Annotated in this window: 48 protein-coding genes; 5 read left to right on the plus strand and 43 right to left on the minus strand. The window is 51.5% G+C overall.

Going from position 1 to position 50,024, the window contains the following annotated elements:
* Positions 1–57 precede the first annotated feature (57 nt).
* From GX016_04330 to GX016_04360, 7 genes are read right to left on the minus strand one after another with little or no spacing between them, the layout of a single operon-like run.
* Positions 58–774, minus strand: a complete 717-nt coding sequence (locus GX016_04330; GenBank protein ID HHT70787.1) for a bifunctional phosphoribosyl-AMP cyclohydrolase/phosphoribosyl-ATP diphosphatase HisIE — start codon at positions 772–774, stop codon at positions 58–60.
* Positions 774–1,529: an imidazole glycerol phosphate synthase subunit HisF gene (gene hisF, locus GX016_04335; protein HHT70788.1), complete on the minus strand. Its 756-nt coding sequence runs from the start codon at positions 1,527–1,529 to the stop codon at positions 774–776. The genes GX016_04330 and hisF overlap by 1 nt, the downstream gene beginning before the upstream one ends.
* Before the next feature lie 3 nt (positions 1,530–1,532).
* Complete coding sequence (locus GX016_04340) at positions 1,533–2,261, minus strand: 1-(5-phosphoribosyl)-5-[(5-phosphoribosylamino)methylideneamino] imidazole-4-carboxamide isomerase (protein ID HHT70789.1); 729 nt, start codon at positions 2,259–2,261, stop codon at positions 1,533–1,535.
* A 16-nt stretch (positions 2,262–2,277) separates the two neighbouring features.
* Entirely contained in the window at positions 2,278–2,901 is a 624-nt protein-coding gene (locus GX016_04345) for an imidazoleglycerol-phosphate dehydratase (protein ID HHT70790.1), read from the minus strand.
* Entirely contained in the window at positions 2,888–4,135 is a 1,248-nt protein-coding gene (gene hisD, locus GX016_04350; protein ID HHT70791.1) for a histidinol dehydrogenase, read from the minus strand. Before hisD ends, GX016_04345 begins: the two co-directional genes overlap by 14 nt.
* On the minus strand, positions 4,122–4,802 hold the full coding sequence (locus GX016_04355; protein HHT70792.1) for an ATP phosphoribosyltransferase: 681 nt from the start codon (positions 4,800–4,802) through the stop codon (positions 4,122–4,124). The genes hisD and GX016_04355 overlap by 14 nt, the downstream gene beginning before the upstream one ends.
* Positions 4,803–4,828: 26 nt before the next feature.
* Complete coding sequence (locus GX016_04360; protein HHT70793.1) at positions 4,829–6,013, minus strand: hypothetical protein; 1,185 nt, start codon at positions 6,011–6,013, stop codon at positions 4,829–4,831.
* A 208-nt stretch (positions 6,014–6,221) separates the two neighbouring features.
* Between GX016_04360 and GX016_04365 the strand changes: the two genes are divergently transcribed.
* The 3 genes from GX016_04365 to GX016_04375 all read left to right on the plus strand — a co-directional run bounded on the left by GX016_04365 (position 6,222) and on the right by GX016_04375 (position 8,681).
* A complete protein-coding gene (locus GX016_04365; protein HHT70794.1) occupies positions 6,222–6,758 on the plus strand; it encodes a cupin domain-containing protein in 537 nt (178 codons plus the stop codon).
* 73 nt (positions 6,759–6,831) lie between these two features.
* Positions 6,832–7,350 (plus strand): flavoprotein, encoded by a 519-nt coding sequence (locus tag GX016_04370; protein ID HHT70795.1) that lies wholly within the window; start codon positions 6,832–6,834, stop codon positions 7,348–7,350.
* On the plus strand, positions 7,329–8,681 hold the full coding sequence (locus GX016_04375) for a PTS mannitol transporter subunit IIABC (protein HHT70796.1): 1,353 nt from the start codon (positions 7,329–7,331) through the stop codon (positions 8,679–8,681). The genes GX016_04370 and GX016_04375 overlap by 22 nt, the downstream gene beginning before the upstream one ends.
* Here the strand turns inward: GX016_04375 and folK are convergent.
* From folK to GX016_04525, 30 genes are all read right to left on the minus strand, one after another.
* Positions 8,666–9,172: a 2-amino-4-hydroxy-6-hydroxymethyldihydropteridine diphosphokinase gene (folK, locus tag GX016_04380; GenBank protein HHT70797.1), complete on the minus strand. Its 507-nt coding sequence runs from the start codon at positions 9,170–9,172 to the stop codon at positions 8,666–8,668. The two genes, GX016_04375 and folK, sit on opposite strands and share 16 nt — an antisense overlap.
* The gene (gene folB, locus GX016_04385; GenBank protein HHT70798.1) at positions 9,141–9,515 is read right to left on the minus strand and encodes a dihydroneopterin aldolase; all 375 of its coding nucleotides are present in this window, start codon (positions 9,513–9,515) and stop codon (positions 9,141–9,143) included. Before folB ends, folK begins: the two co-directional genes overlap by 32 nt.
* An 11-nt stretch (positions 9,516–9,526) precedes the next feature.
* Positions 9,527–10,612 (minus strand): DUF1464 family protein, encoded by a 1,086-nt coding sequence (locus GX016_04390; protein HHT70799.1) that lies wholly within the window; start codon positions 10,610–10,612, stop codon positions 9,527–9,529.
* Between the two features lies 1 nt (position 10,613).
* Positions 10,614–11,579: a GTP cyclohydrolase I FolE2 gene (locus tag GX016_04395; GenBank protein ID HHT70800.1), complete on the minus strand. Its 966-nt coding sequence runs from the start codon at positions 11,577–11,579 to the stop codon at positions 10,614–10,616.
* Between the two features lie 55 nt (positions 11,580–11,634).
* A complete protein-coding gene (locus tag GX016_04400; protein HHT70801.1) occupies positions 11,635–12,510 on the minus strand; it encodes a triphosphoribosyl-dephospho-CoA synthase in 876 nt (291 codons plus the stop codon).
* Positions 12,511–12,515: 5 nt separating this feature from the next.
* Positions 12,516–13,388 (minus strand): RimK family alpha-L-glutamate ligase, encoded by an 873-nt coding sequence (locus tag GX016_04405; protein ID HHT70802.1) that lies wholly within the window; start codon positions 13,386–13,388, stop codon positions 12,516–12,518.
* Positions 13,389–13,393: 5 nt separating this feature from the next.
* Entirely contained in the window at positions 13,394–14,353 is a 960-nt protein-coding gene (locus GX016_04410) for a methenyltetrahydromethanopterin cyclohydrolase (GenBank protein HHT70803.1), read from the minus strand.
* A complete protein-coding gene (locus tag GX016_04415) occupies positions 14,329–15,147 on the minus strand; it encodes a formylmethanofuran dehydrogenase subunit C (GenBank protein HHT70804.1) in 819 nt (272 codons plus the stop codon). Before GX016_04415 ends, GX016_04410 begins: the two co-directional genes overlap by 25 nt.
* 12 nt (positions 15,148–15,159) lie before the next feature.
* Positions 15,160–16,038: a formylmethanofuran--tetrahydromethanopterin N-formyltransferase gene (fhcD, locus tag GX016_04420; GenBank protein HHT70805.1), complete on the minus strand. Its 879-nt coding sequence runs from the start codon at positions 16,036–16,038 to the stop codon at positions 15,160–15,162.
* Positions 16,029–17,654: a formylmethanofuran dehydrogenase subunit A gene (locus GX016_04425; GenBank protein HHT70806.1), complete on the minus strand. Its 1,626-nt coding sequence runs from the start codon at positions 17,652–17,654 to the stop codon at positions 16,029–16,031. Before GX016_04425 ends, fhcD begins: the two co-directional genes overlap by 10 nt.
* On the minus strand, positions 17,645–18,985 hold the full coding sequence (locus tag GX016_04430; protein ID HHT70807.1) for a formylmethanofuran dehydrogenase subunit B: 1,341 nt from the start codon (positions 18,983–18,985) through the stop codon (positions 17,645–17,647). The genes GX016_04425 and GX016_04430 overlap by 10 nt, the downstream gene beginning before the upstream one ends.
* Positions 18,903–19,250 carry a molybdopterin dinucleotide-binding protein gene (locus GX016_04435; protein HHT70808.1) on the minus strand — a complete coding sequence of 116 codons (348 nt, stop codon included), beginning with the start codon at positions 19,248–19,250 and terminating at the stop codon, positions 18,903–18,905. The genes GX016_04430 and GX016_04435 overlap by 83 nt, the downstream gene beginning before the upstream one ends.
* Positions 19,240–20,430 (minus strand): ATP-grasp domain-containing protein, encoded by a 1,191-nt coding sequence (locus tag GX016_04440; protein ID HHT70809.1) that lies wholly within the window; start codon positions 20,428–20,430, stop codon positions 19,240–19,242. The genes GX016_04435 and GX016_04440 overlap by 11 nt, the downstream gene beginning before the upstream one ends.
* Positions 20,431–20,442: 12 nt before the next feature.
* Complete coding sequence (locus GX016_04445; protein ID HHT70810.1) at positions 20,443–21,303, minus strand: methylenetetrahydromethanopterin dehydrogenase; 861 nt, start codon at positions 21,301–21,303, stop codon at positions 20,443–20,445.
* A gap of 207 nt (positions 21,304–21,510) precedes the next feature.
* Positions 21,511–22,968 (minus strand): DUF2193 domain-containing protein, encoded by a 1,458-nt coding sequence (locus GX016_04450; GenBank protein ID HHT70811.1) that lies wholly within the window; start codon positions 22,966–22,968, stop codon positions 21,511–21,513.
* A gap of 340 nt (positions 22,969–23,308) precedes the next feature.
* On the minus strand, positions 23,309–25,264 hold the full coding sequence (locus tag GX016_04455; protein HHT70812.1) for a sigma 54-interacting transcriptional regulator: 1,956 nt from the start codon (positions 25,262–25,264) through the stop codon (positions 23,309–23,311).
* A gap of 2 nt (positions 25,265–25,266) precedes the next feature.
* Positions 25,267–26,244 (minus strand): hypothetical protein, encoded by a 978-nt coding sequence (locus GX016_04460; protein HHT70813.1) that lies wholly within the window; start codon positions 26,242–26,244, stop codon positions 25,267–25,269.
* Positions 26,237–26,812, minus strand: a complete 576-nt coding sequence (locus tag GX016_04465; GenBank protein HHT70814.1) for a DUF447 family protein — start codon at positions 26,810–26,812, stop codon at positions 26,237–26,239. The genes GX016_04460 and GX016_04465 overlap by 8 nt, the downstream gene beginning before the upstream one ends.
* Positions 26,813–26,997: 185 nt before the next feature.
* Positions 26,998–27,381, minus strand: a complete 384-nt coding sequence (locus GX016_04470) for an acyl-CoA thioesterase (protein ID HHT70815.1) — start codon at positions 27,379–27,381, stop codon at positions 26,998–27,000.
* Between the two features lie 65 nt (positions 27,382–27,446).
* Positions 27,447–28,694 carry a glutamate-5-semialdehyde dehydrogenase gene (locus GX016_04475; GenBank protein ID HHT70816.1) on the minus strand — a complete coding sequence of 416 codons (1,248 nt, stop codon included), beginning with the start codon at positions 28,692–28,694 and terminating at the stop codon, positions 27,447–27,449.
* 29 nt (positions 28,695–28,723) lie between these two features.
* On the minus strand, positions 28,724–29,521 hold the full coding sequence (proB, locus tag GX016_04480) for a glutamate 5-kinase (protein HHT70817.1): 798 nt from the start codon (positions 29,519–29,521) through the stop codon (positions 28,724–28,726).
* A 23-nt stretch (positions 29,522–29,544) separates the two neighbouring features.
* A complete protein-coding gene (gene pyk, locus GX016_04485; GenBank protein HHT70818.1) occupies positions 29,545–31,296 on the minus strand; it encodes a pyruvate kinase in 1,752 nt (583 codons plus the stop codon).
* A gap of 17 nt (positions 31,297–31,313) precedes the next feature.
* Positions 31,314–31,514: a DUF2007 domain-containing protein gene (locus GX016_04490; protein HHT70819.1), complete on the minus strand. Its 201-nt coding sequence runs from the start codon at positions 31,512–31,514 to the stop codon at positions 31,314–31,316.
* 83 nt (positions 31,515–31,597) lie between these two features.
* Positions 31,598–34,993, minus strand: coding sequence for a DNA polymerase III subunit alpha (locus GX016_04495; GenBank protein HHT70820.1), 3,396 nt, complete (start codon positions 34,991–34,993; stop codon positions 31,598–31,600).
* A 152-nt stretch (positions 34,994–35,145) separates the two neighbouring features.
* Positions 35,146–35,505: a cell division protein SepF gene (locus GX016_04500; GenBank protein ID HHT70821.1), complete on the minus strand. Its 360-nt coding sequence runs from the start codon at positions 35,503–35,505 to the stop codon at positions 35,146–35,148.
* An 81-nt stretch (positions 35,506–35,586) separates the two neighbouring features.
* Positions 35,587–36,780 carry a pyridoxal phosphate-dependent aminotransferase gene (locus tag GX016_04505; GenBank protein ID HHT70822.1) on the minus strand — a complete coding sequence of 398 codons (1,194 nt, stop codon included), beginning with the start codon at positions 36,778–36,780 and terminating at the stop codon, positions 35,587–35,589.
* Between the two features lie 21 nt (positions 36,781–36,801).
* Entirely contained in the window at positions 36,802–39,027 is a 2,226-nt protein-coding gene (locus GX016_04510; GenBank protein HHT70823.1) for a vitamin B12-dependent ribonucleotide reductase, read from the minus strand.
* Between the two features lie 35 nt (positions 39,028–39,062).
* Positions 39,063–39,464, minus strand: coding sequence for a YjbQ family protein (locus GX016_04515; GenBank protein HHT70824.1), 402 nt, complete (start codon positions 39,462–39,464; stop codon positions 39,063–39,065).
* Positions 39,465–39,532: 68 nt separating this feature from the next.
* Entirely contained in the window at positions 39,533–40,237 is a 705-nt protein-coding gene (locus GX016_04520) for an HAD family hydrolase (protein HHT70825.1), read from the minus strand.
* A gap of 10 nt (positions 40,238–40,247) precedes the next feature.
* Positions 40,248–40,634, minus strand: coding sequence for a hypothetical protein (locus GX016_04525; GenBank protein HHT70826.1), 387 nt, complete (start codon positions 40,632–40,634; stop codon positions 40,248–40,250).
* A 15-nt stretch (positions 40,635–40,649) separates the two neighbouring features.
* Between GX016_04525 and GX016_04530 the strand changes: the two genes are divergently transcribed.
* Complete coding sequence (locus tag GX016_04530) at positions 40,650–41,468, plus strand: LysM peptidoglycan-binding domain-containing protein (GenBank protein ID HHT70827.1); 819 nt, start codon at positions 40,650–40,652, stop codon at positions 41,466–41,468.
* On the opposite strand, the gene queG is transcribed toward GX016_04530, so the two are convergent.
* From queG to GX016_04550, 4 genes are read right to left on the minus strand one after another with little or no spacing between them, the layout of a single operon-like run.
* On the minus strand, positions 41,465–42,538 hold the full coding sequence (gene queG, locus GX016_04535; GenBank protein HHT70828.1) for a tRNA epoxyqueuosine(34) reductase QueG: 1,074 nt from the start codon (positions 42,536–42,538) through the stop codon (positions 41,465–41,467). The genes GX016_04530 and queG overlap by 4 nt on opposite strands.
* Positions 42,531–44,129: a phosphoenolpyruvate carboxykinase (ATP) gene (gene pckA / locus GX016_04540; protein ID HHT70829.1), complete on the minus strand. Its 1,599-nt coding sequence runs from the start codon at positions 44,127–44,129 to the stop codon at positions 42,531–42,533. Before pckA ends, queG begins: the two co-directional genes overlap by 8 nt.
* An 8-nt stretch (positions 44,130–44,137) precedes the next feature.
* Positions 44,138–44,698, minus strand: a complete 561-nt coding sequence (locus tag GX016_04545) for an O-acetyl-ADP-ribose deacetylase (protein ID HHT70830.1) — start codon at positions 44,696–44,698, stop codon at positions 44,138–44,140.
* Positions 44,699–44,723: 25 nt separating this feature from the next.
* Entirely contained in the window at positions 44,724–45,881 is a 1,158-nt protein-coding gene (locus tag GX016_04550) for an NADP-dependent malic enzyme (protein ID HHT70831.1), read from the minus strand.
* A gap of 210 nt (positions 45,882–46,091) precedes the next feature.
* On the opposite strand from GX016_04550, the gene GX016_04555 reads away from it, so the two are divergent.
* Entirely contained in the window at positions 46,092–46,685 is a 594-nt protein-coding gene (locus tag GX016_04555) for a DNA-3-methyladenine glycosylase (GenBank protein HHT70832.1), read from the plus strand.
* Between the two features lie 1,709 nt (positions 46,686–48,394).
* Here the strand turns inward: GX016_04555 and GX016_04560 are convergent.
* Together GX016_04560 and GX016_04565 are read right to left on the minus strand one after the other, a co-directional pair.
* Positions 48,395–48,601, minus strand: a complete 207-nt coding sequence (locus tag GX016_04560; GenBank protein HHT70833.1) for a hypothetical protein — start codon at positions 48,599–48,601, stop codon at positions 48,395–48,397.
* An 84-nt stretch (positions 48,602–48,685) separates the two neighbouring features.
* Positions 48,686–49,519, minus strand: coding sequence for a GIY-YIG nuclease family protein (locus GX016_04565; protein HHT70834.1), 834 nt, complete (start codon positions 49,517–49,519; stop codon positions 48,686–48,688).
* Between the last annotated feature and the right edge of the window lie 505 nt (positions 49,520–50,024).

Below are 50,024 nucleotides of genomic sequence, written 5' to 3' on the forward strand. Positions count from 1 at the left end.
GGCCAAATCTCCTCAGTTTGGCGAAAACGGTAAGCATGTTCAGAAAAGCCGATTTCATCAATGCCGGCCAATCGGGCTGTTTCCAGAAACCGCTGCAACCATTCTCGGCTGTAAGGTCCCTGTTCTAGATGAACGTGATAATCCCACTTCAACCTTGTCCTTCCTCCTCGTCCCTAACTCAGCCACTACTTCTTCCGGCTCAATATCGTAGCACGCCATGGACACCAACACATGAAAACAGAGGTCGGCCAGTTCTTCCACTGCCCGCTGTCTGTTTTCACCGGCTGAAGCAGCCGGATCCAGATCTCGTAGCGCTAAGACTGCTTCAATCGCCTCTTCCCCTACCTTCTGCAACACTCGATTAAGGCCACGGTCAACTAACGAACTAACATAGGAACCAGACGGTCGCACTTTTATTCGTTCTCTTATTATACTATATAGATCATCCAGGTTAAAGCTGTCAGCAGGCGACCAGTTATCGTCAGCAGCCAGGACGGTAAAAAAACAGCTCCTTTGGCCGGTATGACAGGCCGGACCTTGCTGCTCCACTAAGTACAACAGGGCATCGTGGTCACAATCGGACCGCACTTCCACCACCCGTTGAGTATGGCCTGAGGTTTCGCCTTTGCGCCACAGTCTCTTTCGGCTGCGGCTCCAGTACCAACCTTGGCCAGTCTGGCGCGTCAGAGCCAAGGCCTGCTCGTCGGCGTAAGCCAGCATTAACACTCTTTTGTCTGCCACATCTTGTACCACCACTGGCCATAGCTTAGGCATTATATCTCCACTCCTTTAGTACGCAGAAAATCCTTGAGCTCGGCCGCCGTCCATGCACCTTTGTGAAGCATGGACGCCACCAGTACCGCATCTGCTCCCGCTGTTAGAGCTTGAAACAAATGCTCGGGCCGGCCGGCTCCGCCTGACGCTATTACAGGGATATGAATACTGGAACAGACTGAACGTAGCAGCGATAAATCATAGCCGTCTTGGGTACCATCTTGATCAATGCTGGTCAGTAGGATCTCGCCGGCTCCCAGCTCTGCGCCTTTTTGCGCCCAGTCCACAGCGTCTAGGCCGGTGGCTTGCCTTCCGCCGTGAGAATACACTTCCCAACCGGACCCAGTGTTCTTAGCATCGATAGCCAGGACCACCCGCCTGCTGCCCACAGCAGCTGCTGCCTGCTCTATAAGCTGCGGATTAGAAATAGTAGCTGTGCTGACGACGACTTTGTCCGCTCCCCACGCTAGCACTTGTTCAATTAGTTCCAGGCTGCTGAGCCCGCCACCTACAGCCAGGGGTATGTCAGTTGCCTGCACGATCTGGCGGACAATTTCCGCTGCTATTGTTTTCCTCTCGGTTGTACCGGCTATAGCTAAACACACCAGTTCATCCACACCCTGGCTGGCATAGGCCTTAGCCAAGGTTAACGGATCACCGCTGGTCTGCAATTGTTGAAACCTAACTCCTTTGACTACCTGGTCGTGTTTCAGATCCAGACAAGCAATCAGTCTTTTCGTTGTAACTGAGACCATAGGTTAGTCCTCCCTAGCGGCATCAAGGGCCGCCTCCAAAGTAAGGTTTTTTGAGTACAGCGCTTTACCCACAACGACCCCGTAGAGATTCGGGCAGGCCTCTTTCAATTGGCGGATATGGTCTGCTGTTCCGATACCGCCGGCGGCTATCACCTTGGCGCCGGAACCAAGAACTGATTTGATCCCATTTAAGTCGGGGCCTGCCATGGTTCCGTCTCTGGCAGCACCGGTGTAGACGATGCTGTCGACACCGCCGGCCACCAGCGAGTGAGCAAACTCAGCCGGAGTCATTTCTATTTCCTCGGTCCAGCCGGCTCCCAGTAGCTTACCTGCCCGGGAGTCAACTGATACCAGCAAGTGTTCTCCCAACTCGCTGGCATAGCAGCGGATAAGGCTTTCTTGGCCCAAGACAGCTGTGCTCATAATCACCCATCGTACCCCCAGGTTTAACAGTTGTCGGGCCCGTTCCAGGTTGCGAATGCCTCCACCTAACTGCACCGGCACCGTAACAGCTGCGAGAATTTCCTTTAAAGCTGTTAAGTTGTCAGTATTGGATTGTCCGGAAAAAGCCCCATTCAAGTCCACTACGTGTAGCCGTGGGGCACCGAGCTGTTCCCATTTCAGGGCCACCTTTTGAGGTTCTCGACTGTAAACTGTTTCTGTTCCCAGTTTTCCTTGAGTCAGACGAACACAAGCCCCATCAAGAAGATCTATGGCCGGAATGACAATCATTTTTTGCTCCTCCGTTCTATACAATCACGCCTTTCGTCGAAGGCACCATTTTTCTTTGGCCATCTGGGTGCAGGGCAGCGCGCAAGGCCAATCCGGTAGCCTTAAACGCTGCTTCCATAATATGGTGGGGGTCACTTCCCCGTATTGTGCCCACATGAAGATTAAGCCGGGCACTGAGGCTAAAGGCCCGCAAGAATTCCGTCAGCCAGGCCATAGGCACTGTTCCTTCAGAATATTGTTTAGTCCTGAGGTCTTCGGCAAAATAGGGTCTCCCACTGATGTCTATGGCCGCAAACACCAGGGCATCATCCATGGGAACCAAAGCATGGCCAAAGCGAACAATCGAACGCGAATCCAAGCCAAGTAAGGGGTCCAACCCTTGCCGCAGCGCCTGGCCAACACACAAACCTACATCCTCGCACAAATGATGGCCTTCATCCAAGCTGCTGCGACCGGGAACGACCGGGCCAGCTTCAACTCTAAGATCAAAAAGAGCCCAAAACCCTAGGCTGTTGACAAGATGGTCAAAAAATACCAGCCCTGTGTTCACCTGAACCTGGCCAGAACCATACGCACTCAGGACCACAGAAACATCGGTTTCTCCCGTTATCCGCTTGACTTTCCCTTCAGCCTTCAACACTCGCAGTCCCCCTTCGTAACGCCAAAGATTTCGCGTGGGCTGGTAGGCCTTCCGAGAGCGCTAACGTCTCCCCGGCAGCGGCCAAGGATGGGAACTCCTGAGGATTGATCTTGATAACGCTGTGCACTCTCATAAAAGAACCGGTCCATAGTCCGGAAAAAGACCGGGCGCTGCCACCGGTAGGCAGCACATGACTGGGTCCGGCCACATAATCACCGATGGCAATAGCACTTAACGGTCCTACAAACACAGCACCCACATTCTTGATTTTCGTGGCCAGCGATTCCGGCCCCGGACCGATCAATTCCAAGTGTTCCGGAGCAAAGGCCTCTATCACTGCCTGAGCTTCCGCCCAACCCCCTGTACAAACCACGATATGCCCGGGTATATCCTGCACAGACAACGCTAACCTTTCGGCCAGTTTAGCTTCCGTGGTCACTAGTACACAGCAAGACTCGGGATCATGTTCCGCTTGGGCTTTTAAGTCCCAGATACACCACTTTAGAACCTGGTCTGGCACTCCTGGATCTAGAACAAGCATGGCTTCGCTGGGGCCGGCCAGCCCGTCTATATCCACTACCCCAAAAACTTCCCTTTTCGCGGCGGTGACAAAAATATTGCCCGGACCCACAATCTTATCCACTTTCGGAATGCTTTCGGTCCCAAAAGCCATAGCAGCAATGGCCTGCGCACCGCCACAACAAAACACTTCATCTACACCACACGCTGCAGCAGCCCCTAATGTAACCGCATGAGGTATGCCTGTAGGCCCAGGCGGAGTACACAAAATTATGTCTCTTACTCCGGCAATGCGCGCCAAAGTAGCTGTCATCACCACCGTAGACGGATAGCTGGCCCTACCGCCGGGGACATAGATACCTACTTTTTCCACCGGGCTGGCCTGGAATATAATCTCACTTTTTCCCACAGCAACCGTCTGGGTCTTCATCACGGGCAATTGCTGCTGGTACTCTTTTACTCGGGCGATGCTCAGTTCCAAAGCGGCTTTAACCTCGGAATCCAGCTTATACGCTGCTTGATCTATGATTTCGGTCGGTATCTTTAGGGTTTTTGGTTCAACATTGAATTCAGTCTCCCAGGCTAGAACAGCTTCATCGCCTCGCGCTCTTACTGCAGCAATAATGTCTTGAACCTGATCAGCCACCGCCGCGGGTACCTGGTATTGGCGCCAGGACAGTTGGTTGATATAGTCTTGTCCGTTAACAATTAGCACTGCCGATCGGACTCCTTTCCACCCTTGGCTCCAATTGCCCCCGCAGGGCATCTACAACAGGCCTTATCAGCCCGGCTTTGAGACGATAGCTGGCTCGGTTGCCGATAAGTCTGGCTGAACAATTCTTCACTACTTGGGTCTCCACCAAACCTGATGCCTCTAGTGTACGGCCAGTGGAGACCAAATCCACCACGGCATCAGATAACCCCAGTGCCGGGGCAATCTCCACCGCCCCATGCAGTTTAATTATCTGCACTTGCCAGCCCAAGCGGCGGAAGAACGCCTCTGTTGTACGAGGATATTTAGTGGCTACTCGCCGGATGTTACCGTTGTTGAGCTCGTTCTGTTGCTCCAACGGCACTGCCAACGACAGCCGACATCGGCCTAACCCTAAGTCCAGCAGTTCCACTACTTCTTCTTTGGTTTCATCTAAAACATCTTTCCCCACTACTCCTAGATCAGCTGCGCCCCGAGCCACATAAGTTGGGACGTCGTCATCTCGAATTAATAAGATCCCTAAGTTCAAGTTGTTAAAAACACAATTAGCCCAGGTACCGGCTACAAACCGGGGGAGCTGTAAACCCTGAACACCGCCGGCCTGAAGCAAATTCATAACCGGTGCCTGCAAGCGCCCTTTAGACAAGGCTAGAACCACATCAACCGCCATAGCGTCATCACCTCTGCAAGTAATGCCTAATTCTCGCTTACCCTTATCTCTTGCCATCCGTCACCGTTCCATAATAACACCCTGTCGTGCCCCTTAGCCCGGGCCCGATCTGATATAGTCGCCAAGCTTCCACCCAACAAGTCAATCTCACCCTTTTGGCCCGTAGCATTCAGCCGCTGAAGAGCCGTCAACGCTTGTTCAATTTCTTCCGGGGTGTTCACATGGGCTAGCAGGTAGCTGGGGCGTTTTCCAGCCGTTTCAGAACCCTCCATGGTTATCCGGGCAACTTCAGAGATATTTACAGCAAAACCCACCGCCGGGAGATCACGCCCCAACACCTGGGCCAGACGGTCGTACCGTCCTCCGCCACCGATACTTACCGCGCTGGCTTCGGCGTAAAAGTCAAATACAACCCCTGTATAATAAGGCAGCGGTCGAATAAGGCCGAAGTCGATTTCCACTTGGCCGTCCAATCCGGTACGAGCCAGAACGCGATGTAGTGTTTCCAGCTGTTCTAACACAGCCACAGATTCACCTTGGTGCTGGCGCAACAACTCCCTGGCCGTACCGAGTGCTGCTGTTCTCTCAGTTAGGCAGCGAAAGACTGCTGCTCCAGTAGCGGTCCCGTCTAAACAACGCTCCAACTCCACCAGATCCTGTCGCCGCAGAGCAGAGCGGGCTCGTTCCTGCTCCGCTGCTGCCATACCGGCCGTTGTTAGCAGCGCTGCCGTCACTCGACCGTCTCCCAGCACTACCCGAAAACAATCACAACCCGCCTGCCGGAGCCCTTGAGCTGCCAGCCAAATAGCTTCGGCTTCAGCCATTTGCCCAGGGGCACCTAGAATTTCGGCCCCCACCTGTGCGTATTCGTGCAGCTTTCCTGATCCAGGCTGTTCAATCCGATATACCTCTCCCGTGTAGCATAGTTTCCAAGGTAACACCTCTTCCGCCAACTGGCTCACGGCCAGGCGCAGTACAGACAGAGTAAAATCCGGCCGCAAGGCCAAAATACGCCCCCGGTGATCGGTGAACTTGTACATGGTTTCTTCCGCGATAAAACCCCGTCTTAACAGTTCGTACAATTCAAAACCCGGCGTCTTGACCTCTAGGTACCCGCCCCCTGACAGCACTTGAAGAAACGCCCGCTGAATCTGCCGTTGTCGTTGGGCCAGATCGGGGGGAACATCGCACACCCCTTCCGGTAGTTCCATCTTACTATCTCCTTCATCAACTACTGTTTGCTATTTTAGCATGGTAAAGCACTAAAATCAAGAAGAATTTTTTCTCTGCCCCAGGCTTGACTATGTATAGTCACGAGCGGATAATGAAACTACCTGGCAATTATCGCCGTGGTGGGCTCAATTGTGGTAAGATGTTACTGTAAACAGTTATTTTTGGTGGTAGGGGAGGATGCTGCCAATGCAAATAGGCCGCAAGATCCGAGCTTTACGCCAACAGCAACAGCTGAGCATAGAGCAACTGTCAGACCTTACTGAGTTGTCTACCGGATCTATTAGCCAGATCGAGCGCGACCTGGTTGGACTGTCAGTGGAATCCCTGTGGCGTATTGCCAACGCTTTAGGAGTACCGATTGGCTACTTCTTTGATGAAGCTGCCAGTGGTGTTGTTGTTCGCAAGAGCGAACGGCGCCAGATTGTGCTGCCGCAGTCCAATGTCGTCTACGAATTGCTGTCGCCTGACATGAACCGGCGTATTGAGTTCTTGCTCGTCCGGCTGCAACAAGGTGACAGTGCCGATCACGGCCAAATAAGCCATGCCGGCGAAGAATGCGGTTTAGTGTTACAGGGTGAATTAATAGTCCGTTGGGGAGACCAAGAGTTCTATTTGCAGGAAGGCGATAGCATCTATTTTGCCAGTTCTATCCCCCATCGGTTCAAAAACCCTGGATACCAGGAGTCAGTTTCTGTGTGGGCTATGACTCCTCCGTCTTTCTAGAATTTACACTGTTCGGACCCAAAGGCTGGGACTTCCCTTCATGGCGACTGTATTTCAAGGAGGGATTTGGAAAATGACTATCGCTTGGGCGATTACGGGATGTGGCCATTATCTCACCCAAGTCATGGCCATCCTGGCCGAGCTTCCCGGTGCAGATGTCTTTTTGTCTCGAGCCGCTGAGGAAGTGCTAACAATCTATAACCACGATATCGACACCCTGGTTCGGTCAGGGAAGAAAGTGTATAGGGAGCGCGCGTACAGTTCTCCCATGGTTGGGCGCCTTTACCACCAGCAGTATCGGCTGTTGGTAATTGCACCGGCTACCTCCAATTCGGTGGCTAAGTTTGTCCTCGGTATTTCCGACTCCTTGGTTACCAACCTCTTCGCCCAGGCAGGTAAGTGCCGGGTTCCCATTGTTGTCTTGCCCAGTGACACAGACGAAGCAGTAACCTCACCGGGACCCAGGGGACCGGTGCAAGTTTTCCCTCGCCCCATCGATTTAGCCAACACAGATCAGTTGGTTGATTTTCCCGGAGTAACTGTAGTCAAAGAAATAAAGGAGTTGGAACAATGTCTCCGCGCCTATTTGTAACGGGAAAACTGGCTGCCAACAGTCTCCGGGACACCCTGGACAGTATCTCTTTGGACTTCGCTTACGATGTCCTTACTCTGGGCATCAGTGTGGCCGCTCTGATGAACACTGAGTTCTTGAAGAAACACCTTCCACCCTGCCATCAATACAGCCAGGTGGTGCTGCCCGGTCTTTGCCGGGCCGACACCCGAAGGCTGACTGAGATTGTGGGGGCAGCGGTGGTTCGGGGTCCTAAAGATCTAAAAGACATACCGGCTTTTTACAGGGAAGACAGTCCAGACCAGTCCGCCAATTATAACGCCAGTCCTCCGACGCCCCTGATAATCGCCGAAATTGTTGATGCCCCTTACTTGAGTACGGCTGAGATCATGAACCGAGCTTCCTATTACAAAGCTACTGGAGCCGATATTATTGACCTTGGTTGCTGTATAGAAAAAGACTTTCCCCATCTTGAGCAAGTTATCGAACGGTTAAAAGACACAGGCCTTGTCGTCAGCCTTGATTCTTTCCGGGAATCAGAAATAATACGAGGCATGGACAGCGGGGTTGATATCATCCTCAGCTTAAATAGTTCCAATATTCACTTAGCGCCTCGTTTAACTTGCCCGGCAGTGATCATCCCGGACTCCGATTACGGGCTTGACTCCCTGGAACAGAACTTAGCTCGTGCCCACGCAGCCGGTCTTAACTGCATCCTGGATCCCATTCTCAACCCGATAAATTTTGGCTTCATCGCTTCCCTGCAGCGGTTTGTCGAAGCCCGACGTCGTTTTCCCAACCTGCCGTTTCTCATGGGGATCGGCAACATAACCGAACTTACAGATGCCGACAGTACCGGTATCAATGCTCTCCTTATGGGCATCGCCCATGAACTGAAGATCGATTACGTCCTTACCACTGAAGCATCCAGCCGTACCCGAGGAGCCGTTCAGGAAGCGGCTCTAGCTCGCCATTTGATTTATGAAGCCCAAATAAAAGGATCACCGCCGAAAAACTTCAGCGCTGATCTACTTACTGTTAAGGACAAGCGTTTATATAGTTTCAGCCCGGCCGAACTAAGACAAATGCAGCAACTTATTACTGATCGTAATTTCCGCATCTTTACCGCTGCCGATCGTATTTTTGTCTTTAATCGTGATCATTTCATCTCCGGTACAAACCCGGCCGAGCTCTATGCCCGGCTTGGCATTACCGATCCCGACCATGCCTTCTATATGGGCTCTGAGTTACATAAAGCTCAGCTGGCCCTTCAACTGGGAAAGAAATACATTCAAGAGCAGGAACTCAACTGGGGGTATCTCTCAGCGGATTATTCTCAGTTTGGCTCATAGGAGCGGAACCATCTGTCACCTATCCATTTTACCCCGGAACAATCAACCTGTGACAGTAGCTGTCTGAGCTCTTGTCCGTCCAGCAGTGCCAAATCAGGCGCCACCTCCAGCAGAGGAACCAAGACAAAAGCGCGCTCACTGAGATAGGGATGAGGAATCTGCAAGTCGAGGTCTCTTACGGTTTTCTGTCCGTACAATAAAATATCGATGTCGATTGTTCTCGGTCCCCAGCGAACTGTTCGTTGGCGGCCGAGATTGTTTTCTATGGCCAAGACCAACTGTAGCAGCTGCTGAGGTGATAAGTCGGTCTCAACGGCCAGCACAGCATTGAAAAACAGCGGCTGCTCCACCTGCCCTATGGGTTGGGTTTCATAAAGAGAGGAGATTGTCTTTAGCCGGGTGCCTGCTTGTACCAACCCCACCACCGCTGCCTGAAGATTCTCTCTGCGATCCCCGAGGTTACTCCCCAAACCCAGATAAGCGGTAGTCATCTCTGTTTCTGCACACCTCCACCGCTGCATAATCCAGCTGCACAGGTATCGGTACTCGGGGTTTCCTTACCCTTACCGTAACTCGTTGGATTGGATATTCTATCAGCAAGGTCCGGGCAATGGTTTCGGCTAAGGTCTCCAAAAGACAGCACGTCTTCCCGGTAATCACTTTCTTTGCTATTTCGGTAACCATGCCATAGTCCACTGTATGAGCCAGGTCGTCACTTTGTCCGGCTGGCCGCAAATCTAAGTTAAGCTCCACATCCACAACAAAAGGCTGTCCCAAAGTATTTTCCTCGGCTTTGAGCCCATGATAGCCCCAAAAGGTCATACCCTGTAACATAATCTTATCGGTCAAACCCGATACCTCCTCCGCAAATCATCACCCCAGGGGACAATGTGATCGAACACAGTACCAGACGCCTCCCTGATTCGCAACTGCTCCACTAAAGGAGCAGTCTCTGCGCCCACTAGCCCTGCTGCCAGCAAGGCAGCACCCTGAGCTGCCTCCTTAGCTATCCGGGCTAGAGGATTAACTGTCCGTACCGTTGCTAAGCAGCTCAAGCGCCGGACTAACCGCTCGTTCAGCAGCGGCTGGCGACAAAGCCTTCCCGACAAAACAATCTCCTTGGCCGTCGGTACCAGAGCCAACTCGCCTGCCACCGCCTTAACCACGGCCTCTTCCAAAACTAACCACGCTTGTTCCAGCTCTTCTTCCTTTAGTCGTAAGGCATACTCTGTTAAAGTCAACTGGGGTTCGCCGACAATATCTGTTATGCCGCCCTCAAACAGATTTCGCTTTTGCACCGATTTTAGTAGATAGGCCAGTTCACCGTCCAACGCACCGCCGGATTTAAAGCCAGCTGCTCCAGCGGATCCACCGATACCGTCTACCACCTGTCCTTGGTCAACAGCTATTACCGAGGTAAAGGCTCCGCCCACTTCCACCAGAATCAGGGCCGTATCCTGGTAATGAATCTGGTAAGTATGGGCTTGATCATAAATAGCCAAAATAGCGCAGTTGAGTTTGTCTGCAGTTCCCAGGTCAATTTTGTTTATCTTCCGCCATCTGGGCACAGTAGGCAGATGAACAACTGCCGGAGTAAAACAAAGAGGTAGTCTCCGAACCCGGGCCAAGTTGATCAAAGCTTCCATCCCCGCTAGGACAGGAATATCCCGCCGCTCCCGGGCCTCTACCAAGGTCATTAGAAACAGTTCCCGCTCACCAATGTCTTGAACATCTGTCACTGGCAAACCGTATCCGGACGGACCTAGAATTAGATCCACCGGCCCGGAAGCCGTTATCATTTCTAGGATCGATTCGGCCCTGTCCGCCACCTGGTCCGATGGTACCGATTGGTCCAAAAACACTCGTCCTTGCTCCCAGCCGCAAAGGTCGAAACTTATGCTTCCTGGGTCGATACCCACCACCCGCGCCATATCAGTTTCCCGGATCGAGCCACACAGCCAAGCTGGTGGGCCAAGTTACGTGCTCGCCCAGGAACACCTCCCGACGCAGTTCTTTTAGGGTTCCGTACTTCTCCGCAAACACATCGTAGCTATGGATTCCTTCATAGTTAAATTGTTTGGCCAACAGAAAAGCATCGTCCTCTAGTTCAGGATAGTCAATCGCCACCTGTCGCACCATTTCCCGAACTACATCCTCCACAAAACGGGGCTGTCGGTGCGCAGCCACAATTACTTGGTACTCATCGGGACGTTTGAGCAGATCAAAAACCGGTGAGCTCATGGATGTTTCCACAATAGTGACCAAGTCCTGGGCCTGAACTTTCTGTTCGGTACCCAACAACAAGATGCCTTTCCCCCGCTGATTGTGCGAGGCCAACGGCACAATAGACAGGATATCTTCTGCTTCCTGGCGGGAAAACCCCCTGGCCAAAAGGTCCTCTTGAGCCTGAGCCCGTACCATCTCCTGGGCACAAGGACAGGCGGTAAGCCCAGCAGCCTCAACGCCTACCAGTCCGCGGGTACGTCCAGGACGAGCCGCAGCGATGCCAATGAGGGTATAAATCTCTTGGGTGCTGACCCTTGATACAGGAGTCTGTTTTTGAACCGGATATTTGGCTTGTACCATCACTTCTGAGCGCAGAGCTCCCTGACTTTCTAAAACAGAAGCAGCCAAACTGTAAGTAAACGATTCAATGTCCATAATACGTTCCTTCACCACTTCGTCCACTGTTTGAATAATACCCTCACTAAAACGGGACATGTGTACGCCTGCTTGGTCGGGGTTCAAGTCCACAGACAAATCCAACTGGGAATAAAAAAGGTTTTCCTTTCCTTTGGCCCCGATGGAAATAATTTTTGTAATCCCGGTGATTCCCACTCGATTTAGACTGACCTGGATCCGTGGCCTGCTTGCTTGGATGTCAATGTCCGTGTACATGGTCTCCCCTCCTTAGGTGGTGATCCAAAGTGTTTTAATTCGCCTTATAGACTTTTCAGCACCCTTTTTTTTGGCCAAAGAAAGGGCCGTATCCCTCCAGCAGCAACAGGACAAATATGGATGCTGTTATCAGGTCGGCTGTGGTCCCGGGATTTAAGCGATTACCTTCACTGCGAAGGTAATTGTCTAACGCAGCCAATTCCTGCTGTCCTGCCTGGGTATCTAAGGCGCCGACGGTCAAAACCCTTTGCACCTGCTGGGATACTTCCTTAGCCCGCTGCCACCCTGCTTTACGGGCGATCAAGGTATCTGGTACTGCCGCCAATAGTACTAAGTAAGCTTTCACCACTGCTATACTCCAGTGGTTATATGTCCGCAGAGCTTTCTGTAAGGCCGGCACACCGATGGTAAACGTATAAGTATACCCACTGCAGTACTCAGCAGCAATACTGTCTCGGTGTCGGGCCAGTTCCATAACGGCTCTGAGAGAAACCGTCGGTTCCCCCGACACATCCTGATGGGATACTTCTCCCAGTCCCCCGGCTTTAGCTTCTCGTATAGCCAGATACACCTCCTTGGCATCAGCCACAGTCAGTTCATCTAACACTAAGGATAATCTATTTCGGAGTGACAACGCACCGGAGCTTATCAGTGCTGCTTTGGCCAACGGTGCCAGCAGTAACAAAATGCCTAGATTTGTATTGCAGGAAACCATATGCTGCGCAGCCCGCACCCCTTCCAAAATAAGTTGCCCCACCGACAGTTCTTCGCTCCGGGAAAATACCGGCGCACTGGCCCAGGCACTGAGAATAAAGTCTTCATAAGTGGTATCATCAAAATCATGCTGTCGGTTAACATTGCCTGGTTTCGGTGCCGTCACCTCTAGTATACAAGCTAGCTCTACTGCCCTGGCCACTTCCTTCGGCCTCACCTGCTTCAGCTCCTTTCTACCACATAGTCAGCCAGGGCTCCGGCAATATCCACCGAGCAGACGCTCTGTAATCCCTGCCAACCCGGTATGCCGTTTACCTCTAATACAAACAGCTGTCCTTTTTGTGACCAAAGAAGATCGACACCGGCGTAATCAGCCCCCAAACAACCAGCTGCCTTAAGAGCCAACTCTTTTTCCTCAGAAGAAAGGATCCGCCAAGTAGCCTCAGCTCCTTGGGCCAAGTTGGTCTTCCAGCTACAGCCGGCTCTAGTCATAGCTGCGATGACTTTCTTTCCTAGCACAAAGGCACGGATATCCCAATTATCATGGGGAACATATTGCTGCAGATAGAAAACATAGCCCCCCAGATCCAAGGCCCGAAACACCCGCTGCGCCACATCAGGATCGCTGACCCTCACCATCCCTTTTCCCAGCGACCCAAACAACGGTTTCACCACCACATCCCGGCCCAGCTCTTCGAAGGCAGCCAGAGCTTGTTGATAATCCTCCGTGACCACCGTCGGCGGTGTAGGTATCCCAGCCGCAGCTAAAACTGAGGAGGTGTAGTATTTATCCACTGCTTTTTCAATGACTGTAGGCGAATTGTAGACACTGAGTCCCTGTTCCTTTAGCCGGCGGAGGATATCCATGCGTAAGATAATCTGCTCTAGAGAACCGCCAGGGATAGTTCGCACCACCAAAGCAGTGCAATCTTGCAGTATTTTGTCCCCAACTGCAACCTCCAGGTTACCGGTGTCGATTCTGGCTGTCAGTTGGGTGATGGGATAGTGCAGTACCGTTGCACCGCGCTTTACCAAGGCCGCTTCCAGTTGCCGCCGATGCCACCCTTCTCCTCCACCTACAATGCCGATTTTCACTACCTCTACACCTCCAATAACGACGCTCGCAGCAGGTCGGCATTAATGCTGCCGGCACGATGGACCCGGCCGGTGGATTGATTGTTTATAACAACCTCTGCTGGACTGAACAGTAACGGGTCCATATCATAAAAATCACCATAGCGCTTAAACAGATCTAGAAAAAGGGTACCGTAATCGGAAGACGCTGAGGACGGTACCCGATCTACCACCGCTTGAATTCTATCGCTGACATCGGCTACCGTGTAGAAACACCGTCCGCCGTACAGCACCGCATCATTGGTCCGTCCGAGGGCTGTCAGATCATCCTGGGCCACCGGTGCCAAGGGACAGGTGCCAAAAGCCGCTCTAACACAATTTATGTCGTAACCTAAGGTTAGAAGCTTGTGAAGTCCGGTCTCCACCACCCGTGCCGCCACCTGCACTGAACCTACAATACTGGCTGTAGAAGCAGCTATCAGCCATAGATGTTGAGGCTGCAAGCCACACTCTGCGGCCAGTTTACGGGCAACTTGTTCCGGAGGCAAACTGTCTGATTCTAAGATCAACACACCTCGCCTAGCTTGTTCCCGGTAAGCTAAAACCTTGAACACCTCTTCTTTGGCCGCCAGTGCTCGGGCCGGTCCAGAACCCAAAGCAGAAAAGCCTTCCCCTTGTACCGACCACCCGGCGTACTGAGAAGCCAGGCAAGCGATTGAAGGCTCCTGAACCGTAACCTGAATCCCCGGTAGCCAAAAATCATCAAAGGAAAGCAGCACAAACTCCACGCGGCCCAAACCTCCCAGACTAGCCTCGGCCACTAGCCGCCCGGCCTCTAAACTTCCGGGAGAATTTATTCCCGCATCTAGCACCTGACTTCTGCCGGAAAAAGTAATGTGCTCGATCCCTAAAGCTTGCTGGTTGTCCACCAGGTGTTCTACCAGGACTGCAGCCTGTTCATTTAAGCAGATTCTGCCCGCTGGCATATCAAAATCTCTCCCTTGCCCAATTCATTGGTATCGCCCAGATAGCGAGCACAGCTTCCCTCCCGAGCAGCCTGGGGCACTGAAACCCCTTGGTTTTCCAGTGTTCGCCAAAGGATGGGCAGGAAGCTAGGACGATAAATACAGCAATAGACAAAGGTTGGCAACAGATGGGTGGCTTCAGTTAATACAATGGTGCCTCTGTTCATATTAGCTCCCGGATGGGCACCGCTCTGTCCAAAAACAACTAATGTTCCCGCCCGCATCCCGACGCCAAGAAAATCACCGCTGGCACCGCTTACCGCTATCAGTCCTCGTCTCATTCTGGCCCCTACCTCGTTACCCACATTCCCTTTTATGATGATTGTGCCGCCAGTCATGCCTGTCCTTTCTCCCCTATAGCCGGCACCTACTAAGTGTCCCGCTGATCCTTCAACTCTAATTAATCCCCCTCTCATTTCAGCGCCCAACCAGTCAGCCACTTCTCCCCTTGCTCTAATCACTCCCCCCAACATACCGGAACCTAAATGCATGCCTACTGGGCCGTCAATGGTGAGCAGGCCCCGGTCCATGCCTCGGCCCAAATACTTGACTCGGCCCAAATCACCCTCCACATGTAGCTGCCCGGTACACTCTGTACCGTCAATGGAAAAGAACTCCCCCAAAGGAACCTGCTCATTACCATATTGTAAAGGAAGCGCTGCCACTTCTCGAACGGGCTTGCCGAGGAGATGTGCCGGAGAAATGCTTTCAGCCTCCAAAGGAACTTCTAGTTTAGTTTTCAGCTTCAGTCGCAAGTTGGGATCACCTCATTCCAGCACCGACCGAAGTTGGATTTTGTACTGGCCCAGTTTACCCCCGTAGTTTCCGGCTGTTATCTGTACAATTCCTGGTTCACAAGCTGCCCTTATTCCAACCCGGGTGGCTTCTTCCACGGCTGCTAAATCGAGCCCGTCAATAACAATTTCCAGCACACTGTTCACCTTCGAAGGTAAAGCCGACTCCACTCGTCCTCGCAGGCTTGGACAGTAAGCTGTGTTGGTTGACGCTAGCAGGGATTTATAGCGTGAGCCCACTTTGCTTCCGCTTCGGACTATACCGCCGGGAAAGGGCATGATAACACCGGCTACCTTTTCCATGGCCTCTACTGCCTTTGTTGCCGCCGCCAAAGTCAGTTGGTCATCAGTTCCTAGCAGCAGAAAATTGCCTCCGCCCACACCTTTACAGTAGCCAAAGCTCTCTTGAATTAGAAACTCCCCTTCCATTACTGGAATCCGCCAGTAGCGCTGTCCGGCAATAACCTTGCTGGCTTGCCACCCATCGCCAAAGTAGCGCAGTTTCCCTCCTACCTGAAGCTGCCCATCACTCGCCAAGCCGTTGTAGCAAGCAGTGGTGGGACAAGTCATCACGCATTGCCCCAGTCGGGCTAAGAGCTGCTTTTCCAGTTCTTGAAAAGAAGTAGCAAAAAGTAAGACTGCCACCCCCGGTCGATCATCAGGTGTCGCGGATACTTCGCCTTCAATTCCAGCTTCGCAACCGCAGCCGATAATAGAAGTGGCGAAGCCGGTTACGCTTTGAGCCGCCTGTAAAGCCCATTTACGGTTGGCAGCTGTAATAATAAACCGGGTTCCATAAAGGGCGAAAGCTTCGGCAAAGGTATCGTGGATGTAGACACCCTTTATGTACACGAAATCACCTCCCAGGGGAAATAACGCTGTTTTTCCACTGGGTAATTGGCCCACGAGACGCTATAGACCTGCTCAAATAGCGGTGCTAACCATGAATCTACCGCCTGTCGCTGACACAGTTCCGGTAACAGAGTTTTGCCAACGCAGCTTCGTATCACCTCTCCCTTGTTAACTACCACTTGCCCTTCTTTGATTACATATTCCGGGTAAGCAAACATTTCTTGGTAATTGGCTTGGGGCCGGTAAATGGCAATATCGGCCTGAGCACCGATACCAAGATGGCCTTTGTGTCTGAGACCCAAAGCCCGTGCCGGTCCGGCCCTGGTGGTTATAGCTATCTCCGCCAACGTATACTCCCGGGACAAGTCTGAAACATTGGTCCTTTGCTGTGCTCTTTTGTTCAGCTTCGCTGCCACCTCTTCCCGGTAACTCCGATCCATTAGGAGTCTGATGATCCAAGGATAGGCGGTGAAAGGACCGGCGTTAGGATGATCAGTAGTCAAGTACACCTGCCAAGGGTTGTCAATAAGTAGAAAAAGTTCCAAACCAATGAGCCACTGCATCGCCCCGGCATAGCTCTGTTCATGGTAAACCAAAGGCACTACCCCGGAACCGGTCTCTCCTTCGATGTCATTGTTCACCCATCGTTCGCCAGTAAGTTGATGCAGTTGGTATTGCAAGGGTCCGTCAGCGGTCATGGTGACGGCTGGGCCAAAGATCACTTGACCTACATCCACAGTCAAATTAGGATGGCTGTTGACAACAGCAGCCAGTGCTTCCGCCCCGGAAGCAAACGGCAAACCGTTAGCTTTCCGGTAACCACTAAACTGAAGATGGGTTATGTGTAACCGACGTCCAGCGGCCAGGGCCATAGTAGCCAACGCCACCTCATCGCTACCAGCCTGACCGAGACCATTGCAGTGCAGGTGAACGGCATGGGGTAGTCTTAGTTCCTCATTGATGTCCAGTAACGTGTCGATAATCTGTCTGGGAGTAACACCGTAACCGTACACTTCATCATCCAGATGTCGGACATTGCTCCCCCGTTTCCAGTTGGCAACACCACCGGGGTTTACTACTTTGATCCCATAACCACCGGTGGCCTCAAGCAGCCAGGTTATGTAGTCCAGTAGTCGCTCTTTCTCTCGCTGACGAATCAAATTTAAAATGAAGTGGTTGTTACCCATCAAAACCAAAGCGCCCTTATCAACTATAGGTGTGTCCGCCAGTTCTTCATGAACATGGCGCGCCTTCAGTGGTGGCATCGCTGCCTCCACCACAGTAGTATAGCCCAGCTTGGCATAACGATAGCCAGTGACAAAAGTAGAGGGAACCGTAGCGCCGACACCGCTTCTGGTGCTATGGGTACGACGCACTGGATCTCGACGGTGATCTTCTGGGCACAAGATCCGCCCGGTATTAACTTTCGGACCGGCGATGTGGGTATGAATGTCGATCCCGCCTGGCATAGCTATTAACCCAGCGGCAGGAATGACAGTGTCAACGGTGCCCTGCTCCCCGGAAACAATTCTACCATTCTGCACAAAGATGCTCTTCGCCTGTCCGTGGATCCCATTGCGGGGATCATAGACACAGGCACCTTCGATCATGAGCATTTGCTCACCCCCTGCACTAATTCGCTGATAATTTCTTCATCGCTGGGCCATGGATATTCAATCAGCTTTTTCACCGACAGGGGGACTAGATCCATACGGTAGACAGTGCCGGCGGCTCCTATTCCAGCCGGGGCCGAAGGAAAGTACACCTGAGCTACCTGAGCTGTAGGCGAATAATAGGGGTCCACAACCACTGTAGGGATTTCCTTTAAGCAGGCCGCAGCCCGGGCAGGTAATGTAACCACTGGATCGGCAGCCACAATCAGAGCCGCATCCACTTCCCGCCGCCGTAATAGATCGGTAGCAGTAAACTCCCCCGGATTATAGCGCGGGTAACCGCGGCTAAAATTGACTGCAAAAGGATATCCTGTTTGCCAGGCCAAAACACTTTCGCTGCCGGCCACATTACCGTGACCTCGCATCGGCATGGCAGCAAACTTGGTGTGCCGATTTAAGTCACGAACTAAGTCTATGGCCTGGCCTACATTATAAGGCCCACCTCTGGTCATAGTCAGACCCATCCCAAAGAAAAGCACACCATAACTGGCGGCCCGCAAAATCTCACCTACTTCCACAAGCTGTTCCCATGGTATTCCTCCGTAAGTTGCTCGGGGGAGTTCATGGCCCTTAACCAAGGCCCGCAGTACTGTCAGCACCTCAAAATCGCCACCTGGTTCCACCTGCAGAAACAGGTCGGCTCCTTTGGCCGTTGCTGTCTTCCGTACGTCCACCACGATCACTTGTCTGTCTTTTCTCCCTCGGGCCACCTCTAGGCCTCTGGCTGCTACAGAGTAGCGGCTAAAATGACGCGGATGAGCTTCCATCGGATTACAGCCCCAAAAAACCACCACATCAGCTCGGTTTTTAACCTCACCCAAAGAGCAAGTGGGGATACCAACCAGCTGTTGAGCCAATGTACCGGGACCATGGCAGATTGATGACGTTGAATCGATGCTGGCCCCGATTATTTCTGCCAAATACACCGCTTTCTTTTGAGCCTCACACGTAGTGCTGGAAAGTCCGTAAATCAATGGATGGCGAGCAGTAGCCAGAATCCTGGCCCCCGCAGCCAGTGCCGCCTTGAAGCTTGATTCCTGTCCGGCCACTCGGGGGCTTACGCCTGCAGGGGAAGCTATGAATTTAGCCCGACCTAACATACATCCTCGCAGTACAGCTGTCACTTTGTTTTCCTCCACTGTAACTTGGAGATCGTCACACAGGGACCCGCAGCCAGGACAAACAACATTCTTATGAACAACCACTGGAGTCCCTCCCCACCCAGGCCTGGAGTCCTTTGTAGCCAGGCATCCCACTCCCGTTTGTTCGTGCATCGGTCAGGCGGTTAGCTTCTGGACCGTAGGGAACAAAGGCCAGATTATGAGGCAGATCAGCTAGGCGACAGCTAAATATTCCTTCTCCAAACGCGGTGCCCACCCGGACCAAATCTCCTGCCTGCAGCCCCAATTGCTCTAGAACGGCAGCGCCTAGTTCAACCACGGCAGTTTCCTTTCGGTATAGCCCTGACTCCTTACCTTGCATCAAGCCTCGGCCCTGGTTGATGGTTCTGCCGGTAATTAGAATTACCTCAACCTTCACCGGGGCCGCCCCCTTTCCTATTGCTGGGAATCACTTGGGCTAATACCCAGTATTGCTGTTCACGAAGGGCCTCCATACATTCCTCCCGCGTATCTCCCCGGGCTAGAACGGTGCAAATCGGAGAGTGGGCCGATATTTTTTCACCCGGATGAGGAATGTCACGGATCCCGGCTCGGAACCAGCCACCGGTATCGCCGCAGCTTAAATCCCATGGGGCGTAGACGACAGCTTTCCCCCAATAGCCCTGCCGCTGGCATATGGCAGGCAAAACGGCCTGTTCTACCCCAAAGCCCTGACAGGCCTTGACATGCAACGAAAACAAGTCGTAGCCATAAGCAGCAGCAAAAAGCTCCATAGATGCCGAGTAGCGGGGATTCACCTCCAGAAACATCGGTTCGTCGTCAGCAGTGAGAAGAAAATCAATACCATTTAATCCCTTCAAACCAAATTCCACGGTGACGAGGTTAATCAGCTTCTTTAACCAAGTCCACAAGCCAATCGGGAACTCACTCCATCGATCCAGCCATAACGGTACGATGTTGCCTGAATAAATAAATTCTGATGCTCCAAAATCCCGGCTTCCACATAATTGTTCACTTATGCCTAAAACGTAAGCTTTCTGACCATTGGCAACAAAGGAGACGGAGGCCGGCATACTGGCCCGATACTCCTGCAGCAGGTAGTCTTCGGACAGATGCACCTCCTCCGCCGCCCAGTTAATGTTGGTTCCACCGCCGGACTTTCTGGGTTTTAACAGCCACCGTCCCGAAGGCACCGGCCCCTGCCATTGATACAACGTCCGCGGGTAAGCGAACCTGTTAGTCTCCAAGAACCGGTGAAGTTGTTCCCAATCTCTGACCCGCCGTAGGGTAGAGCTGTCGTTACCCAACAGCTCTCGGCCGGTTGTCAATTCAGCCACCAAATCAGGCTCATCATCCAGGCCTGAAGTATAGGCCAAAGTATCATAACTCAACTTGGTGGCGGACGTGGCCAAGGCTTGGGCTGAAAAAGATGCCTGTCCAAAATCCCGCCACAGTGAATAACTCTGCCCCCATTGGTTTTGATCATAGTCACCAAAGTAATCCAAGGTTAGGAGCTCATAGCTGCTGCCTTCCTTGCTCTTGGCAACAGCTTCAGCCAAACCCCGAGTGCTAAAACCCAGCACCAACAACTTCTGCAAGACCGTTTCCTCCTAGCTGTCCTGGCCTAAACTATATACTTCTTGAGCATCCAGGAACACATCGTTTCTAGTAAACAGATGGTCCACAGCAGTCTTGTGAATCTTCATCTTGAGTCCGCCGATGCCCAGGGCGCCAAAACATATTTTCCCCTGACGCCTCTTCCCATCATCGCTCAGTTTCAGGCCAGTAACACCGCCAGGGGGCACAGCATTAAGGTCTGCTACAACTCTCAAGGCCGCGGCTCCAGCCCAGGTTTCCTCGGTCAAAAGAACTGCGCCTAAGGCACCGGTAGTGACCACAATGGCCTTATCGGCTAAGGCTGCACCTGCAGCCTGTTGATCATTAGGATTAAGCTTCAACGGTTCTACGACCACCTTATATTGTTCCGCTAAAGTCTGACAGGCCGCTTCGGCCCGAGCCATGGATCGGGAAGTCAAAGTTACCTGGCCGCCGCCCAAAGACAACAAGGCTGCCACTCTGAGTCCTACCGGTCCCGTTCCCGCCATTACCAAAGCCTTCTGCCCAGCTACGGGATAAGCACGATTAATTTTGATAACCGCTGCTGCCGCTGTAGTGTTACAGCCATTAGCATCCATTAACACCGACACTCGAACCGAACCGAAAAAAGTCTTTTGCACAGTCGTTAACACTTCCTGGGCAGTTGCCACTTGTGAACCGCCGATGAATATGGCCGTATTTTTTAGATCTTGGTTGCTGCGGGTAAACATTGCTCCGTAGACAAAATCGCGTACATTCTCTGCCGTCACCCCACCGTAGGCCAAGACATGGTCGACTCCGGCATCGTAGGCCACAACAGTGTCAAAAACACTGGGCATGGAGTCTGTATCCAGTTGAATGAGTAGTTTCTTCACCCTGCCACCTCCCCTGCACTGAGCCTAATTGCAGATGCAGCAGTACGAAAAAAGTAAACTGCAGGAGGTTAGCAGTGGTGGTGCCTGTTTCCTTCTGTCTTACCACCCGCTTCACCTCCCACAGCCTACAGACAAGTTAGACCCCCCTACATATCCTTATTGCTGCTTAAAATACTGAGGTCTCATCACTGTCCTAACATCCGCTGTCTATACAGTATCATGCCAGCTACAGTGGCTATGGCGTTTAGTCAAGATGCAGACAGCACAGTCCTTGCAAACTCGGGCTGGAGAACCGGGGACTTCAGGGTTCAGGGCAATAATATTGGTCATCAAAGTGGCGGTTACCGGCTCGCTGGTCAGGAGACAAGGGAAGTCGGCCAGCCGCATAAGAGCGGAGAATCGTACCGTAATACCACAGGCCGGATAGGTGTAACGCTGAGGATTAGCCAGCACCTCATTCTTCTCGATGGGATCTAAATCAACTTTGACACCTCTCACCTTGCCGCCATTGCCAATAGGTTCATCTTCCAGAATATTGCTCCCCCGGTGGATCATATCCATAAAGTCTACATTGTGGAGTTCAGCAGCAGCCCCACGGTTCGGATATAGTTGGACATAGTTGTAGAAACGTTTCGTTAACAGATCGATCACCATCGGCGCAGTGAATCCATCTTTCTCCAAGATGTAAGCTGCCCCACAGGCAGTGGAACCGGTAGCTACACTCAAAACATCATAGGCGCTGTCGTAGCCCTGTTCCAGCCCTCTCTGGAGAGTGTTGGCCAAAACATCGGTCTCAGCTTCCATAATGGCCATAATTACATCGTCCTTGGCCATATTGAACATCGATTGGGCAATATGGTGAGCCACATCGCCTACACAGTAAGCTGGAACAGTAACAATGTTACCATAATGAACCCCTGCTTCTACTGCCTTAAGAATGAGGGGCTTCATCCGCTCTTTGTATTTGAGCATATACTCCTTAACATCAAAGGACTGATGACCACCATCGGTCATAAGCTTCGTCTGAGCTGCGATCGGCTCCCGATAGACCATTTGCAGCATCTCAATCTCGTCCCGAACAGCTTGGGCAGTGGTCTTGCCCGCCTCAATGGAATCGGCAAAGGCGGCCCCGATCCCATAAGAGGTGTTCATTCCCCACGACTTGGCCGACAAAATAGCCTTTTTATGAGCCGTTGGAATATCTACGCCTTTGAGAATCTCGTTTACCACTGAAGTGGTGGAACCAGGACAGAAGGCAAAGTCCACCACGCAAGTGGGTCCATAGAACCCGCCATAACGTCTGACCGCCTCTCGTCCAACTAAGGCCTCGTTCGTTGCAATGGCGTCGATAAACTTGCTCATAGACTCTTTGAAACCAGTGTCTTCCTCAACCAGAATTTCGAGAATAGGGGGAGTCTGGTAGTGCTCGACAAAAGGATCGTCTTCAGGTCGGACGTACTCAGTCAATCCTTTGAGGATTTCGTAATGGGCATTGACAGACTGAACATGGAGGTCAATGACCTCAGGGGACTGCCCCTCCCCAACGGTCATACCGTTGACGGCATCCACATAGGGCTGGGCGTCACCAATGGTAAAGGTCTGACCCCGCTTTTCCTTAATTACCCCGATATCTGCCCGCTGAGCCGATAAGGCTTCTTTAATCATCTTTTCATGGATGGTACTAGACACGGACAATTCCCCTTTCTTTTTTCTTTTTTGCCCAAACCATACTTACCAGTAAACAGTGTGCCGAAACTTCAACCTCACCTCCCCTGTTTTTGGCACAATTCTTACTTGTTTCTATTTGCAATAATTGTGCCAGGCTTGGCAATATTGTGCCTACCCTACGGTCAGTGAGGCTTGTGGCTATTTCTGCAGCGGAAAATACTGTTCAGGATGGTGTTTCACAATGATACGGTTCTGGTATACAGTTTGGTTATTTATGGTTTTAGAGTAGAGAGGGAGAATGGTGGACAAGATTTGTTTCATTCCGGCACATGATCCACTATGATGCATCTTCCCGAAAAGTTTTCAGTTCAATCGCATAGCGCTTTAGTTTCCGATACAAAGTGGTACGACCGATTCCCAGAAAGGCTGCCACTTTGCTTACATTTCCTTGATAAACCTCCAGTGCCTGCACAATGGCCATTCGTTCCACCTCGGCTAAGCTGTGACCTTTTTCGGCCATGGCTGGCCTCATGGTATGCGACCGGGGCACACAAATCCGCGCCGGAAAATGTTCCAGCTGTAAAGTTCCGTCCTCTGCCAGGTGTAATGCCTGTTCAATGGCATTTTGTAGTTCCCGAACATTGCCGGGCCAGTGATACTCTAATAGAACTTGTTTAATAGACGGGTTCATAACCACCTGCTCATAACCTAATTGCCCGGAAACACGTCGCAGAAAATAGCGCGCCAGCAAGAGGACATCATCGCCTCGCTCCCGCAACGGCGGAATAAACAGATTAACCACGCTGAGACGATGAAACAGATCTAAACGAAAGTGTCCTTCATTGACTAGCTTAGCAATGTCCTTGTTGGTGGCGGCAATAAATCTAACTTGAATTGGAACTGGCGTATGCCCTCCGATCCGAATCACTTGCTTTTCTTCCAGCACTCGAAGCAAACTGGCCTGCGTCTCCAGCGGGATGTCGCCAATTTCGTCCAGAAACAAAGTACCGCCGCTGGCTAATTCAAACTTTCCCGGTCGCCCCCCTCGTTTTGCCCCGGTAAAGGCGCCCTCTTCATAGCCAAACAGCTCGCTTTCCACTAAGTCGCGCGGCAAAGCGGCACAATTGATCGCTACAAAAGGCCCGTCCCGTCGAGGACTGGCATTGTGGATTGCTTGAGCAAATAGATCCTTCCCAGTACCGCTTTCTCCCATGATCAACAAGGTGGAATCTGTGCGGGCTACCCGTTTGGCGATACCGATACTCTCAGTGAACTTTGGATCTTCTCCAATTAAGTCCTCAAATTCGAACCGAGCCTGGGCGCCGGCCATGCGCGTCACCAATCGTTGTACCGACTTCATCTCTCGGCAAGTCAGCACCACCCCGATAACTCCGCCCCGTTTGGAACAAACAGGCTGACTGGAAACAGTGAGGCGTAACCGCCGGCCCTGAAAATCTACCGCCAACTCCCGGTCATTAAAACCTTCTCGACCAGTCTTAATCATCCGTAATAATGGAAAAGAGTTGCAGAAAACTTCTTCCACGGGCTTCCCCAAACATTCCACCGGATCGAGACCGAAAATTCTCCCAGCTACAGTATTCATTTGGCTAACGATGCCCTTATTATCGATAAAGATAAGGCCCTCAGAAATCGATTGTAACACCGACACCAGCCGATCCCAGGTCTGTTCCAATTTCAGCTCCATTTGCACCGCTGCCGTCAGTGCTATCAACATAGCAAGAGTATGAAAACAAAGCGTTCTCTGGTAACCGGCCATGCCGAGGACTCCTATTAATTCACCCTCCGGGTCAAACAACGGAGCAGCGGCGCACGACAACCCTTGCATCATATTAAGATAGTGTTCGGTCCCAGTAACCAGGCTCGGGCTTTTCTCTGCGATAGCCAGGCTGATTGCATTAGTTCCCAACTCTTCTTCTCGCCACTGAGTTCCCACCCTGAGGGCAGTCTCTGGGGGAGACAATCGGTTCAGGTCTCCGGTAGCGGCGACAATGCATCCCTCTGGATCACAGAAGAATGCCGCTCCATCTAAATCACAAAACCCACTGATCTTCTCCAGGAAGGGTCGGCTAACGCGCACCACTGAAGCGGATGCCTCCAGTCGTTCCTTCAGCTCTCGTCCCTGTAACTGAGTCCACCTAACTTCTTGAAAGGGATCCAGCCCCCGCCGTCGGCACCTTTCCCAAGAAGCCATGATCTCAGGGCGGATTCCCTCCACCGGTATTCCCTGCCCAACAAAACGTTCCCAACAACTTTTTATCTGATTCTGAACCATGGTTAATCATCCTTTTCCCCGGTCACCGAAGCTCCCTGGTTTCGTGGCGACAAACAACGCACCTTAGCCGGTACCTCAATCTGCTTCAGGTACGTTTTCAACTCCTGTTGAATTTCCTCCCCCAAAGCCCGACACTCAACCACTCCGTACAAGGTCGGTCCCCAGGAACTTTGCCCGGCGCCGGTGGCTCCGGCATTGAGGAGCAGACGCACAATCCCTTCAGCTGCAGGATGGCTGTACAATCCCCCTTGGATCGGAGCAAACTGTTTGCCAATGGTCCACTGAATCTCTGTCAGAGCCTGCCCAAAAGCTTCAATGTCTCTTTCCAGTAAGGCCGGCAGGAGCTGCATAACTAACAGGCGACAAACAAGCCCCACATCTTCCGGCGGTATTGGCGGCATGGCCCGAAACGCTTGCCATTCCCGGTGCCCACTGTAACCCGCTGTGCTGGCCGGAGTTACTACTAGAAAACACCAATCTGAAGGAAAGTCGTGTCTAAAAATGAGCGGGGGTACGTATCCTTTCAGGTCTGCCCGGTCAAATTCTCGCGGAATTCCTCCGTCCACTACAAAACCCCCGCTCTGGAAAATGCCAATCCCCACCCCTGATTGGTGTCCCCGACCGCTGATCCGAGCTAATTCCGCCACCGAATAATCCTGATCGTAGAGGTGAAACAAAGCCGCGCCCACAGCCAGGGCTAATTGGGTACCCGACCCCAACCCCACATGTGATGGGATCGCCTCTTGCACCACCAGGCGGGCCCCTCCTTGAACCCCCATTTCAGCCAGGAACGTCCTAGCTAAAGACAGGACCCTTTCCTTTTCCCAGCCGTTCACACTCAAGTTTGAAGCTATTTCGGCCTGAATTACGGTTTTTGGTCCTTCTAAAGCTACCCCCAGCCCACCATAAAGCCGTCCCAGGGAACCGTTCAGGTCTATTTGTCCTAAATGCAGTCGGCAGGGCGTCTCAACTTTAAGCATTGGTACCATCCACCTTTCCTCGAAACTGCCGTAAGTACCGAAGAAGAAAGCTCAAGGCTTCTCTTTCCCGTGGTCCACCGGTTTTAGTAATAATAGCAGCCAGCCGATCTAGTTCTTGGTTAAGAAAAGAGTGTTTATACAAAAAAGGGCGAGAAGCTAGGATTGCTCCCTCCACCAAAGCCGCTTGGGCGCGATTGAATCCACTGACAACTCCACTTTCTCCCTCCTGTACAACCCGACAAGTGAACAGGGCTCGTTCTTCCCGATCCTCCATCCTTTCCACTTCAATTTCCCACCAGCTACAATCTACCAGCACAGTTCCCGGCACTCGTTCCGCCGGAACGCCCGGCAGAACCGGATCACCTACAGCCGTGTAGACGAAAAGCGACCCATCGTAACTTAAATTTACTACTCCGACGCCGGTCGAGAGCAGGTTCTGATAGGTATGAGTTGTTTTATACGGCCGCACTTGCAGAGCCTGCTCCGTCGGCAACAAAGTAATACCCATGGGGGCAGGATTCATCTGTCCCTGCGGGCTAACCGTGGTAACAATGGACTCAATGATCATGGCCTGATTCACTCCTGTTTTAGCTCAGGGCCGACTTATCTCCATCCTTAAGAAAAGTAACCTCCCAGTAGGTAGGATCATTATTTTCAATATATATACTTTCGCCTTTAGTCTGACTTTTACCTGCCTTAAGGCAGAAAAACGAAACCCGGTGGTCATTGCCCATAACCACCGGGTTTCGTTTCTTAGCTGGTCTTGTTGTCCCTTGTTGAGAGTAGCTCCTGCAAAAGCTGCCAATAATCGGGATGGTGCTTTTTTAAGCTCACCGGTCGGCCGCTCTTTTTGAGCACGAAGCATTGTGTTGTCCTTCCGGTGGCCACCGGAGTCTCACCGCATCGGATGGTATACGAAAACACCAGTCGGGAAGCAGTGAGATCATCTAACGAGGTGGTAATTGTGATTCGGTCCTCGAACTTAGCCGGATTCAAGTAACGGCAGTAGGCTTCCACAATGGGAAGCAACATTCCCTGTTCCTCCAGCGCTTTATACGACTGACCCAAGCTTCGAAAAAAGGCGTTGCGACCCACTTCAAACCAGGTAAAATAGTTACCATAGTAGACCACACCCATTTGATCTGTCTCGGCATAGCGCACGTATATATCCGTGCTCACCGCATACCCAGCCGGCAATGTTATCACTCCCGTACCTGACCGTTACCATAAACAATGTATTTGATCGTAGTCAGTTCCTTAAGGCCCATGGGGCCACGGGCGTGAAGCTTTTGAGTGCTGATGCCCATTTCGGCCCCGAATCCGTATTCAAACCCATCGGTAAACCTGGTCGACGCGTTAACATATACCGCCGCCGCATCGACTTCCTCCAGAAAGCGTTGAGCATGAGCATAATCAGATGTGATAATAGCCTCCGAATGATGGGTTCCGTACTTATTGATATGATTGATAGCCTCATCGATCCCGGCCACTGTTTTGACCGCAATAATATAGTCGAGGTACTCTGTCCGCCAGTCTTCCACGCTGGCAAGCTTAACCTGGGAACATAGGCTCTTGACTCGAGGACAGCCCCGCACTTCAACGCCGCCGGCGGTCAGATCCGACACCACCTCGGGCACAAAAGCAGCGGCAATGCTTGCGTCCACCAACAAAGTCTCGCAGGCGTTACACACTCCAGGCCGACTACACTTGGCGTTCACCACAATCCGTCTGGCCATATCCTGGTCAGCGGAACCGTCCACATAAGTATGGCAATTGCCCACCCCGGTCTGGATCACCGGAACGGTAGCATTCTCCATTATGGCCCGAATAAGTCCGGCCCCGCCCCGCGGTATCAGCACATCTAGATATTCGCTCAGCCGCATCAGAGCCGTAGCTGCCTCCCGGCTGGTGTCTTCAATGAGGTCAACCGACCCTTCCGGCAGCCTAACAGCGACTAGAGCCCGTCGCAGGGCAGCCACAATGGCTTTGTTGGAGTTAATAGCCTCCGAACCGCCCTTTAAGATCACTGCGTTACCTGCTTTCAGTGCCAAACCGGCTGCATCCACCGTCACGTTGGGCCGGGCTTCATAGATAATCCCCACTACCCCGAGTGGAACCCTCACCTGTCCGATTCGAAGTCCGTTCGGGCGTTTCCACATGGAAATCACTTCGCCGATGGGATCAGGCAAGTCCTGCAGAACCGCCAACCCTTCTGCCATACCTCTAATGCGGGCTGGGGTCAGGGTGAGCCGATCGATCAAAGCCGCCGACAGCCCCTTGTCTCGGCCGGCGGCAATATCAAGTTCATTGGCAGACAGAATCTCATCTTCCGCACACATTATCTCTTCTGCCATGGCTGCTAAAGCCCGATTCTTCAGTACCGATGATACCGTGCATAACACCCTGCTGGCCGCTTTGGCAGCTTGGCCCTTTTTGCGTACCTCCTCCATGGATTAACCCTCCTCGGTCTGTTGTCTTACTAACGCCATGTAGGCGGCAAAAACAATGTACCTACTTCTTCTCCGGCAGCAGCCGCCTTGATGAGCCCCGGCTTCTCCCCGGTGGCGATGATCATGGGAATGCCGGCCTCGCCTGCAATCCGAGCCGCTTCTATCTTGGTCACCATCCCACCTACTCCCAGATCCGAACCGGATCCGCTGGCCAACTCTTCAATTTCCGCTGTAATCTCCGGTACCAAGGGTATCAAGTGAGCCTCAGGCTGCTGTCGCGGGTCAGCTGTGTATAAACCTTCAATGTCGGAGAGCAATATCAAAAGGTCTGCTTGGGCCAGTTTAGCCACGTAGGCTGACAAAGTATCGTTATCACCGAACTCTATCTCTTCAGTGGCCACAGTGTCGTTTTCATTAACGATGGGAATAACCTCATATCTTAGCAAGGTCTCAAAGGTATTGACGGCATTTTCGTACCGTTCACCATTGTCCACATCGGCTTTGGTCAGAAGTACTTGACCTACTATCAGGCCATACTCGGCAAAAAACTTCTCATATGTCTGCAATAGAATCCCTTGGCCAACAGCCGCCAAGGCTTGTTTTTCTGGTGTTGTCTTCGGTCGATGGTCAACCCTTAGGCGGGAACGACCTACAGCAATTGCTCCGGAACTCACCAAAATCACTTGATGACCACTGTGGGCCAGGTCAGCCAGTTCCCGGACCAAGTGTTCCATCCGATCCAAGTTTAGCTTTCCCGAATCATAAGTCAAGGTCGAGGTTCCTACCTTAACTGTAATCCGTTGTACATCCCGTAATCTTGAGCGTATACTGCCCACATTCCTCACCCTTTCTATCTTACCTGGGCCCGGCCACGATAAACTAAACCTCGAACCGGATCCACCGTCACTACCATACCGTCCCGCATCAACTGGAGAGCATCTTTAACTCCCACTACCACCGGTATGCCCAGATTAAGGCCGACCACGGCCGCATGGGATGTAAGTCCACCTTCGGCGGTAATGATAGCCGCTGCTCGTTCCATAAAGGGAATCATTGTCTTATCAGTGGTGTGGGTTACCAATATCTGGCCACGGTTGAACTTTTGTCTGCCCTCGCTGGCATCTTTCAACACACAGACGCTCCCGGCTGTACCCACGTTCCCCACTCCGGTACCACGTGCCAGTATATCGCCCACTATCTGCGCCTTTATTAGATTTGTGCTGCCGGGCACTCCGGCCGGCACTCCGGCTGTGATAACCACCAGGTCTCCTTCCTTAATGTACCCATGATCCAGCGCCACTTGCACCGCCAAATCGATCATCTCGTCGGTATTGGCTGTGGTACGAGTCAACAGAGGATATACGCCCCACACTAACAGCAGTTGCCGCACCACGGTTTCCTTGGCAGTCACGGCGATAATAGGTGCCTGCGGGCGGTTCTTGGCTACCATCCGGGCCGTATAGCCTGAGCTGGTGGATACTAGAACAGCTGTGGCCTTAAGGGCCCGCGCGGCAGTACAAGTGGCATAACTTATGGCGTCCGTGACACTAACATCTTCATTGAGTGCTTGGTGCTTTAGACCCCGCTCATACATCAGGGCACTCTCAGTGCGCTTGGCAATTCGCGCCATATAGCTCACAGCCTCCATGGGATAACGCCCGGTAGCTGTTTCGGCTGACAACATCACTGCATCAGAACCGTCTAGAATAGCGTTCGCTACATCGCTAGCCTCGGCGCGGGTTGGCTGGGGAGTCAGCACCATCGATTCTAGCATCTGGGTTGCTGTAATCACAGGCTTACCCAGTCGGTTGGCTTTCGTAATAATCATCTTCTGAATCAACGGCACTTCCTCGGCTGGAATCTCCACCCCTAAGTCGCCGCGAGCCACCATTACTCCGTCGGCCACCTTCAAGATGGCATCGATGTTCTCGACCCCTTCACCGCTTTCTATTTTGGCGATAATAGATGTGCTGGCTCCTAGCCGTTCCACAACCTCCCTAATTTGCAACACGTTCTGCGCCTTACGGATAAATGAAGCGGCAATGAAGTCAACGCCGTTTTCCACTCCAAAAGTAATATCAGCCACATCTTGTTCGGACAATGCCGGCAGCGACAAGTTACAGCCGGGCAGGTTTAATTTCTTTCGATCCTGTAAGATGCCGGCATTTAGCACCCGACAGTGTACTTCCGTATCTGTAACTTCCTGTACTTCCATCGATATGGTACCATCGGCCAAGAGAATGATTTGGCCGCTGTGAACATCTTGGGGAAGCTGTGGGTAAGATACCTGGGCCCGAGTCCGGTCTCCTATCACCGGATAAGTGGTGAAGGTAAAGCTGTCTCCTTCTTCAAGGGTAACCTGTCCGCTGGCGAAAGTACCCAGACGAATCTCCGGCCCTTTAGTATCGAGCATAATAGCTAAAGACCGGCCCAGCTGTTTAGACACAACCCTTAGAGTATTAATGCGCCGCTTATGAATAACATGGTCACCGTGGGAAAAATTGAGCCGAGCTACATCCATGCCGGCAACCAACAGTTGCTGCACCTGCTCCACACTTTCACTGGCCGGTCCGATGGTACACACAATTTTTGTTCTGCGCACTAGATTATCACTCCCAATTAAAGGCACAGGTTACCTTGCAGAATCTCGTTTGCTTCCTCTGCTTCTGACGCCGGCACCAAAATTTCCACACTGCTGGAACTGCCTAAGTGCGGCACCCCTAACGCCCGCAACATGACCAATACTCCTTCTTGGTTGAGAATACCTTTGAGCATTTCGGCCTCTATCCCATTGCGAGCCACATATACAACTGTCCACATCTTAAGCTGAGGCCCCCCTTGAACCCTTATAGTTAAGGATCTTATATCTTTCGCCCTGTCTTCAGCTAATTCCTTTTTCCCCATTAGATATTTCTTGTCTTCACCGCCACATTGTCAGCGCCAAGTAGCTGCCTGAGCCGGGCTAGAAGATCCTCGCACAAGCGAACGTTGTAGCGCCTATCCCATCGCAGCAAACGTCGGTCATGGGCAAAAAGGACAAATACCGGACTGTCTCCTGGATAAGGTGCTATCTCGGCCTGTAACTCTCTGATATCAATCTGAGTGGAAGCGGTGAGCCGCAGGTACAGTGCTTGGGCTGCAGCCAGGGGCAGCAGCTTATCCACCAACACTTTGGGCAGCTCTTCGTTATGGTCGGCAGCCCGACCTTTTATCAAGATCAGTTGATCACGCTGCAGCCACCGACTGCCGGCAAAAATATGCGGAAATACCACTGCTTCGAAACCCCCGGTCATATCTTCCACCGTGAGAAAAGCCATGGGTTCTCCCTTACGGGTGGTTATTTCTTTCCAATTACTGGCAATCCCACCCATTACCACCGGCGTGTCCGGCAGTATTTCCGCTAACTCATTACTCCAAGCCGTGACCACCTGTCGTAACAGATCCGCTTTTTCCGCTAGCGGGTGCCCGCTTAGATACAACCCTAAGGCTTCCTTTTCCCAGGCCAACTTCACCTCCGTTTGGATCTCCGCCAGATTAGGCACCGGCACTTGAACTGAAGCCGGCGGCAAATCCCATAGCAACCCCTGGCCGCTTTGCTGTTGCCGTTGGTACGCCTGCCCCACTTCTACTGCTCCATCTAAGATAGCTAGCTGTTGGGCGCGATTGCCGCCCAAAGTACAAGTAGCTCCGGCTTTGATCATGCTCTCCAGTGCCCTCTTGCTAATGCTGCCCAGATCTACCCGCTGGCACAGGTCAACTAAAGATTGAAACAGGCCGCCTTTCTCTCGCTCCCGGACCACAGTCTGCGCAGCCCCTCGCCCGACGTTCTTAATAGCCGCCAGCCCAAACCGGATCTGGCCGTTATCAACGGAAAAGTCCACGGCACTGGAATTTACCTCCGGAGGCAGCACTTTTAGCCCTAAGCGCCGGCATTCTTCACAGTATAGAGCCACCTTATCGGTGTCATCCATGATACTGGTCAATAAAGCCGCCATGAACTCAGCCTGGTAATTAGCCTTTAAATAGGCTGTTTCGTACGCCAACATGGCATAAGCAGCAGAATGAGATTTGTTAAATCCGTAGCCGGCAAAATACTCCATTAGGTCAAATACCCGGCTGGCGATTTCAGCTTCGACACCCTTCTCCTGCGCCCCGGCGACAAACCGCTGGCGTTCACCGGCCAGCACTTCCGGTTTCTTCTTGCCCATGGCCCGGCGTAGCATGTCCGCCTGTCCCAGCGTAAAACCGGCCAACCGGCTGGCAATTTGCATCACCTGCTCTTGATACAAGATAACACCATAGGTTTCGGCCAGGATCGGCTTCAGCAATGGGTGCAAATAACGGACTTCTTTACGGCCGTGACGCCTGGCGATAAAGTCTTCGGCCATTCCGCTGCCCAGCGGTCCCGGCCGATATAAGGCTACCAGGGCCGTGAGATCATTTATTCCAACCGGTTTGAGCTCTCGAATCAGGGCTCTCATACCGGGGCTTTCCAATTGAAATACGCCGAAGGTATTGCCTGAGGCCAACAGCTCATAGGTGGCTTTGTCGTCCAAGGGCATTGCGGCCCGTTCTTGGGCTCGGCCGCGCTTTTCCTGGACTAAACGTCTCGTCTCCTGGATAACAGTCAGCGTCCTTAGGCCGAGAAAATCCATCTTTAACAGACCAATTTCTTCTATGGTTTCCCAAGGGTATTGGGTAGTAATAATACCGTCAGCAGTCTGCTGGAGCGGGACATGCTCAATCAGCGGTCGGGCTGATATTACTACGCCGGCAGCATGGGTGCTGGCATGACGCGGCAATCCCTCCAGTTTCTGGGCTGCGTCTACAAGACGGCGCACCCATTCCTCCCGTTGGTACAAATCTGCTAACTCCCGACTCGAAGTCAGCGCCCCGGCTAAACTTACCCCTGGTTCAGCTGGTACTAACTTGGCCACTCGGTCCACATCACTGTAGGTATAATCATAAGCCCGACCTACATCGCGAATAGCAGCCCGAGCAGCCATGGTGCCGAAAGTAATGATCTGGGCCACATGATCGGGGCCGTATGTGGACTTTACGTAATCAATAACCTCATCGCGGCGATTGTCTGCGAAGTCGATATCAATATCCGGCAGGCTTACTCGTTCCGGATTTAGAAAACGTTCGAATAACAAGCCGTGGGCCAACGGATCAATATCGGTAATACCGAGGGTATATGCTACCAGGCTCCCTGCCGCTGAACCTCTCCCCGGCCCAACCGAGATATCATGTTCCCGGGCAAAGCGCACAAAGTCCCACACAATAAGAAAATAGCTGGCGAATCCCATCTTCCCGATTATATTCAATTCATACTGTAACCGTTCTTGCGCTTGAGCAGCCGCCTGCTGATAGCGACGGATAAGGCCCTCCCAGCACAACCGTTCCAAATATGCTTCGGCCGACAATCCCTCTGGTACCGGAAATTTCGGCAGCAGTACTTGTCCCAGTTTTAGCTTTACCTGGCACCTTTCAGCGATGGCAACAGTGTTGGTCAGAGCTTGAGGAATGGCGCTGAATATCTGGGCCATTTCGGCCTCGGATTTAAAATAGAATTCGTCAGTGGGAAAACGCATCCGGTCGGCCTGGTGAACGCTCTTGCCGGTTTGAATACACAGAAGAAGATCGTGGTAGACAGCGTCCTCGCGCTGAAGATAATGAACGTCGTTGGTAGCTACCACCTTAATGTTCAGCCTTTTGGCCAGATTAAGCAGCTCACGGTTCAATCTGGGTTGATCCGGTAAGTTCTGATCTTGTAGTTCCAGAAAAAAGCTGTCGGGTCCGAACAAATCGCAGTACGTACCCGCCGCCTTGAGCGCTCCCGCCTCATTACTGGCCAAGAGGTGCTCGGGTATTTCTCCAGCCAGGCAGCCCGATAAAGCAATAAGACCATCCTTGTGCTCAGCCAGCAACTCCTTGTCCACCCGTGGCTTATAGTAGAAGCCCTCAGTAAAAGCCCGGCTTACCAACGCCATCAGATTGCCATAACCCTGTTCGTTCTCAGCAATCAAAACCAAGTGATTTAAGCGATCATCTACTCGAGCTGTACGATCGTGGCGGGTGCGAGGAGCAACGTAAACCTCACAGCCTAACAGCGGCTTGATATCATAAGCTTGTGCTGCCTTGTAAAAGTCCACGGCGCCGTACATAACTCCGTGATCGGTGAGAGCCACTGCCGGCATGCCCAGGCTCTTCGCTCTGCGAACCAATTCCTCAATGCGACCGGCACCGTCGAGTAAACTATAGGCGCTGTGTACATGAAGATGGACAAAACCTGCCATAACAAAATACCTCCTGCCTTCCTTGAAGAGGTATTCCACACCGACATCTTTTTTCCTTTTTGGCCCTTTTCCCGGAAAACTTAGCACTCCGTCATGTAAACAACAACCCCCCTTCTCTGTACCACAAAGAAGGGGGTGGTACCTGTGGCAGCTTACTCCGCGTCCAACCCAAAGAGATCCCGCATGTGTATGTTAACATCCATGGGAGCAAAGAGAAAGATAGCCGCTCCTATCTTTTCCATGTTGCCGTCTAAGGCATAGGTGGCTCCGCATAAATAGTCTACTAGCCGCTGAGCCGTATCCACAGGCACCCCTTCAAAGTTCACCACCACCGCCTGGCCACTCTTAACCAAAGCGGCGATGGCTTCGCTCTCGGCAAAGGAGTTGGGACGGCGCACTACCACCCGCACCTCCGGCGTCGAAGGTCCTTCATTCTGCTCATTGTTTTCGTCCAGCAAGTCCCTGTCGTCTCGATTGAGCAATTGGCGTATTTTGCGCCAGAGGTCGGGCATGTCCTTCATCCTTCCCAACTAGATAAGCCACTGGACAAGCAAGCTTGTTGTAGTTCTAACCAGACTCCTCTTCGCTATCAGCTACTTGGCCTCTGCCACCACGTCCTTCACCCGCAACAAGCCCTTTTCAATCACATCCAGTGAAGTCGCATATGAGAACCGAACAAAACGATCATCTCCAAAAGCAGCCCCAGGCACCAAGGCCACGTGGCCTTCAGTAAGAAGCACCTCGGCCAAATCCACCGATCCGTTTATCTTCCGTTCACGGATAGTCTTCCCAAACAAGCTCGCTACCTGAGCAAAAACGTAGAAAGCACCTTCCGGTTTGCAGCAACTCATCCCCGGTATCGCATTAATCCCCTTGACCATCTGTTCCCGACGGCGGGTAAACTCAGTCAGCATCTTCTGCACCGGTGTCTGGTCTCCGGTAAGGGCGACCACCGCCGCCTTTTGAGCAATGGCATTAGGGTTAGAAGTAGCATGGCTCTGAATGTTAGCCATAGCCTGGGCTAACACCCTGGGTGCAGCTGCATAGCCTATACGCCAACCGGTCATGGCATATGTCTTGGATACCCCGTTTACGGTGACCGTATGTTCCTTAACTTCTGGCCCTAAAGCGGCCACACTGGTGAATACCGCTCCGTCGTAGAGCAGCTTCTCGTAGACCTCGTCAGCAATGATCACAATGCCGCGCGGTACCAGAATATCAGCCAAACTCTCCAGTTCTGGTCGTGAGTACACGGCCCCGGTGGGGTTATTGGGTGAATTGATGAAAATTGCTTTGGTCCGATCGGTAATATGTTCCTGTAGCTGCTCTGGTCTCAGCTTAAACCCATCCTCAGCTGCAGTCGGGATGATAACCGGGGTGCCACCGTTTAACTTGATCATTTCCGGATAGCTGACCCAATACGGTGCCGGTACGATCACCTCGTCTCCGTCATCCACCAAAGCCTGTAGCGCATTGTAAATAGAATGCTTAGCTCCGTTGGAGACTATCACGTCCGCAGGCTCATATTGAAGCTCATTATCACGGTCCAACTTCATACAGATGGCTTCTTTCAGTTCCGGGATACCAGCAGCCGGTGTATAGCGAGTAAACCCTTCTCTGATCGCTTCTATCCCGGCCGCGGCAATATGTGCCGGAGTATTGAAATCAGGTTCACCCACAGTAAATGACAGCACATCTATACCCTGCCGCTTCATTTCTTTGGCTCGGGCATTCATGGCCAAAGTGGGTGATGCACCAATATTTTGAGCTCTTGTTGCCAGGCGCACTAAAAATCCCCCTTACTAATTTTAGTTGCACTTTGAATAACCGCAGGCAGGACAGGTTACGCAGCCACTGGAGTGTTCTAAGGCCGTACCGCAATCCGGGCATTTTGTCCCGGGATCTGTTTCGGCATCGGCATCTTCGCTTGACTCAAAGACCGGATTGCCCCCCTGCATAAAATTCTGCTCAATAGCTTTACCGATGGCATCTGGACAAGAAAGAACTTTAATTTCACCACCGTTTTTCCGCGATACCGTCGATAAACAGCGAATCCCTTTCAATTGGTCGATAATAGCCTCTATGTCTACACCGGAGCGCAACGCCAGCGACACCAGCCGGGCCGTTGCCTCCGACTGCGATGGACAACCGCCGGCCTTGCCTGTGCTGGTGAACACCTCGCAGATACCATATTCGTCGCGGTTGACCGTAATATACAGGTTGCCACAACCGGTCTTCACCTTTTCAGTGGTACCGGCTGTTACCCGCGGACGCGGTCGGGGAGCAAGAGTCCCTTCCGGCTGGCGGCCTGAAGCCGCACCCAGATTCAATACTTGTTGGCTGCGGCTGCGGTCACGATAAATGGTCACACCTTTACAACCCAAATCAAACGCCAGCAAATAGGCTTTTCTTACGTCCTCCCAAGTGGCATCGTGGCGGAAATTAACGGTCTTAGATACAGCGTTATCAGTATGTTTCTGAAAAGCTGCCTGCATCCTAATGTGCCAGTCAGGGCTAATGTCATGGGCAGTGGCAAATACTGCCTGTACATCCTCCGGTACTCCTTCCAACCCCCTGGCACTCCCTCGTTCTGCCAGTCGCTCAATTAGATCCGGGCTGTAAAAACCGCGCTCTTTGGCTACTTGTAAAAACAGTGGATGCAGTTCCGGCAGTTTATCGTCGTTCAAGACATTGCGCAGGTAGGACAAAGCAAACAGAGGCTCTATCCCACTGGATGTGCCGGCGATAATAGAAATGGTCCCTGTAGGTGCAATAGTGGTCAAGGTAGCATTGCGGAGTTTAATTTGTCCGCTGTAAATGCTCTGTTCCCAATTAGGAAAAGGACCTCGCTTGTTAGCCAAGGCTTCTGAGGCAGAACGAGCCTTACGGTGAATAAAATCCATGACCCTTTCCGCCAATGCCACCGCTTGTTCACTGTCGTAAGGAATACCCAGTTTGATCAAAAGATCGGCAAAGCCCATAATACCGAGACCTATTTTGCGGTTGTCCTTGGTCATCTCTTCAATCTGTTGCAGCGGATAGCGGTTTACATCGATTATATTATCTAAGAAATGTACAGCCAGAGCCGTGACCTGACCCAAACGTTCCCAGTCAACCTCTGGGCCGTCCTTGCCGCCTCGAACCATAAGACTAAGATTAATAGAACCCAAGTTGCAGCTTTCATACGGAAGCAGTGGCTGCTCACCACATGGATTTGTGCTCTCGATAGCACCTAGCGCCGGCGTGGGATTGTCCCTATTGAGCCGGTCCAAGAAGATTATCCCCGGTTCCCCGCTAGCCCAAGCCATGTTAACGATAAGGTCGAAGACTTTGCGTGCTTGCAGCCGTTTTACTTCCTGCCCCGTGCGCGGGTTGATAAGAGGATAGTCTCGGTCTTCTCTAACCGCAGCCATAAAGTCTTTGGTTAATCCCACCGACAGATTAAAGTTTGTAAGTACACCTTCGTTTTGCTTGATGGTAATAAAATCTATGATGTCTGGGTGGTCCACTCTCAAGATAGCCATATTGGCACCACGGCGGGTTCCGCCTTGTTTTATCGTCTCGGTGGCCACATCAAAAACACGCATGAACGACAACGGCCCACTGGAAATCCCCTTAGTGGACATAACCACATCGTTGTGCGGTCGTATGCGGGAGAATGAAAACCCGGTACCCCCGCCGCTCTTATGAATAAGCGCCGTGTTTTTTATCGCTTCGAAGATACTTTCCATGGAGTCTTCCACCGGCAATACGAAGCAGGCCGACAACTGTCCTAATTCGCGCCCAGCATTCATTAAGGTCGGGGAATTAGGGAGAAACTCCAGTCTAGCCATCAGTTGATAAAACTGAGCTGACAACTCTTCCAGGTTAGCTTCCGGATCATAGAGCCTGTCCGCACCAGCTACGTGCACCGCCACCCGCTGCAACATGTCACGCGGCGTCTCCAAAACTTCTCCCTCAGCGCCCCGCTTCAAGTAGCGCCGCTGCAGCACTGTTAAGGCGTTAGCAGTAAATTCAGGTTCGATTTCCTTCATCAAACCGGCTCCTCCTCGCTCTGGGCCTATTTCCCTCACGGTAAACCGGCTATCCGCACCAGAACCTGGCGGGTTCGCGGTCCGTCAAATTCGCAAAAGTAGACGCCCTGCCAGCGCCCCAAGGACAAGGCCCCGTCATTAACAAGCAGAGTTACTGTTGAGCCCACTAAGGTTGCCTTAATGTGAGCCGCGCTGTTTCCCTCCCCATGCAGATAATCGCCTAAGCGAGGTACCAATCGGGAGAGGGTGGTTTCGATGTCGCGGGCCACTGCTCGGTCGTAACTCTCGTTTACAGTCACTCCAGCCGTGGTATGGGGCACATAGACGTAACAGACGCCATCGGTAATCCCGCTCTCCTTTACGAGCTCGGTCAGCTCAGCCGTAATATCCACAAATTCACTGGTGGATTTGGTGTGAACAGTCAGCGTCTTAAACAGCTGTTACCGCCTCCTCACCTCATTCTTGCGCCTGTTAGTATTCCACGCCACCGAATGGTATTCCTTCCCTATCCAGTTACGCTGTTCACAAAGTTCGGTAGATCGGCCATATACCCGGTTCGGGTCGCAGCCGGTTCCTTACGCCCGGGAATTAGATAATCCTGCACCAAGAACGTACTGATCCCCAATTCGTCGGCCACCAGATCCTCCCCTACATCATTGCCGATCATCCAGCACTCGGCCGGTTTTCGGCCCAGCATCCTTAGAATCTCTTTATAATACTGTCGTCTAGGCTTACAAAAATGCATATTCTCGTAAGAAGTTATCAGCGTAAACTCGGTGTCCCCAAATCCGCCCCAGTGCAGCCGCTCCCGTATAGCCTGCAATGGGAACACCGGGTTAGTGGCTACCACCACCTCCAGTCCTCGCTCCAACGCCAGTTTCACTGCTTCTTGGGCCCCGGGGCTTTGGACTTCTTCCCCAGCCAACTGGGGGAAAACATGATCATAAAAAGAATCAAATAACGGCAAAACTTCCTCCGCTGCTAAACCTGAGCGTGCGGTAAAATCTTGTTCAAATACGTCCTTATTGGCCAGCTTGGGATCAAGATTGTTTATCATGGCTGCTGTTGATTCCATAATTTTTTGGATAAGAACTTCCGGCTCGATAAAACGAGCTGCGTGTCTCCCTAAAGCCTTAAAGTACTGGGGTAAAAAAGCCGCCATGTCCAGCTTTATTAGGGTGCCGTCAAGATCAAATAATAAGCTTTTCACTTGGCGTCCCCTAGTCACTATCCGATCGCACTCCTTCCCCGCCTTGATCACGTTGCAGCAGAGTTAGATCCTTGAGCACTTCCCCCAATATCTTCTGCACATCAGCCAGCTGGCGACCAAAGCGCTCTTCTGCTGCCAAGTATTCCCGAATCTGTTCATCTACCACCAAAGCTTCCATCATTTGCCCCAGTGCCCTAATAGTTTCCGCCGCTATTTTCTCCCCAGCCAGCTCTCTTGCCGTCAGCTCTAGCTGTCTCTTCCGTACCTCTTGCAATTTTTCCCACTTCCCCGGTTGTTGCGCCAAAGCCTTTTCCGCCTGCAGCAAGCGTTGGAAACTCTGTGAGTTCCGTAAGCTTCGCGCTAAAGCGTAAGCTTGATCGTACACTTCCATCGCCAATTCACACCCCTCATTATGTTTTTCGGCCTTTTGCTTCGACAACTAAAGACCTCGGAGCATACAATAAACTATAAATCGTACAAAGGAGGCCCTGCCATGGCTATCTACGTGGTACAGCCAGGCGATACCTTATGGAGTATAGCTCGTCTGTTCGGTGTGTCGGAACAAGAGATCATGACTGCTAGCAACCTTACCAGCAGTGAGATTTTCCCCGGCCAAGAGCTGGTAATTATTGCAGTGGAAGAACCAACAGTACCAACACCTCCCACTGTTCCAGCCCCTCCCGGTGTGACTGTTCATGTGGTTCAGCGAGGTGAAACATTATTTAGTATCGCCCGCCGTTACGGCATCTCTCTGGACGATCTCGTACGAGCCAACCCTGGCCTGGTCTATCCGGGCCTGCGCCTGCGAATCCCAGAAGCTGCTGTTCCGGTTACGCCGCCGGAAGAAAAACGCGAAACAGAGTGTTTCCGGCTCACCTTGTCCACCGATCGCACCTCTTATACCCGTGGTACGCCCGTGACGATGAAACTCACTAAGACCAATACCTGTCGCCGAACTCAAACCCTCACCTATCTAACCGGGCAACGATACGAGTTTGAAATCAGACAGGATAACCGCCTCATCTGGCGTTGGTCCGATGGTCGCGCTTTCAGCCAAGCTGTGCAGCGCATCCACGCTCGGCCCGGAGAGACGATGATCTTTACCGAACAATGGCCTCAAGTAGACAGCGCGGGCCGTCGGGTAGAGCCTGGACGCTATCGGGTCGTAGCCTGGAACACAGCCCGTGAATTGCGCGAAGAAGTGATTACCATCTACGTTGAGATCCGTTAAAGCGCAAATTCAATTTCAGTCCGCACGCTCGCTTCCGGCTCTTGCTTAAGCTGCTCTCGCAGGGCCACATAGGCCCGTTGGCCGCCGTGTCGGCCCAAGCTCCAGGCCGCTGCTGCTCGCACAGAGGTCCGCCGATCCTTAAGGCACTGAATTAAGATCGGAACCACCTGTCGGCGGTCGCTGTTGCCTAATGCCAGCACGGCATTTCGCTGCAGTACAGTCCGCCCCCGCCAGGCAGCGCTGCTGGTACCGTACTCCTTTTGAAACTCCTCCTCTGTGAAGGCCAAGAATCTTATCAAATCCACCGTCACCCCTTCCTGGGGTGACTTTTCTATCAGCGGACAAGCCCGTACACAGGTGTCACAGCCGTAGAGACGGTTGCCCAGAAGCGGTCGCAGTTCGGCTGGCATAAGCTCTTTCGCCTGGGTCCAATAGGACAAACAGCGCCGATAGTCCAGCCGGTATGGAACCGACAGTGCTGCTGTCGGGCAAGCATCGCGGCAGCGCCCACATTTTAGGCAGGAGGTGCTCAATGGTTGGTCTGGAGCCAGAGGTGCATTAGTCGCCAAGCCACCCAAAAAAAAGGCCGGTCCGGTTTGAGGCCGGATTATGAAGCTGTTTTCCCCCCAGACACCCAGCCCGGCGCGATAAGCCAAAGCTCTCTCCAGTAAAGGCCCGGTATCGACAAACACTGCCACTCTGGTTCCCGGAACCGTTTCCTGCAAGAAGTGGCCCAGCGCCCTCAATTTCTCTAATAAGGCATCATGGTAGTCATTCCCGCAAGTACCGGCAGCCCAGTATCCTCTTAGCTCTCCACTTACCTTGGGGCCGCCGGCCGGGACTTTAAACGGTAAGCCTACCATCACCAATGATTCCGCCTCCGGCCAGACCAGATTCGGATTAGTTCGCCGCTCAATATCGCCGGTGGTAAATGGGATTCGGCATCCGCTTGTATTGATCTGTTCCAAAACAGTTCGCGCTTTTGGTAAAGGTGCCGCCGAAGTAATCCCCACCGGAGCTAACCCTAACACCTTGGCCTTGTCTTTGAGACACTGGCTTAGATTATTCACTGTTTATGTTCGCTCCACCGCCCGGGCCGGCGGCTAGAATATCCGGCGGAACCCTAAACTTAGTCATATTCTGGGTGAAGAGCGCTGCTAACTGTGTGGCCGCTTGTTGGTACTTGTCCTTGTTATCCCACTTCACAGCCGGATCCAGGATCTCAGACGGAACACCGGGACAACTGGCAGGAATTAGCACCTGGAACACTGGATGGGGCCGGTAAGCAACGTTTTTCAAACTGCCGTCAATGGCCGCTCTAACCATAGCCCGGGTGTAACTCAGATTCATACGCTCACCTACTCCGTATGGTCCTCCTGACCAACCTGTATTAATGAGAAAAACAGCAGTATTATGCTTGACAATTCGATCTGCCAGCAGCTGTGCGTAAACAGTGGGCGGCAGCGGTAAAAACGGAGCTCCGAAACAGGTGGAGAAAGTCGCTTGCGGCTCGGTGATGCCCCGTTCTGTACCGGCTAGTTTGCTCGTATAGCCGGAAATAAAGTGGTACATGGCTTGCTCCTTGGTTAGTTTAGCCACCGGTGGTAACACTCCAAAAGCATCGGCTGTCAGAAAAATTACCGTCTGCGGCTGCCCGCCGGTCCCCTTGACCACGGCCCCTGGAATATGCTCCAAGGGATAGGCGGCTCGAGTGTTTTCGGTTAAGCTGTCGTCGTCATAGTTCGCTTCCCGGGTATTCGGATCTAGTACCACGTTTTCCAACACGGCACCAAAGCGAATGGCATCCCAGATCTGGGGTTCATGCTTCCGAGAAAGCCTAATGGTTTTGGCATAGCAGCCGCCTTCAAAATTAAAGATGCCGTGGTCAGACCAACCATGTTCGTCATCACCGATGAGAAAGCGCTCTGTATCGGCTGACAGGGTGGTTTTTCCGGTTCCGGATAACCCAAAGAACAAGGCTACGTCACCGGCTCGGCCGACATTAGCAGAGCAATGCATAGGCAAAACACCACGCAAAGGAAGAAGATAGTTCATCACTGTAAACACTGCTTTCTTAATTTCGCCGGCATATGAAGTCCCACCGATTACCACCAACTGCTGCTCAAAATCGAGCATAATAACCGCTTCAGAATTGGTACCGTCTACAGACGGCTGAGACTGAAACCCGGGGACAGCGATAATGGTAAACTCTGGGTTATGGTCCGCAAGCTCCGCCGCTACCGGCCGCCGAAATAGCTGGTGCGCAAATAGATTCTGCCAGGCCAGTTCGTTAATCACCCTGATGGGGAGCCGGTAAGATGGATCAGCGCCGGCAAAGCCGTCGAAGATAAACAGTTCCTTATCCTGCAGGTAGACCTTTAGCCGCTGATACAAGGCCTCAAATTGTTCCGGGATCACTTTCTTATTGTTTTGCCACCAGATACGATCATGGATCGACTCCCTATCCACCAGAAATTTGTCATCGGGTGACCGTCCTGTGTACTTGCCGGTGGCGACTCTCAAGGCACCGGTAGCAGTCAATACTCCTTCGTCGCGCTGCACAGCCATCTCCACTAATTTGGCTACCGGTAGATTACGATATGCTGTCTTACTAATTCCGGGCAATACAGGCTGAATATGGTTAAATGCCATGGCCACCATCCTCTCTGCTAAGCGTACGGCAATTGGTTGGAATCAATCATCTCGGTCAAGATCTCTTGGTATACCTGCAGGTCCTTAGAAGAAAACAGAACGAACCGCACCTCATCTAATGCCTCCGGTTGCTGAGCCACAAATTCCTTGACCGCAGCCAAAGCTATGGCCGCCGCTTCCCGCAAAGGAAATCTGTAGGCACCGGTACTGATGGACGGAAATGCCAACGAGCGAATTCCGTTCTCCTGAGCCAAACACAGACTGTTGCGATACGCCTGACTTAAAAGCTCCGCTTCGTTTTCACCGCCTCCACGCCAAATCGGCCCCACGGTATGGATCACATAACGAGCGGCTAAATTACCGCCGCCAGTTATCACCGCCTGGCCGGTAGGGCAACCCCCTTGACGGGCCCGAATCGCCAGACACTCTTCATGGAGCGCCGGGCCGGCAGCTCGGTGAATAGCCCCGTCGACTCCCCCGCCGCCTAACAAACTGCTGTTGGCTGCATTAACAATAGCTTCCGTCGTCTGCTCGGTAATATCCCCCTGTAGTAACACTAACTTTGTCTGCTCAAAAATGGTTTCCAATTCTTTTCCTCCTTGGTCAATATTTCTCGGTCGCCGCTACTCTTACTGCCTGGGCAACACGAGTTGCCACCTCAGGCTCAAACGCATCAGGAAGACAAAACTCCGGCGAGACTCTGGCGCCCACCATGTCGGCCAATGCCTGCGCTGCCGCCAACTTCATCGCATCTGTAATTTGTACTGCCCGGGCGTCGAAGGTACCCCGAAAAACCCCAGGGAAAGCCAACACATTATTAACTTGGTTGGGATAATCCGATCTCCCTGTACCCACTACCGCTGCACCGGCAGCTTGAGCTTCCTCCGGGAAGATCTCCGGTACGGGATTCGCTAAGGCAAATACCACCGGTTTCCGGGCCATGGATGCCACCATCTGGCTATTGACTGTACCTGGTGCCGAAACGCCGATAAATACGTCTCGCCCAGGCATGGCCGCAGACAAATCGCCCCTGATACCTTCCCGGTTAGTCTCACAGGCTAATTCTTCCTTCACAGCATTGTTTGTCGGTCGGCTGGCATAAATAACTCCCATTCGGTCACACAAAACCACATCTCCTGCTCCGGCCAGAGTGAGCAAACGGGCAATGGCAATGCCTGCCGCTCCGGCCCCGTTAATGATAATCGCAGCTTCCTCTAACTCCTTACCCACGACTTTAAGCGCATTGATCAAGCCTGCCAGCACCACAATGGCCGTTCCGTGCTGGTCGTCATGAAACACCGGGATCGAAAGTTCGGTCCTTAGTCGTTCTTCAATGGTAAAACACCGTGGGGCACTAATATCCTCTAGATTAATACCCCCAAATGCCGGTGCAATAAGCTTAACCGTCTCTACGATAGCATCCTCATCTTGAGTGGCCAAACAAATAGGCACTGCGTCCACCTGGCCAAAGGCCTTAAACAATACTGCCTTGCCTTCCATCACCGGCAGCGACGCCTCCGGTCCAATGTTACCTAACCCCAGTACAGCACTGCCGTCAGTTACTATCGCCACCAGATTACCTTTGGCAGTGTAGTTGTATACTTCCTCCGGCCGGGCAGCAATAACCCGGCACGGTTCCGCCACGCCCGGTGTATATGCCAGCCCTAAATCATCTTTATTACGAAGCGGAACCTTGCTTTCAATCCTAATTTTACCACGATTTTTCTTATGTAACACCAGGGCACGGGTGTTAATGTCCACCGAAGTCACCCTCTTTTCTTCCGTCTATTCCCATCAGTTATGATTCCTGGTCCCACATTCTTTTTCCTGCTTTCCAGACCCACTATCGTCTTTACTCCTGCGCTTTTTGTTATTATATACCTTAATGCTCGTAAGAACATCGGTTATAATGATGTTAGCTCAAAGTAGGACCAGATACAAGATATAGCCAAGAAAGGAGCTTAGATCATAATGCTCTCTCAGCGGCTGCCCCCTGACTTTTACGCTCGTTCAGCCCTGGAAGTAGCGCCCGACCTACTGGGAAAACTTCTCGTCCACGTTACCGTCGAAGGCATAGTCTCCGGCTACATTACTGAAGCCGAGGCCTATATGGGGCCTGAAGACAAAGCCGCTCACACCTATGGTGGCAAAAAGACAAAGCGCACCCAGGCCATGTTCGGGCCACCTGGACACGCTTACATATATCTCATATATGGCATGTACTATTGTTTTAACGTAGTCGTAGCTACCGAAGGACAACCGCAAGCGGTGCTGGTTCGAGCCTTAGAACCCAAAGACGGCATAAATCTTATGTTAACCCGGCGCCGGTTCAAACAAGACCTTACACCAAAGAAATTATACCAACTTACCAATGGCCCCGGCAAATTGTGCCAGGCTTTGGGCATTAGCAAAGAGCAATATGGCTATGATCTAACCGGTAATAAACTATTTATTACTCCCGGTATCCCGGTAGCACCGGAAAACATCTGTACCAAACCACGTGTTAACGTGGATTACGCCGGAGAATGGGCTCAGCTTCCCTGGCGTTTTGTCTGGAAGCCATGATATGGTTGGCAACCTTGCACCACAACAAGCGACACCGTAGATACCCCCCCTCGTGCCTTACCAGCCACCGACTAGTCTCTCTTATCTTAGCTGCCAGATACATTAAGGACAAAACAGATTTGTACTTAGCCGACAGCCTTTGACTTTCATTCTCAAGTGCACGGAGAGTTTTATACTGCTTTACCGTACCCTCAAATATGATACTCCTTTTCTGTATCCTGAGGAAATCCATGGGCTTGGTCAGCTCCGGAACACCTGGCCAAAGCCCTGTTCTTCCCAGTATATAAGCTACAAATTGGGAGCAAAAAAATCGATCTTTCGGCGTTAATCTTATGCCAAGCATATAGCCTAGCAAGCCCGCTATATTATAACGATACATTTCCTGCCGACGCAAAAACAATTCCACTGACTCAAGCATGGTTTGGTATTGTTCTTCGGTAACCGTAATCTCCAGGACCAAGCACCTGGCATTGGGAAAAACCGCAAACAGCCCACGATTGAAATTCTCTTCGATAAAGCCGTTGTTGAGCACGTTGAAACGGTGCTTCCGGCCGAAAGAATACATTACATCCAACGAGGGGTCAAAAGCAATGGAAGCATGATTATACTGATCATGCGTGTAGTGACGAATAATCGTGGATACTATGGTACCTGTTTGGGTCAGTACAACATAAACGTTCTTCAGAACACATCACCTGCTCTAGAACGAATGGGCCGTTTGCTACGAACAACCGGAAAGAACATCCCAATACAAGTACAATACTACACCACATTACTTCCGCTGCCAATACGTCTACGAATAGAATTGTTCATGCGATCAAAACAACACATTCAACATGGCACGATAGGCTCACCTTGATGTCTTGACTGTAATTTGGTATTTTTTTGTTCTCGGAGACAGGTCGAGCATGGTTGTTATGGTATTATCCGTTCTCGGAAACATTTCCACAGTATAATTCGGTTCTAATCCGTTCTCGGAAACAAGTCAATATATAAACCGCCAGTATTTCATAACAGGTCTATGTTCGTACCGTCTTTGATACAATGCAAATAAGCGATTCTTGCACTATTGCCGGTTGGCAAAGAGGCAGAAACCGCTTGATTTAAGGGCTTTCTGCTGTCATAGGCTGGCTGCGGAAGGCCTTTCTTTCGTTTGTAGATTATGCTTTGCAAGGGTATCTGCCTTGCTACTGACTCCATCACTATGGTCTTTGCACCCCCTCTTAGTCGGCAACCGAGGAACTGTAAATCTGCTTTGTCGATGTTACGTACGTTCTGCTTTCATCATGCAGGAGGTGGTGTTTATATTTATCGCTTGAGTTTGCCTGATTTATGAGCGTCTCTACATAGTCAAGCAAATCGTCTTTCAGCTTTTGGCGTTCTGGCTTGTCAACATACCATACCGATTTCTGACCATGTCCAACACCATTATTGCGTGCTGAGTGCAGCAACTGTTTAACACGGTCATTCCGATCAATCAGAATCGCATTTTCCACGTTGCAGACAATGTTATATTCGGCAAAGACGCTTTGCCCATTAATTTCAATTACTCGTGTGCTTCTATCATCATTCACAGGTTCAGCGTAGACACGAGCGTGCTGATAAAAACCACAGACTATCCGACCCTCTGATTCACGGGAACAAGTGAAGACTACAAAAACATCATCAATGTAGTCTCCAAGTGCATCGTGGTTACTTGCATTCGATATTCAGGGCAGATTAATTTTCCCGTAAGGTGGTGTATATCCATAACACTTTCCGTTGTCATGCCGGAGGTTAAAAATCTCGTGGCCATATCCATTTTGCTCGACAAATCTACCACCACCCTTGAGATTTGCCTCAAGACCGTTGTATTCATCCATTTCGGTAAGGTTGATGAACACAATCTTGCTGCGGTTAATGCTTATGTTCTGCATCGGCATTCTCCTTTTTGAATTATATGTAACTTTTCTATATGTGCAGGAACAAGTCAATATTATCTCGCATGGTAAGTGACAAATTCAATTTGCATTTAACCCGAATGCTCTGCTCCCTAAAGTCTCTTTCCACCAAGATTCGCGTTCTAAGATAATATGCTTGTCCACGCGAGCGTTGTAATACTCCAAGATTGCGTATTGAAGGTTTTGCTTAACATAATCAAACCCGGAATCTTCAACTATTTCTTTGAGTAGCTTGTTACCTCCATGACCATTGACTACATAGTTTGACCAGCGCTGCAGAAGCATACCATTTTCACCATATGCCGAACCGACATACTGTTTTCCGCTGCACTTGTCGGTAATAAGATAGACAGCTTTTTGTTTTTCCAAAGCTGCAACCCAATCCTTCTTATGATTATGTACTATGGTTGAGAGCTGTTCATAAGATAATCGAACCTTGTCGTATCCCGGAAAATCTACCCCATCAAATATACTTGGTAAGATTTGCTCGACTACCAATTCGTCTATAATATTTTTTGCATAAACAACTTGAGTTTGATGTGTTTTTCGGTATTTTACTATAACACGCCCGAAATAAGGCATATAGTCTAACAATTCTTCGCCTTCGTAATTTACTCCGTCGTTTACCCCCAGCTCCCGTGTAACCCTTTTTATAGTTGAAAGAAGCCAAGTATTCCATGACAGCTGGAAAAGGCAAAGCGCAATCTCTCCAACATTGAAGTACCGACGCTTTGCTCTCCAAAACAGCCAAATAGTATTTACATCATCGGGATTGCGGAGATAGGCTTCCATAGGCTCTATCTCACCATTATATTGATTGAATTTAACCTTTGCTCTATCTAAATCCGATTGATTTAGATGTAGTAAGTCGTTTAATAACAATGGTTTCTGCATGATTTCTCCTCCCAACAAGGAAATCGTACTTGCTATTCGTTGCATAAAATGAACAAAGCTTCTAATTTCAACATAATTTAAATTTCACCCCCATTTTCAATACCAAAAATGTTATATTTCTTATTGATAACCTCACTCGCATCATCTGTAAATAAATCAGTTGTGTTAAGTCCATCCCTTTTCTTTGATAATTGTTATCGATAAGGTTTCCAACCACACATCTTCATTAAACTGGCTTATTGATATAGTTTTGATTTCAGGCCGCAAATAATTCTGATATTTTATTTTTAGATCGTTAGTAATATCAATTCTGCTATACTTCGCCTCCGCAAAAGAGTGATTTATTGCTATATAATAATGATTCCGGTGCGAAAACCAGGCCCAAATCCTGCTTCTTTCACCAAAATGGACTGCAACCAACACAATTTCCATTTTATGGGGCCAACTACGGCTAATTTACAGTAATACTCCTGCCGTTCTGAGGGTTTTACCCTCATTTCATCCC

Source organism: Bacillota bacterium (assembly GCA_012837285.1).
In the GTDB taxonomy this organism is placed as follows: domain Bacteria; phylum Bacillota; class DTU030; order DUMP01; family DUMP01; genus DUNI01.

Coding starts and splice junctions, on each gene's coding strand:
- GX016_04465 (HHT70814.1), bottom strand. CDS start 26,812: ATGATCATTGAGTCCATTGTTACCACGGTTAGCCCGCAGGGACAGATG.
- GX016_04555 (HHT70832.1), top strand. CDS start 46,092: ATGCTCTCTCAGCGGCTGCCCCCTGACTTTTACGCTCGTTCAGCCCTG.
- GX016_04490 (HHT70819.1), bottom strand. CDS start 31,514: ATGTGGACAGTTGTATATGTGGCTCGCAATGGGATAGAGGCCGAAATG.
- GX016_04475 (HHT70816.1), bottom strand. CDS start 28,694: ATGGAGGAGGTACGCAAAAAGGGCCAAGCTGCCAAAGCGGCCAGCAGG.
- GX016_04495 (HHT70820.1), bottom strand. CDS start 34,993: ATGGCAGGTTTTGTCCATCTTCATGTACACAGCGCCTATAGTTTACTC.
- GX016_04370 (HHT70795.1), top strand. CDS start 6,832: ATGACTATCGCTTGGGCGATTACGGGATGTGGCCATTATCTCACCCAA.
- GX016_04365 (HHT70794.1), top strand. CDS start 6,222: ATGCAAATAGGCCGCAAGATCCGAGCTTTACGCCAACAGCAACAGCTG.
- GX016_04340 (HHT70789.1), bottom strand. CDS start 2,261: ATGATTGTCATTCCGGCCATAGATCTTCTTGATGGGGCTTGTGTTCGT.
- hisF (HHT70788.1), bottom strand. CDS start 1,529: ATGGTCTCAGTTACAACGAAAAGACTGATTGCTTGTCTGGATCTGAAA.
- folK (HHT70797.1), bottom strand. CDS start 9,172: ATGACTACCGCTTATCTGGGTTTGGGGAGTAACCTCGGGGATCGCAGA.
- GX016_04395 (HHT70800.1), bottom strand. CDS start 11,579: ATGTACACGGACATTGACATCCAAGCAAGCAGGCCACGGATCCAGGTC.
- folB (HHT70798.1), bottom strand. CDS start 9,515: ATGTTACAGGGTATGACCTTTTGGGGCTATCATGGGCTCAAAGCCGAG.
- GX016_04425 (HHT70806.1), bottom strand. CDS start 17,654: ATGCTCATGATCGAAGGTGCCTGTGTCTATGATCCCCGCAATGGGATC.
- GX016_04460 (HHT70813.1), bottom strand. CDS start 26,244: ATGCTTAAAGTTGAGACGCCCTGCCGACTGCATTTAGGACAAATAGAC.
- GX016_04355 (HHT70792.1), bottom strand. CDS start 4,802: ATGGCGGTTGATGTGGTTCTAGCCTTGTCTAAAGGGCGCTTGCAGGCA.
- GX016_04360 (HHT70793.1), bottom strand. CDS start 6,013: ATGGAACTACCGGAAGGGGTGTGCGATGTTCCCCCCGATCTGGCCCAA.
- GX016_04375 (HHT70796.1), top strand. CDS start 7,329: ATGTCTCCGCGCCTATTTGTAACGGGAAAACTGGCTGCCAACAGTCTC.
- GX016_04510 (HHT70823.1), bottom strand. CDS start 39,027: ATGAAGGAAATCGAACCTGAATTTACTGCTAACGCCTTAACAGTGCTG.
- GX016_04410 (HHT70803.1), bottom strand. CDS start 14,353: ATGCCAGCGGGCAGAATCTGCTTAAATGAACAGGCTGCAGTCCTGGTA.
- GX016_04470 (HHT70815.1), bottom strand. CDS start 27,381: ATGGGTGTGGTCTACTATGGTAACTATTTTACCTGGTTTGAAGTGGGT.
- GX016_04560 (HHT70833.1), bottom strand. CDS start 48,601: ATGCAGAACATAAGCATTAACCGCAGCAAGATTGTGTTCATCAACCTT.
- GX016_04390 (HHT70799.1), bottom strand. CDS start 10,612: ATGGCGCGGGTGGTGGGTATCGACCCAGGAAGCATAAGTTTCGACCTT.
- GX016_04430 (HHT70807.1), bottom strand. CDS start 18,985: ATGCACGAACAAACGGGAGTGGGATGCCTGGCTACAAAGGACTCCAGG.
- GX016_04500 (HHT70821.1), bottom strand. CDS start 35,505: ATGCCCGACCTCTGGCGCAAAATACGCCAATTGCTCAATCGAGACGAC.
- pckA (HHT70829.1), bottom strand. CDS start 44,129: ATGGTGGCCATGGCATTTAACCATATTCAGCCTGTATTGCCCGGAATT.
- GX016_04450 (HHT70811.1), bottom strand. CDS start 22,968: ATGATTAAAGAAGCCTTATCGGCTCAGCGGGCAGATATCGGGGTAATT.
- GX016_04455 (HHT70812.1), bottom strand. CDS start 25,264: ATGGTTCAGAATCAGATAAAAAGTTGTTGGGAACGTTTTGTTGGGCAG.
- GX016_04565 (HHT70834.1), bottom strand. CDS start 49,519: ATGCAGAAACCATTGTTATTAAACGACTTACTACATCTAAATCAATCG.
- GX016_04530 (HHT70827.1), top strand. CDS start 40,650: ATGTTTTTCGGCCTTTTGCTTCGACAACTAAAGACCTCGGAGCATACA.
- GX016_04330 (HHT70787.1), bottom strand. CDS start 774: ATGCCTAAGCTATGGCCAGTGGTGGTACAAGATGTGGCAGACAAAAGA.